Consider the following 41,846-nt stretch of genomic DNA (forward strand, 5'->3'; position numbering starts at 1 on the left):
GGCTGAGCGGCCCGGCCACCGGCACCCCGCTGCCCAGCTCGTAGCCGACCGCGCCGATCGGGCCCCAGGGCAGCCGGTGGTCCGCCACCAGCCGGTCGACCTCCGGCAGCAGGGCCAGCGCCGCGATGCCGGCCAGCCGCTCGGGGGCCAGCCGCGCGCGCCGTTCGACGAGCTGCTCGGGCCGCAGCGTCCGGGCCACTGCCGCCCAGGGGGCGAGCGCGTCCAGCCGCTGCCCGGGGCGCGGCCCGCGCACGGTCACCGGGAACCACAGTTCGGGCGCCGCCTCCGGGTCCCGGGTGCAGCGCTGCGGGTGCGGCAGGTCCACCGGGTGGCTGACCACGGCGGGCGCCCGGCCGACCGTCACCCAGGGGTGCGCCCGCAGCACCGCCCGGGCCCAGTGCGGCAGTTCGCCGCCCGCGAGCGGCCGCAGCGAGCTGGGGCACTGCATCAGCAGCAGGTCGTGGGTGCCGGGCAGCCGCCCGTCCAGCGCGGCCAGCGGGCCGACCCGCCGGCGCGGTCCGTCGTGCGGGTCCTCGGCGGTGCGCCGGGCGTGGCTTCCGGGATGTGCGACGGTCACAGCGGGCTCCAGAGGGTGGCGTCGATTTTCGCCGACGACCCCACTGTCCGCGCGCCCGGGGGCCCTCGGCTACGGCCGTTCGGCGCGTCCACCAGGGACCAAGGGCTCAAGGTGCGTCCGGGGGAACCCGGTGTGAGAGTGGGGGCAGCCCGGTATTCCGACCTTCCGTCCATCCCGTTTGGAGGAGTCATGGGCATCTTCGACAGGTTGTTCCACCGGCCGCAGCAGGAGTCCACCGGGCAGGACGCGGCCCAGCGCGCCGCCCTCGCCCACGACGAGGCCGCCGACGCGTACGGCGACGACCCCGAGCGCAGCCGGGACCAGGGGGAACGGCTCGCCCAGGAGGAGGCCGACCGGCGTGCCGCCGAGAACATGACGGCCGAGGGCGACCCCTGGGACTGAGCCCGGGGATCAGTTCGTCCGCGGCGGCAGCGGCGGCCGCCGCAGGTCCGGCCGGGGCGTGGACTCCGGCGGAGGCGCCGCCGCGGGCGCGTCCTCCAGCAGCTCCAGGGCCAGCCGGACGGCGGCGAACAGCTCCGGGTGGCGCCCCCGCGCCCAGTCGCGCGGGGTGCGCAGCATGTGCACGTCCGGCTCCACGCCCCGGTTCTCCACCGACCAGCCGAGCCCGCCGCCGAACCAGGAGGCGTTCTTCGGCACCGAGATCTGGGTGCCGTCGCCGAGGGTGTGCCGCCCGCTCATCCCGACCACCCCGCCCCAGGTGCGGGTGCCGATCACCGGGCCGAGCCCGAGCAGCTTGATCGCCGCGATGATCACGTCGCCGTCCGAGCTGGTGGCCTCGTCGGCCAGCGCCACCAGCGGTCCGCGCGGCGCGTTCCGGGGCCAGCGCACCGGCCGGCGGTCCCGGGTGAAGTCCCAGGCCAGGACGTGCCGGGAGAGCTTCTCCAGCACCAGTTCGGAGACGTTGCCGCCGGCGTTGCCCCGGACGTCCAGCACCAGCGCGGGCTTGTCCAGCTCGCGCCGCAGGTCCCGGTTGAACTGCGCCCAGCCGGAACCGCCGAGGTCCGGGATGTGCAGGTAGCCGCACCGCCCGTCGCTGAACTCCCGGACCAGGGTGCGCCGTCGGGCCACCCAGTCCTGGTAGCGGATGGGCCGCTCGTCGGTCAGCGGGGTGACCACGATCCGCCGCACCGGGCCGTCCGGGCCGCTGCGCAGGGCCAGTTCCACGGTGGTGCCGCCGGTGCCGGCCAGCAGCGGCAGCGGTCCGCGCAGCGGGTCCACCGGGCGGCCGCCGACCTCCAGGAGCTCGTCGCCGTCCCGGACGCCCTGGGCGGCCAGCGGGGCGCGGGCGCGCGGGTCGGAGCTCTCGCCGGGCAGTACCCGGTGGACCAGCCAGCGGCCCTCGGGGGAGCGGTGGGCGTTGGCGCCGAGCAGGCCGAGCGGCTGCTGGGCGAGGGCCGGGCCCTCGGCGCGCCGGGAGGGGGTGACGTAGGCGTGCGAGGTGCCGAGTTCGCCGAGCAGTTCGCGCAGCAGGTCGGCGAAGTCGTCGGGGGAGCAGATCCGGTCCAGCAGCGGCTCGTACTGGGCGACCAGCGCGGGCCAGTCCAGGCCGGACATCCGCTCGTCCCAGAACTGGTCCCGGACGATCCGGGCGGCCTCGTGGTAGGCCTGGCGCCACTCGGCGGCCGGGTGCACGGTGTGGGTGATCCGGCGCAGGTCGACGGTGGTGCCGGCGGCGGGGGCGGCGACCGGCACCACCCGCAGCGTGCCGGCCGAGTAGACCGCGATCGAGCCGCCGTCCCCGGAGACCGCGTAGCCGTCCAGCCTGTCGACCAGGGTGCTGCGGGTGCCCCGGGCCAGGTCGAAGTGCTCCAGGGAGGGGCGGCCCGAGGTGTCCTCCGGGCTGGCGAAGGTCTGTCCGAGGGTGCCGGAGATCGGCCAGCGCAGCCAGACCAGGCCGCCGCGCACCGCGTCGGTGGCCGAGTACTTGGAGGCGATCACCGGGAACTGGAGCAGCCGCTCGCCGATGCCCTCCGGGTCCACCCGGACGGTGCCGTCGCCGCCTCCGTCGCCGTGCGGGGGGCCGTCCTCGGCGGGGGCGGCGAACGGCGAGGGGGTGTCGTCGGCGAGCGGGACGAGGTACGGGCGGCAGCCGACCGGGAAGGAGAGGTCGCCGGTGTGCACGTCGTGGACCGGGTCGAAGCCGCGCCAGGACAGGAAGGCCAGGTAGCGGCCGTCCCGGGTGAACACCGGCTGCTCGTCCTCGAACCGGCCGTCGGTGACGTCGGTGGTGGCCGCGGGCGCGTCGGTGCGGGTGAGCCGGATGCGGCGCAGCGAGCGCCCGGCGACCGGCTCGGACCAGGCGATCCAGTGCGAGTCGGGGGAGAAGCGGGCGCTGGAGCACGGTCCGTAGCCGGAGGCGGCCAGTTCGCGCACCTCGCCGTCGGCGGCGGAGACCAGCAGCAGCCGCCCGTCCGAGGTGGTCGCGGCGAGCCGGGTGCCGTCGGGGGAGGCGGTGAGTTCCAGGACGCGGCCGATCCGCCCGGCGGCGAGCACCCGGTGGCGGTGCTTCTCCGCCCCGGGGTGGCCCGGCGGCTCGGTGCGGCCGGGCAGCGGCACCACCTCGATCGCGTCGGCGCCCTCGGCGTCGGTGATCCAGGCCGCCTCGCCGGTGTGCCCCAGCACCACCGGCAGCCGGGTGCGCACCCCGGGGGTGTCGGCGAGCACGCGGGCCGGGCCGTCCTTGTGGGTGAGCCAGTACTGGCTGCCGCGCACGGTGACCACCCCGGCCCGGCCGGTCTGGTCGCAGGCGAGGTCCTTGACCTGGCTCGCGGCGTTGACCTGGTACGGGCGGCGGCCGGCCCGGGCGCCGCCGAGCGGGACGCGCAGCCGGCGCGGGGCGGGGGCGTCCAGGCCGTCCAGCAGCCAGAGGTCGCCGGCGTGCTGGTAGACGATCCGGGTGCCGTCGGTGGCGGCCTCGCGGGCGTAGTAGGAGGCGTGGTCGGTGTGCCGGCGCAGGTCGGTGCCGTCCGGGCGGCAGGAGTAGACGTTGCCGATGCCCTCGTGGTCGGAGAGGAAGGCGATCCGCCCGCCGACCGGCATCGGGGCGGCGAGGTGTCCGGTGTGTCCGGGCAGGATCCGCTCGCCGTCCACCCAGAGCCGGCCGGTGGCCCCGCCCCGGTACCGCTTCCAGGCGGCCGGCTCGTGCGGGGCGGCGCCGGTGAGCAGGACGGTCCGCTCCCGGCTCATCTGGGCGTCGCCGACCGGCCCCCAGGGCATCCGGCGGCCGGGGGAGCCGTCCGGCGGCAGGGCGTGCGCCCACGTGTAGTGGCCGAAGGGCTCGTGGTAGGAGGTGACGGCCAGCACCTCGCCGTCCGGCAGCCAGCCGCGCACCCGGGTGTCCTGACTGCCCCAGAAGCTGAGCCGGCTCGCCTGGCCGCCCTCGACCGGGGCGGTCCACACCTCGGGGGTCAGGGCGAACCAGCTGGTCCAGGCGAGGGTGGTGCCGTCGGGGGAGAAGCGGGGGTGGCTGACCCGGGTGCGGTCGCAGCCGACCCGCCAGGCCCGGCCGGTGCCGGTGCCGTCGGCGTCCAGCGGGGCGACCCAGACGTCGTCCTCGGCGGTGAAGGTGAGCAGGCCGCCGTGCAGGTGGGGGTGGCGGAGGTAGCCGGGCGGGATCACTCCTCCATCCTTCGACGGGGCGTCACCCCCGGCAACCGGAGGAGAGCGGGAACCGGTCTGGACCATTGACACCGTACGGCCGGATCCACTTCAGTGGTCTAGTCCAACTTGGGTGCCAGGCCGGGCCGTTCCCCCCACTGGCGCGTGCTCCGGCGTGCCCTCGGACGTCCCCCACGACCGCGCCATCGCAGGAGCACCCGCATGCGCAGAACACCCATCCCCGGAACCCCGGCCAAGGGCCGCCGCGCGGCCGTCGCCGCCGGTACCGCCTCCGCCGTCGCCGCGGCCGCCCTGGTCGGCGTGACGCTGGGCCTGGCGCCCGCCGCCTCGGCCGGCGAGTTCCTGACCAACGGCGGCTTCGAGTCCGGCTCGCTCGGCCCCTGGAGCTGCGCCGCCGGCTCCGGCAGCGTCGTCACCGCCCCGGTGCACAGCGGCGGCCGGGCGCTCGCCGCGGCCGCCACGGCCGGCGACACCGCCCGCTGCGGCCAGACCGTCACCGTCGCCCCGAACACCACCTACACGCTCAGCGCCTTCGTCAACGGCTCGTACGTCTACCTGGGCGTGGACGGCGGTGGCCCGAGCACCTGGACGCCGGGCACCGGCGGCGGCTACCAGAAGCTCAGCCTCAGCTTCACCACGGGGGCGAGCCAGACCAGTGCCACCGTCTACACCCACGGCTGGTACGGCCAGGGCACCTACTACGCGGACGACGTCTCGCTGGACGGCCCGGGCGCCCCCAGCCCGACGCCCACGCCCACCGTCTCGCCGACCGCGACCGCCTCGCCCACCGCGACCCCGACGGGCACCCCGACCGCGACGCCGACGGGCACCCCGACCGGGACGCCCACCGGAACCCCGACGGGCACGCCCACCGGCCAGCCGGCCGGCAGCCACGCCTTGGTCGGCTACCTGCACGCGAGCTTCGCCAACGGCGCCGGCTACACCCGGATGGCCGACGTCCCGAACTCCTGGGACTTCATCAACCTGTCCTTCGGCGAGCCCACCTCCGTCACCTCCGGCGACATCCGCTTCAACCGCTGCCCGGCCGTCGAGTGCCCGGGCGTCGAGTCGGACGACGAGTTCAAGGCCGCCATCGCCGCCAAGCGGGCCCAGGGCAAGAAGGTGCTGATCTCGATCGGCGGCCAGAACGGCCAGGTCCAGCTGACCAGCACCGCCGCCCGGGACGCCTTCGTCGGCTCGGTCTCGGCGATCATCGACAAGTGGGGCCTGGACGGCCTGGACATCGACTTCGAGGGGCACTCGCTCTCCCTCAACACCGGTGACACCGACTTCCGGAACCCGACCAGCCCGGTCATCGTCAACCTGATCTCCGCGCTGAAGACCCTCAAGGCCAAGTACGGCCCGGGCTTCGTGCTGACCATGGCGCCGGAGACCTTCTTCGTCCAACTCGGCTACCAGTACTACGGATCCGGCCCCTGGGGCGGCCAGGACCCGCGCGCCGGGGCGTACCTACCGGTCATCCACGCGCTGCGCGACGACCTCACCCTGCTGCACGTCCAGGACTACAACTCCGGCTCCATCATGGGCCTGGACAACCAGTACCACTCGATGGGCGGCGCCGACTTCCACGTCGCGATGACGGACATGCTGCTCAAGGGCTTCCCGGTGGCGGGCAACGCCGACAGGGTGTTCCCGGCGCTGCCCGCCGCCAAGGTCGCCATCGGCATGCCGGCCACCACCAACGCGGGCAACGGCTACGTCGCCCCGGCGGAGGTGAACAAGGCGCTGGACTGCCTCACCAAGCTGGCCAACTGCGGGACGTACGTGCCGCGTTCGGGCGCGCAGCCGAACCTGCGCGGGCTGATGACCTGGTCGATCAACTGGGACCGGTTCGGCGGCCAGGAGTTCTCCAGGAACTTCAACGGCTACTTCGGCCGCTGAGCCGGAGGCCCGGAGGCCCGGCCGGCCTGACGGCCCGACGGCCCGCCCGCGGGACCGTGCTTGAACCTGACACCGGTGTGAGGTCCAAGCATGGTCCCCATGGCGACCACACAGCTCACGACCCCGGTACCCCACAAGCCCTTTCCCCTGTCGGCCCTGCTCGCGCTGGCCACCGCCGTCTTCGTCACCGGTCTCACCGAGAACCTGCCCGCGGGCGTGCTGCCCGGGATGAGCGAGGCGCTCGGGGTCAGCGAGTCGGCGGCCGGGCAGACCGTCACCGTCTACGCGATCGGCTCCGCCGTCACGGCGATCCCGCTCGCCGCGGCCACCACCGGTTGGGGCCGCAAGCGGCTGTTGCTCACCGCGATGGCGGGCTTCGCGGTGGCCAACACCGTCACCGCGGCGTCCACCAGCTACCCGCTCACGCTGGCCGCCCGCTTCCTCGCGGGCGTCGCGGCCGGCCTCGCCTGGGCCCTGCTGGCGGGGTACGCGCGCCGGCTGGTGCCGGTCGGGCAGCAGGGCCGGGCGATGGCGGTGGCGATGGCGGGCGTGCCGGTGGCGCTGTCGCTGGGAGTGCCGGTCGGCACCTTCCTCGGGCAGGTGCTCGCCTGGTGGGTGCCGTTCCTGGCCATGACGGCACTGGCCGTCGGCGTGATCGGCTGGATCGCGGCGCTGCTGCCGGACCAGCCCGGGCAGCCGGCCGGTGAGCGGGTAGCGGTCCGCCACGCGCTCGCCGTGCCCGGCGTACGGCCGGTGCTCGCCGTGACGGTGCTCTACGTGCTCGCGCACACCATCCTGTTCACCTACATCGCGCCCTTCCTGGACCGGGCCGGCCTCGGCGCCGCCACCGGCACCGTGCTGCTGGTCTTCGGGGCGGCCTCGCTGGTGAGCGTCTGGCTGATCGGCGTCCACATCCACCGCCGGCTGCGGCAGCTGACGATCGGCGGCGCGCTGCTGGTCGCGCTGACGGCGGCCGTCCTCGCGGTGTGGTCCGGCAGCGCGCCGCCGGTGTACGTCGCGGCGCTGTTCTGGGGCCTGGGCTGGGGCGGCGCCCCGACCCTGCTCCAGACCGCCCTCGGCGACGCGGGCGGGGAGCGGGCGGACGCCGCCCAGGCCGTGCTGGTGACCCTGTGGAACGCGGCGATGGCGGGCGGCGGCGTGGTCGGCGGCCTGGTCCTGAGCGGCCTGGGCACCGGCGCCCTGCCCTGGACGGTGCTCGCGCTGATGCTCCCCGTCCTCGCGGTGGCCACCGCCGCCCGCCGCCACGCCTTCCCGCCCCGGCGCTGAGACCGCCCGGCGCCGAGACCGCCTGTGCCGAGACCGTCTGTGCCGAGACCGCCGGTGCCGAGACGGTCTCGGCACCGGGACAGCCCGGCGCCGGGACCGCCCTGCCCGGCCTCGCCGGGCTAGCGGACCATCAGCCGGTTCACCGCCTCGACCACCTCGGGAGACGCCTTCGCCAGGGCGCCCGACGCGTACGGCGGCTGCGGGTCGTACTCGATCAGCAGCTGGATCGCCTGCGCGGTGGTGTCCCCGCTGATCCGGCCGGCCAGCGTCAGGGCGAGGTCGATCCCGGCCGAGACCCCGGCGGCGACGGCGTACTTGCCGTCGATGACGACCCGCTCGGTCCCGGTCGGTTCCGCCCCGTACCCGGCCAGCCGGTCCAGCACGCTCCAGTGCGAGGTGGCCCGGCGGCCCTTGAGCAGCCCGGCGGCGCCCAGCAGCAGCGAGCCCGAGCAGACCGAGGTGGTCCAGGCGGTGGTCGCGTCCACCCGGCGCAGCCAGTCGAGCAGCGCCTCGTTCCCGAGCTGGGCCTGCGTCCCGGGCCCGCCGGGCACCAGCAGCAGGTCGGCCGAGTCGACCTCGTCCAGGGTGGCGTCCGCGGTGACCGCCAGGCTGCCGACGTCGTTGCGCACCGGCCCCCGTTCGGCGGCGGTGAACACGACCTCGGCGCCGGGGATCCGGGACAGCACCTCGTACGGGCCGACCGCGTCCAGCGTGGTGAACTCGGGGTAGAGCAGGATGGCGATGCGCATCAGTGACCTCCGGTGGGTTCGGGTCGGAAACGGCGTCGGTACTCGGCGGGCGGGGCGGCCAGGGCCCGGACGAAGGCGCGCCGCATCGCCTCCGGGGTGCCGTAGCCGCAGTGACGGGCGACCTCCTCGATCCCGTCGTCGGTGTCCTCCAGCCGGCGCCGGGCGGCCTCCAGCCGGACCCCGTCCACGTACCGGCCCGGGGGCACCCCGACCTCGGCGGCGAAGGCGCGGGCGAAGTGCCGCGGCGACAGCGCCGAGCGGCGGGCCAGCTCCCCGACCGAGAGGTCGGCCTCCGGGTGCTCGGCGATCCACCGCTGCACCTCGCGCAGCGGCTGCCGGGCCGCCACCTGGGCGGCCAGCTGGGCGCTGAACTGGGCCTGGTTGCCCGGCCGGCGCAGGAAGACCACCAGGTGACGGGCGACCACCAGGGCGGTGTCCCGTCCGAGGTCCTCCTCCACCAGGGCGAGCGCCAGGTCGATCCCGGCGGTGACCCCGGCCGAGGTGGCGATCGGGCCGTCCCGGACGTGGATCGGGTCCGGGTCCACCTCGACGTCCGGGAACCGCCGGGCCAGCGCCTCGCAGTGCGCCCAGTGGGTGGTCGCCCGGCGACCGGACAGCAGTCCGGCCTCGGCGAGCAGGAAGGCCCCGGTGCACACCGACACCACCCGCTCGGCCCGTCCGGCCAGTTCCCGGATCCGTGCCACCAGGGCCGGGTCCGGGTGCCTGGTGCCCTCCCCGCCGGGAACCAGCAGGGTGTGCACCGGTCCGGCTCCGGCGAGGTCGGCGTCCGGCAGCAGCCGCAGTCCGCTGGAGGCCCGCACCGGCCCGCCGCCCGGTGCGGCGGTGGTCACCCGGTACGCGTCCGGCTGCCCGGAGGCGGAGCACGCCCCCGTGAAGACCTCCACCGGGCCGGTCACATCGAGGCTCTGCACGCCCTCGTAGAGGACGACGAGCACGCTGCGTCCTGTCATGCGACCAGCCTGTCAGCGGGCCGTGGTGGCAGCAATGACCTGCTTCCCACCTTTCCTGCCACGCGCCGCGGGCGTACGCGGAAACGCCGGAAGGCCCCTCGCTCTCGCGAAGGGCCTTCCGGCTGTCTGTGCGCCGCCAGGGACTCGAACCCCGGACCCGCTGATTAAGAGTCAGCTGCTCTAACCAACTGAGCTAGCGGCGCCTGCTGACGTGGAGAACATTACCTGGTCAGCAGCCGAAACTCACAATCGGCCCGGGCCGGGAGCCCGGCCGCGCTCATACGGTCAGCACCACCTTGCCGCGGACGTGCCCGGCTGCGACCAGCCGGTGCGCCTCGGCGACCCGCTCCATCGGGAACGTCTCCTCGACCTCCAGCCGCAGCCCGCCGGCTTCCCAGAGCTCCACCAGCTCGGCCAGCCGCTCGGCCGTCCGCTCGCCGCGCAGCCCCCGGACGCCCAGCCGCTCGGCGCCCGGGTAGTCGACCACGGTGCCGATCCGGTCCCGGTCGGCGACCAGTTCGACGGAGGCCTCCAGGGCGCCCCGGCCGGCGGCGTCGAAGGCGGCGGTCACCCCCTGCGGCGCCACCGCCCGGACCCGCTCGACCAGCCCCTCGCCGTACGTGACCGGCACCGCGCCGAGCTCCCGCAGATACCCGTGGTTGCGCTCGCTCGCGGTGCCGACCACCGTGGCGCCCCAGGCCCGGGCCAGCTGGACGGCGACCGTGCCGACCCCGCCCGCGGCGCCGTGCACCAGCACGGTGTCGCCCGGGCCGACGCCCAGCGCGGTGAGCGCCAGGTGCGCGGTCTGGCCGGAGGCGGAGAGGGAACCGGCCTGCTCCCACGGCATTCCGGCGGGCTTGGCCACCAGCCGGGCGGCGTCCACGGTGACCAGTTCGGCCTGGCAGCCCAGCACCCGGAATCCCAGCACCTCGTCCCCGACCCGCCGGTCCCCGGCGTCCGGGCCGACGGCCTCCACCACCCCGGCGAACTCGTTGCCGAGGACGAACGGCGGCTCGACCGCCAGCCCCGGCGGCCGGAAGCCCTCGCGGATCGCGAGGTCCACCGGCTGCACCCCGGCCGCGTACACCCGCACCCGCACCTCGCCCGGCCCGGGCTCCGGGTCGGGCACCTCGCCGACCCGGAGGACCTCCGGACCGCCGCTGCCCGTCACGGTGACCGCCTTCATGCCTGTTCCCGCCCCTCGTCGATCCTTCCGATGCCGACGATCCTCGGACCTGAAGTGCGCTTGAGGTCAAGCCGCTGTTCAGCGTGTCGACATTATTGAGCGCATTGTCAGATTTATCCTGGGCGGCGCTCAGCCGTCCGTCGTCGAGAGGAACCTCCCCGTGGGCCAGCTGCCCCTGTTCTTCCTGGTGCTGCTCGCCTCCGTGGTGACCATGCCGCTCGGGCGGCGGACCGGAGTGCCGCAACCGGTGCTGATGACCCTGCTCGGCATCGTCATGGCGCTCGTCCCGCAGATCCCGGACGTCACCATCGAGCCGGAGCTGATCCTGCCGCTGGTCCTGCCGCCGCTGATCTTCGCGGTGGCCCGGCGCTCCTCGGTGCGCTACTTCAAGGCCAACGCCCGCTCGATCCTGCTGCTGGCGGTCGCCCTGGTGGTGGTCACCACGGTCGCCGTGGCCGGCACCGTGCACTGGCTGCTGCCGACCCTGCCGCTGGCCGCCGCCATCGCGCTCGGCGCGCTGGTCTCCCCGCCCGACCCGGTGGCCGCCGTCGCGGTGGCCGGCAGCGTCGGACTGCCCCGCCGCCTGGTGTCGATCCTGGAGAGCGAGGGGCTGTTCAACGACGTCACCGCGATCGTCATCTACACGCTGTCCATCGAGGCCGTGGTCAGCGGCGACTTCTCGGCCGGGCACGCGGTGCTGCGCTTCGTGCTGTCCGCGGTGCTGGCGGTGGTGGTCGGCGTCGCGCTCGGCTGGCTCAACACCAAGCTCGCCGAACGGCTGGACGACCCGACCCAGCAGGTCGCGCTCAACCTGCTGGTGCCCTTCGCCGCCTACGCCCTGGCCGAGGAGCTCCACGGCTCCGGCGTGCTCGCCGTCGTGGTCTGCGCGCTGTACCTCGCCGAGCGGGCCTCCGACGCGGACGCCGTCTCCTACCGGCTGGTCGGCAACGCGTTCTGGGAGGTGGTCGAGATCCTGATCACCGGTGTCGCCTTCGGCCTGATCGGCCTGGAGCTGGCCACCGTGCTCAAGGAGGCCGGCCGCGGCTGGACCGGCTTCCTCGGCGACGCCGCCGTGGTCATCGCGGTGGTCGTCGGGGTCCGGCTGCTCTGGCTGCTGCCGGCCGGCTGGCTGTCGAAGAGGCTGCGCTCCGGCGACGAGGAGGACACGCCGTTCAGCTGGCAGGAGAGCGTGATCCTCTGGTGGTCCGGCATGCGCGGCGTGGCCACCGTCGCCCTGGCGCTCGCCATCCCGCTCACCCTGCACTCCGGCGAGGACTTCCCCGAGCGCGGCCGGCTGGTCTTCATCGCCTTCAGCGTGGTGCTCTTCACCCTGCTGGTGCAGGGCCTCACCCTGCCCTGGCTGGCCAAGCGGTTCGAGCTGGACATCGACCGGGACGGGCACGAACAGGCCGTGCGCCAGCTCTGGTGGCGGGCCGCCAAGGCCGGGCTCCGGCGGCTCGGCGAGCTGGAGGAGCAGGACCGGCTGCCCGCCGAGGTCGCCGACCGCCTGCGGGACCGTCAGCACGACCGGCTGGCCCGGCTCTGCCCGGAGAACTACGCCGAGGAGGAGGCCGCCGAGGCCCGGCTGCGGATCGCCCAGTGGCGGGCCGCCCGGGACGTCGAGCAGGAGATGATCGCCGCCTCCCGGCGCGAGATGCTCGCCGCCCGCAGCGAGCCCGGCGCCGATCCGGAGCTGGTCGACCAGGTGCTGCGCGGACTGGACCTGCGCTCCGAACGGAAGTGACGGACTGTCCGCCCCCGCCGGGCGGAATGTGCGTGACCGGCCCTGGGGTTGCATAGGCTGAACCCGGGCAGGCCGTCAACGGAGTCGGCGCACCACCAGTACCCGCACGACCTCGGCGAACCCTCACGCCTGGCCCTGCCGGTTTCTGCACCCAGATGAATCGAGGACCCACCGATGTCGGAGACCCGCGCCGACGCCCGTACCCCGCTGGACCGCACCCCGCAGTGGGCCGCCCTGGCCAAGCACCGGGCCGAACTGGGCGACACCCACCTGCGTGAGCTGTTCGCCGCCGACCCGGAGCGCGGCCGCCGCTACACCCTGCAGGTCGGCGACCTGCACGTGGACTACGCCAAGCACCTGGTCACCGACGAGACGCTGGAGCTGCTGCGCGAGCTGGCCGCCGCCACCGGCGTCGCCGAGCTGCGGGACGCGATGTTCCGCGGCGAGAAGATCAACAACACCGAGCACCGGGCCGTCCTGCACACCGCGCTGCGCGCCCCGCGCGACGCCGTGATCGAGGTCGACGGCGAGAACGTGGTGCCCGCGGTGCACGCCGTCCTCGACAGGATGGCCGACTTCGCCGACCGGGTCCGCGGCGGCGAGTGGAAGGGCCACACCGGCAAGCCGATCCGCACCGTCGTCAACATCGGCATCGGCGGCTCCGACCTCGGCCCGGCGATGGCCTACGAGGTGCTCCGCTCGTACGCCAAGCGCGACCTCGACGTCCGCTTCGTCTCCAACGTGGACGGCGCCGACCTGCACGAGGCGGTCCGCGACCTCGACCCGGCCGAGACGCTGTTCATCGTCGCCTCGAAGACCTTCACCACCATCGAGACCATCACCAACGCGGTCTCCGCCCGCGACTGGCTGCTCACCGGGCTGCGCGCCGGCAACGACGCGGTGGCCAAGCACTTCGTCGCGCTGTCCACCAACGCCCAGGGCGTGCAGGACTTCGGCATCGACACCGCCAACATGTTCGAGTTCTGGGACTGGGTAGGCGGCCGCTACTCCTACGACTCGGCGATCGGCCTCTCGCTGATGATCGCCATCGGCCCGGACGCCTTCCGCGAGATGCTGGACGGCTTCCACCTGGTCGACGAGCACTTCCGCACCGCCCCGGCGGAGCGGAACGTCCCGCTGCTGCTCGGCCTGCTCGGCATCTGGTACGGCGCGTTCTTCGACGCCCAGGCGCACGCGGTGCTGCCCTACTCGCACTACCTGTCCAAGTTCACCGCCTACCTCCAGCAGCTGGACATGGAGTCCAACGGCAAGTCGGTGACCCGCGACGGCACCCCGGTGGACTGGCAGACCGGCCCGGTGGTCTGGGGCACCCCCGGCACCAACGGCCAGCACGCCTACTACCAGCTGCTGCACCAGGGCACCAAGGTCATCCCGGCCGACTTCATCGGCTTCGCCAAGCCGGTCGCCGACCTGCTCCCCGGCCTGGTCGCCCAGCACGACCTGCTGCTGGCCAACTTCTTCGCCCAGACCCAGGCGCTGGCCTTCGGCAAGACCCCGGAGGAGGTCGTCGCCGAGGGCGTGCCCGCCGAGCTCGTCCCGCACAAGACCTTCAAGGGCAACCACCCGACCACCACCATCCTGGCCGGCGAGCTGACCCCCTCGGTGCTCGGCCAGCTGGTCGCGCTCTACGAGCACAAGGTGTTCGTCCAGGGCGCGGTCTGGAACATCGACTCCTTCGACCAGTGGGGCGTCGAGCTGGGCAAGGTGCTCGCCAAGCGGATCGAGCCGGTGCTGCTCACCGGTGAGGGCGCCGAGCAACTGGACAGCTCCACCGCCGAGCTGGTGGCCCGCTACCGAGCGCTGCGCGGCCGCTGAGCCGGGCCCGACCGGGCCGTCCGCTCCGGCGGGCGGCCCGGCACCCGGGGCCGGAGCCCCGTTGCGTCGGTCCTCGAAGGCCCGGACCGGAAAACGCCGGAAGGCCCCTCGCTCTCGCGAAGGGCCTTCCGGCTGTCTGTGCGCCGCCAGGGACTCGAACCCCGGACCCGCTGATTAAGAGTCAGCTGCTCTAACCAACTGAGCTAGCGGCGCCTGCTGACAGAGAAGACTCTAGCAGCGCCGTGCGGCCGAGCCAAAATCGAATACCGGTCGCCCCGCGTTCACTCCCCGGTCACCGGGGCCGCCCCGGCCGGGACCGGCTCGCGCGCCGCCCGTACGCAGGCCCAGAGCACCACCGCGGCGCCGGGCAGCCGGGGCTCCCGCCCCTCCGGCGCGACGATCCACCGGCCGGCGCCCTGCCCCGGGGAGTCCGGGCTGTTCACCATCCGCTGCAGGGGCGGCACGGTCACCGCGTCGCCCTTGCCGTGGCACAGCAGCGGCGGCACGTCCCGGGCCCACTCCTCCCAGGCCAGCAGCCGGCGCAGCCGGGGCGCCGCGCCCGGCTGGACGAACAGCAGCAGCCGCCCGCGGTGGGCGGCCACCGGCCCGCAGCCCGGCCCGGACGCCCACAGCTCGTCCAGCACCCGGCGGCCGAACAGCGCCGGCATGCTGATCACGTCGAAGGCGCGCCCGCAGGGCAGCACCGAGGCCGCCCAGGGGCGGCTCTCCCACAGGGCGCGCATGCTGCGCGGGTACTCGCTGGCGGAGGCGAGCCAGGCCTCCCCGGCCGCGCCGACGTACTCCACCGACGGGTGCACCACCGAGGGGTACACCACCGACTGCCGCGTCACCGACTGCTGTGTCCAGATCTCCACGGGAGCAGCCTGCGCGGCGGGTGCCCCCGGCGGGACGGAAAGCGCGGTTCGCCGGACAGCGCGGCGGGGGACGGCGTACCCTTCCCCGCCGCGCATATGCCAGGGGCCCTTGCCCGGGACTACGCGCGGGGGCTCAGTCCTCGTGCCGGCGCGGCTGGAGCAGGGTGCGGCCGTACTCGATCATCTTGGCGGCGTAGTCCGGGGTCCAGTCGGCCCGCCGGCCGACCTCGGCGTCGGACAGCGCGTCGAACCGGCGCGGGTCGGCGAGCTGCGCGGCGGCGACCGCCTGGAAGTCCGTGGCCCGCTCGGCGGCGGCCCGGAAGGCCAGGGCCAGTTCCGTGGAGCGGCGCAGCAGCTCCGCCGGGTCCTCGATCGACTCCAGGTCGAAGAATCGTTCCGGCTCGGGTTCGGCGGACTGCGGCTCGAACAGCAGCTGCACCGGACGTACGCGCCTGGTGGGCTCGGACGACTCTGGGGAGTCGGGCATGGACGGACACCTCCGGGTCTCGGGTGGGGGAGGGGAATCTGCTCCGGGCTGCGCCGCCCGGTCGTGGCCGCCGTCCATTGTCTCGCGGCGGTGGCCGGTAGCGGAACGGTGCGCACGCAAGCGCTATTCCCCGGCACGCGCCGGGCGTGCACCTCGCGCTCCCAGTGTCCTGGTCGCATGCGAACCGGTTGGCAGGGCGTCGCGGACGTACCGACCAGTCACAGAACCGGGAGATCCCCATGTACAGGCGAAAGATCCGCTCCGTCGGCGTCCTGCCGGCCGCCTCCGCCCTGCTCGGCCTGGCCGCGGCGACGCCGGCGGTCGCCGAGGAGACGGCGAAGGTGGTGGTCGGAGAGCCGAGCGCCCCGGACGGCTGGTCGTCGGCGACCTGTCCGAGCGGTACCCACCTGACCGGTGGCGGGTACGTCCTCATGCACGAGGAGCCCACCACCGTGGTCTACAACGGGCCCGCGCCCGACCAGGAGCCCCCGACCACCTGGTGGGTGCGGGCCAAGAACGAGTCCGTCCGGGCCTTCGCCGTCTGCGAGACCGAGGACTGAGCCCTACCGACGACCGAGCCCCACCGAGGACCGAGCCCTACCGACGACCGACCCCTACCGCAGGTGCACCCGGTGGCCGCTCAGGTGGTGCAGCACCTGGTGGTTGGCCTCCCAGCCGTCCGGGAAGGCCACCGGCACGCCCAGCTGCACCGGCTCGGTCGCGGGGTGCTCGTCCAGCAGCTCGGCGATCCCGGCCCGGGCCACCACGATGCAGGCGTGGCGGTGCCGGGAGGCGAGCACGCAGAGCCGGCCGGTCTCCAGGTGGAAGGCGGTCGCGTCGGGCCGCCCGGAGAGCGGGTGCAGCACCACGGTGACGTCGTACTCGCGGCCCTGCAGACGGTTGGCGGTGTCCACCGTGACGGCCGGGCCGGCCGCCCCGTCCACCGGCACGCCCGCCCTGAGCAGTGCCGCGCGCACGGCCGCCGCCTGGTCCCGGTGAGCGGTGCCGACGGCGATCCGGTCCGCGGTGAGCGGGGCCTCGCCCTGTTCGGAGTGGGCGGTCAGCCCGCGCTCCAGCAGCCGGCGGACGGCCGCCGCGACGGCCGCCACGGCCTGCGGGTCGGTCCGTACGGTGTGCCGGGCGGGCAGCTCCAGCAGGGCCCAGCCGTGCTCGGCGGCCCGGTCGATCGCCGCGTCCAGGGCCGAGCCGTCCGGGCGCACGGCGGCCGTCAGCCGGCGGTCCGCCGGGCCGGTGCCGGAGCGGAACGGCGTGTACGGGTAGAAGGCGCGCGAGATCAGCGGCGCGGCGCTGGCGGGCAGCCGCCAGGAGACCGGCAGCCGGTGCGGCTCGATCTCCGGGTTGTGCGCCAGCATGGTGACCACCGCGCTGCTGGACGGGTCGTACGACAGCCCGGCCCACTGCTCGGTGCCGACCACGGTGAACGGGTCCAGCTGGCCCGGGTCGCCGACGAACAGCGCCCGCTCGAACAGCCGGGCCACCGCGAGCAGGGCGTCCGAGCGCATCTGGTACGCCTCGTCGACGATCGCGTGCCGCCACGGGGCCTCGGCCCGCACCCACTGCCACTTGGCCGAGGTGGAGATCACCACGTCCTGCTCGACCAGGTCGGCGACCTTGTCGGAGGGCGTGACGTTGGCGTGCTTCAGCACCTCCGGGGCGGGCCGGGAGTCCGCGGCGTGCAGCCGGCCGATCGTCAGGTCCGGCGCCTTCTCGGCCAGTCGGCCGACCAGGTCGTCCACCTGGCCGTTGGTCTGGGCGACGATCATCAGCCGCTCGCCGGCCCCGACCAGCTCGCGGGCGGCCCGCACCACGAGCGTCGACTTCCCGGCGCCGGGCGGGGAGTCCACCACCACGCCGCGCGGGGCGCCGGCGGGCGGGTGGACGGTGGCCGCCAGGATCCGGGCCACCGCGGCGTCGGCGGCCGCGCCCGGGGCCTGGTCGGGGGTCGTCGGACGGCTCATTCCCACTCCTCGGAGGCGGACGGGGCGGGCACGGGAGCGGCGCCGGGCGGGCCGCCGTGGGTCCACGGGGTGTCGTCCGGCTCGGGCAGCGGCGCGGACTGGCGCACGGTCAGCTCGAACAGGGTGAAGGTGACCGACTCGCCGGGCTCGGGCAGGCTGCCCGGCTCCGGCTCCTTCCTGCGGCCCATGCCGGAGAGCACCCGCAGGGTGAGGGTGCCCTCGGCGGTGTCCACCGCCACGATCTCGGCCTTCTGCGCCGACGGCGCCGCCCCGCCCTCCGGCCGGGGGGACGCCCAGACCCGGTGCACCTCCCGGCCGAGGTCCGCGTGCGGACGGTCGACGGTGCGCAGGGTGACCAGCGGGCGCGGCTTGGGGGAGCGCCCGGTGGTGTCCCAGTCCGGCACCACCTCCGTGACCACCCCGCTGAACGCCTCGCCGGCCAGCCGGTGCTCGGCCATCGCCAGCGGGTCGTCCAGCGCCTCCTGGACGTCGAGCCGGGCCTGCTCGCGCTCGCGCTGGGCGAGCTTGCGGGCGGCGGTGACGGCGTCGTCCTGCCGGGGCTGCGGCGGCTCGCCGGCCGCCAGCCGGTCCCGGTGGCCGGTGTAGGACCAGCGGTCGCCGGTCCAGCGCTCCGCCAGGTGGCCCGCCGGCGGCAGGGCGCGCAGCAGGTCCAGGCCGTGCCAGACGTCTCGCCAGGTGGGCAGCAGGACGGACGTCAGCGCCTCTTCCAGCGCCGTCACCGCGGCCCGTACGGCCGTCCGGGCGCGCGCGGCGGCGGCCTCGTCGCGCTGCTCGGTGCTGTGCCGCAGGGCGCTCACGGCGGAGTCGTAGCGGGCGATCGCCGGGGCGAGCACGACCTCGTCGAAGCGGGGGTCGGTGGCCGGGCCGGCCGGCGGGTGCAGCAGCTGCCCCCGGTCGTCCCGGGCGGACTCGGCCAGCTCGGCCGCCTGCGCGCCGGTCAGGCCGGGCGGCGGGCGGTGCCAGGCGAGCCGGGCCGCCAGGTGCTGGTCCTCCAGGTGGCTCTGGCCGGTCGCCCAGTGCCGGGCCAGCAGCCCGGTCATCGGCAGCAGCAGCGAGGAGCCGGGCACCTGGGCACGGTCGGTGAGGTGGGTCAGCCAGCGGCCGAGCAGCGGCACCCGGGCCGGCGCCGGGTACGGGCCCGGCTCCTCGTCCTCGGCGGTGCGGCGGAAGCGGGTCGAGCGGCCGATCAGGGCGAGGTGGTGCACGCCCGCGCTGTTCGGCACGATCAGCTGCGGGGCGTCCGCGCACAGCTCGCGGAACACCTGGGTCTTCTCGCCGGTCTCCGGGTCCTTCTCGGAGCCCTCGATCTGCTCGACGTCCTCGGCGAAGGACTCCAGGTAGGGCAGCAGGTCGGCGGCCAGCTCGGCCAGGAAGTCGAACCGCAGGGTGCGGTTGAGCGGCTGCGGCACCAGGTGCAGCCGGGGCGCGTCCCGGTCGGTGCCGAGCATCACCGCGAGCGGCGCGCCGGACTCGCCGGCGGCGGTCAGCGGGACCAGCACCATCGGGCGGTCCGACAGGTGCCGGTGCCGGACGGTGGCCAGCGGCTCGGCCCGGCCGCTGCGGACGGCCTCCAGCCGGGCGAGGGTGGTGAGAAGACTCATGCGCCCGCCTCGCTCCGCTCGGCAGGGGCATTCGCCCACACGCGCCTCTCGATGATTCGCTCGCTGCGCTCGCTCATGCGCCCGTCCCCAGCGCTTCGGCGCGCAGGGCGGCCGCGTAGGCCAGGCGCTCGGCGGCTTCGTCCGCGCCGTCCAGGTCGCCGCTCTTCGTGCCGGCGGCGGCCAGCGCCTCGGCGACCGTACGGATGCTGCCCAGCTCGCCGCGCACCCCCCGGCCGAGCTGCTCGACCCGGTCGTCGCAGCGGGCCCGGGCACGGCAGTGGAAGCCGAGTTCGCAGGTGGAGAGGCAGTCCGGGCTGTAGGCGGCGGGCACCGCCTCGACCGAGGCGGTCAGCTGTTCGGCGGTCCGGGCCGGCGTGCCGTCCTCGTCGGCGGCCAGGTCGAAGTCGGCGTCCGGCGGCAGCACCGCCAGCAGCCGGCCGATGCCGGTCATCCGGCTCAGCTGGCGGCGGGTGGTGGCCAGTTCGCGGCGGACGTCCACGGCGACCGCGGTCGGCCGGTTGCCGAAGTCCTTCGGGCAGACCAGCAGCACGCTGGTGCGCGGACTGCCCGGAAGCCGCTGCTCGGTGTACGGGTCCTCGGCGAGCGGCTGCCCGGCCGCCGCGGCGGCGGCCTGCTGGAGCGCCAGCACGTACACGGCCGCCTGCCGGGCGGCCGCGCCGACCTTGGCCGGGTCCGCGCTGCCGTCCAGCACCGGGAAGGACTTGATCTCGACCACCGTGCACCGCCCGCCGTGCACCACCAGCGCGTCCGGTTCCAGGTAGGCGGTGCTGCCGGCCACCCCCAGGCGCAGCATCGGGTGGTCCAGCAGCGTCCAGGACTCCGGGTCGGCGGCCGCCCGGGCCAGTGCCTCGGCCGTCCGGTCGGCGCGCACGGCCGGGCCGGAGCGGTGCAGCAGGTCCGGCACGTGGAGCGGGGCGTGGCCGTCCGCCGGGACGCCGAGGTGGTGGCGGAGCGGCTCCAGCAGCGGCGCGTAGCCGTCGGCCTTCAGCCGGGACTCGAAGATCACGCCGCGGGCGATGGCGAAGGGGGACTGGCCGAAGGGGGCGGGGCGGCCGAGCCGGGCCGCCAGCGCCGACTTGTCCACCCCGGCCGCGTCGAGCACGGCGCGGCGGTGGCAGCCCGGGTTGGCGGCGAGCGCGGCGAGGGAGCGGGCGTTCAGACTGCGCTGCGGGGCCGGTCCGCGCAGCTCCGCGAGCCGCTGGGCGAGCGGCTCAGCGTGCCCGCGGGGCGGGACGTTCGTCGAGACGTTCATGGTGCGGCCCAGTGTCGCATCCGGGTCCGACAACGCGGCGCGGACGGGCCGTTCGCGACCTGCCGGGCGGCCCTGGCCGGATGCCCGGCACGTCGCGGGCCGCCGGCCCCGGCGACCGTCACCGCCGGCGACGGCCCCCGCGATCGTGGCCGCCGTCCGGGTGGGGGATCATGGAGCCCGGTGCTCAAGGGTGAGACCGACCGTTGCCACCGCCCCGTTCCGAGGAGCCCCCATGCCCGCCCGAATCGTGCTGGTCCGCCACGGCGAGACCGAGTGGTCCGCCACCGGCCGCCACACCGGCCGCACCGACATCCCGCTGACCGAGGAGGGCCGGGCGATGGCCCGGGCCCTCGGCGCCCGCCTCGCCAAGGCCCCCTGGAACGGGCTGCCGGACGCGCTCGTCTACACCAGCCCGCTCGGCCGGGCCAAGGAGACCTGCGAGCTGGCCGGCTTCGGCGACCGCGCGGTGGAACGCCCGGAGCTGCTGGAGTGGGACTACGGCCAGTACGAGGGCCGCACCGGCGCGGACATCCGGGCCACCGACCACCCCGGCTGGCTGATCTGGCGCGACGGGGTGCCGGGCGGCGAGAAGCTCTCCGAGGTGGCCGCCCGGGTGGACGCCTTCCTGGCGGGCCTCAACGAGGAGCACGGCGTCCCGGAGCAGGACACCACCGTGATGCACTGCGCCGACCAGGACGTCGTCCTGTTCGCGCACGGCCACCTGCTGCGCATCCTGACCGCCCGCTGGCTGGGCCTGCCGCCGGAGTTCGCCCAGCGGTTCAAGCTCGGTACGGCCGCGCTCTGCGTGCTGTCGTGGGAGTACGGGGCTCCGGCGGTGGAGATCTGGAACGACCTGTCCCACCTGGAGGGCCTGACCGCCGGGCACTGACGCCCTGACCGCCGGACCGCTGCCGGTTGCTCCCGGCTCCGCTGCCGGTCACCGCTCCGGGCTCCGCGCACTTCCCGGCCCCGTCGGGCGGCGCCGGTGCGCCCGGGCCCGGCCGCGGTCCGGGCGAGGGCCGGCCTCCTTCCGCTAGGCGGCCGCCGCCCGGTCGTAGTCGGCCAGGAACCGGCGCACCTCGGGTACCGCGACGTGCGGGCGCAGCCGTCCGGCGGTGTCCGCGAGCATGCTCCGGATCCGGGCCGAGCGCACGTCGCCGAACAGCGCGACGGCGGCCGATCCGTGGTGCGCCGCGCCCGCCAGGTCCCCGCGGCCGAGCCGGTCGTGGGCCAGTTCGGCGGTGTACAGCACCCGGTTGCGGACGAAGTGCGGCTTCTGGAGCGTTATCGCCAGCCCGGCCTGCTCGCTGGCGCGGTCCCAGTCGCCGAGCGCCGACCAGCACTGCGACTCGAGGCCGGCGATCTCGGCCTCGCTGAAGAAGGACATCCACTCCGGGTCCTGCTCGCCGGGGCCGCGGTCGAACAGGGTGTACGCCCGGCCGAGCGCCCGCTCGCAGGAGGCGCGGTCCTGCAACAGGGCCCAGGCACCGGCCTCGCGCATGGCCAGCAGGGCGAGCAGCCGGTCGGAGTCCAGCTCCCGGGCGGCGGCCTGCCCGGCCTGGGCGGCGCGCAGCGCCTCGCGCGGACGGCCGGCGTCCCGGGCGAGGAAGGCGCTGTTGCAGAAGACGTGCGCCTCCAGGGCGGAGTCCCCGGCCATCCGGGCGGTGGCGAGCGCCTCGGAGTAGAACGAGCGGGCGTCCGCGAGCCGGTTCGAGTCATGGGCCAACCAGCCGACGGAGATGGCGAGTTCGCCGGCCCCGGCCTGGAGCCGGCGCTCCGTCTCGGCGCTGTGGTCGCACTCGTTGAGCAGCACGTACGCGTTGCGCAGCGACTGCCCGGCGAGCTCGTACAGGGCGTCGGCGCCGTGCGCGTCGTCGGCCAGCCGGATCTCCCGGACGGCCTGTTCGACGCGGAGCACCTCGGCGGTGCCGACCCGGCGCAGCGGCGCCACCGGCCCCGGTCGGCCGGGCACCGGCGGTTCGCCGCCGAGCAGCGAGGGCGCGGTGAACTCCGTACCGGGGAGGGCGGTTCGGCCGGCGGGCGCACGGGAGGCGTGGTCGGCGCCGGCCTGCCGGCCGGCGGCCGCGGCCGGTCGGTCGATGCCGACCACGGCGGCCAGCGCGGTGGTGCCGCCGGCCAGGAACGTACGGCGACGCACGTCGTCGTTCTCCTCGTCGAGATAGGGCGATCCATCGGGCCCCCGGGGCACCGTGCCGGGACTCGGCCACGCGGGCCCGTCCGGTGCGGTTGGATCCGCGTACGGCGAGGCAGCGTACGGGAGTTGAGTGGAGAGTGGTGAGCGCGGGGCGGGCAGGGGCGGGAACGTCGGGTGGAGCGGAGGCGGTTCGCTCCGCCCGCCGGGCCCGTCCGCCGAACGGCGGCGGACGGAGGTCCGGGAGGCGAAGCCGAGGTCGGTGAGCGTGCGGTCCGGCCACATGTGCCGGAACACCCGCTCGTAGGCGTAGTTGGGGCAGCGGATCTCACCGGACTCGACCCGTCCGACGTAGCGGGCGTCGCAGGACACGTGCTCGCCGATCTCGCGGGCGGCTCTGCGGACGGCCGTGGCGAACTCGCCGGGAGAGCGGTCGCCGCGCAGTGCGCGCATCACGAGGTTGGGGGACGGTCGGTTCGGCTCGGCCGGTGGGGTGGCTGCCATGGCGCCGAGAGTACTCGGAGTCACCGGTCGGACACATTCGGTTGGTGGGACATCGGTCATCAATCCGGGGCAAAAGGGGCGATGTTGCGGGATATCCGCCATGAAATGCCATGCCTTGCTGTAATGCGCCCCGTGGCCTGCGCCGCACCCGCCGCGTTCTCCTGGTACGCGGAAAGCCCATGCCGTCGCCCGGCCCGTCCCAAGCCCGGCGACCCCTCCCAGCGGCTGTGCTTCCGGACCCGACGAGGTACAGGAGGTCCCATGACGGCCACCGGACTGCCGCAGCACCGACCCGTCCCCGGGGGAGTGCTCGCCGGCACCTGCGACACCGTGACCGTCGCGCTGCGGCACGGTCTGGAGGCCGTCGACATCCTGAGACTGCGCCGCGCCTGCGGAGCCGTCCTGCAGAGCCGCAACGGCAGCACCGTCTCCTTCCTCGTCCCGGCCGGCACCTGGGAGACCTGGCACCTGCCCGGCAGCACCTGTACCGCGGGCGCGTTCGTGCCCGCCGCCACCGACCCGCGCTGGGTGATCCCGCCCTCCGGCGTCGGCCGCACCGCCCGCCCCACCGACGCCTGGGTGCTCCGTTCCGCCCTCTGCGAGGCCGCCTGCACGCTCACCGCCGGCGGCCTCGGCCCGTTCTAGCGGGCGTGCCGCGCGGATCCCGCCGGGCCCGTCAGCCTCCGGTGGAGCCCCCGCGACACGCCCCTGACCTGTGGGTGTGCCGCCCCGGCGGCGATAATGGCCGCCATGGGACGAAGCAGCAGAGCCGCGCGCACCCCGGAACCGGCGGCCACCACCGGACCGGGCGGACGCACCCACGCCCAGGGCCCGCTCAGCCGTCCCGTCGGCTCCGGCCTCGCCGAGCTGCGCCCCGACCGCGACCGCCCCGCCGCCTGGTCGCTGCTGATCGACGGCGCCCCGCAGTCCCTGGTCGACCTCGCCGACCCCACCCACCTCGGCTTCGAGTACCAGCGCCGGCTCGGCCACCTGATCGACCTGGTCGCCCCGCCCGGCCGCCCGATCACCGTCCTGCACCTCGGCGGCGGCGCCCTCACCCTCGCCCGCTACACCGCGGCGACCCGGCCGCGCTCCCGCCAGCAGGTCGCCGAGATCGACACCGCGCTCACCGAACTCGTCCGCGCCGAACTCCCGTTGGAACGCGGCTGGCAGGTCAAGGTGCGCGGCGCGGACGCCCGTAGCGTGCTGGATCGCATCCCCGAGGGCGGCGTCGATTTGGTGATCACCGACGTCTTCTCCGGTGCCCGCACCCCGGCCCACTGCACCACCGTCGAGTTCACCACCCTCGCCGCCCGGGCCCTCGCCCCCGGCGGCTGGTACGCCGCCAACATCGCCGACGGCGGCGCCCTGCCCTTCGCCCGCTCCCAGGTCGCCACCCTCGGGGCGGTCTTCCCCGAGCTGTGCCTGATCGCCGACCCCGCCGTGCTGCGCGGCAAGCGCTTCGGCAACCTCGTCCTGGCCGCGGCCCACACCCCGCTCCCGATCGCCGACCTCACCCGCCGCGCCGCCTCCGACTCCGCCCACGCCCGGGTCGAACACGGCCGCGCCCTCACCGACTTCGCCGCCGGCGCCACCCCGGCCACGGACGCCACGGCGGCCCCGTCCCCGGAACCCCCGCCGGGGGTCTTCCGCTGACGGCCCGCTCGTCGGCGCCCGGCCTGCGCAGCCGTGTGGGTACCGCCGTCCTCCTCCGCGCCGCGCCGCCGACCGTAAAACCGTTGGCGGACGACCGAACCGGGGCCGACAATGACGCTGCCGTCCGGCCGTCGACCTCGGGGAGCGCCATGCGGATCAGACCGGCCCGGCCGGAGGACGCCGCGCTGCTCACCGGCATCGCGCTGCGGTCCAAGGCGTACTGGGGCTACGACGAGGCGTTCATGGACGCCTGCCGGGAGGAGCTGACCATGGACGCCGGCGTGATCGAGCGCTCGGCCACCGTGGTGGCCGAGGACGGCGGGCGGGTGCTGGGGTTCGTCTCGCTCTCCGGAGTGCCGCCGACCGGATCGCTGGACCAGCTCTTCGTCGAGCCCGAGTGGATCGGCCGCGGGGTCGGCCGCGCGCTGTTCGAACGGGCCCGGACCCTCGCCGTGGCGCTCGGTCTGCGCCGGCTCACCATCGACTCCGACCCGAACGCGGAGCCGTTCTACCTGGCGATGGGGGCGATCCGGATCGGCAGCGTCCCGTCCGGCTCGATCCCGGGGCGCGAACTCCCGCAGCTGGTCCTGGAGCCGGCCGCGGCCTAGGCGGGGATCGGAGCGCCGCTGCTTGTTCCGGCCGCGCTCGCGATGCGGCCGGAGGCCCGGGCCCGCCCGGTCCGGCTCAGTGGCCGCGCGGCAGTCCGCGGTGCTTGTACATGGCGGCACCGGTGAGCAGCAACCCGGCGGCGATGGGGGCGAGGACGGCGGTCAGGGTGGCGGAACCGTCGCCGGAGGTGGTCGCCGCGGCGGTGTCGGCGATGGCCACCGGGTCGGGCGTCCTGCCGTCGTCCGATGCGGGGGGAGCGGCGGAGACCGCCGTCCTGCCGAGCGCGGTGGCGGGCCCGGCCTCGTCGGCGGTGGTGGCCGCCGCCTCCTGGAGCAGCGGTTCCCCCGCCGCCTCGCGGTGCCGGGGAACGCCGGGGCGGGCGGCGTCGGCGCGGCGCCGGGCGGCGGCGGGCGGGTCGGCGGGACCGCCCTCGCGGGAGGCGTGCGATCCGCCGGGCCGGGGCCGGGCGGGGGCGGTGCCGAGCAGGCCGGAGGCGAGTGCGAAGGCGTCGGGGACGGCCGCCCGCTGACCGGGCAGGGGCAGTCCGCCGGCCCGGATGCGTTCCCGGAGGGCGCCGCCGACCGCACCGGCAGCCCCGGTGATCCCGTCGGCCGACTCGTCGCCGGCCGGTTCCCCGGCGGGTCCGGGGGAGCGATCCGGCCGTCCGACCGCCGACGGGCCGGACCCGACGGGACGTTCGGCTGACTGCCCGTCGAGGGCGGGTCCGTCGAGCACCGGGCGGTCGACCACCGGGGCGCCGGGAAGCGCGCGGCGGACGGCGGGCCGGGTCGGATCCGGCGGCGGGTCGACGGCGGCCGCGTACGCCCCGGGGGCGCCGAAGCCCCAGAGCTGTGCGAGCAGGGCCCCGGCGGCCGCGACGGCACGGGGGCGGGGCAGCCACCGGGCGATCCCGAGGCGGGCACCCGCGACGCCGCGGGGGGCGGGTGCCGGGGGCTCGGTCGCGTGATTGGCTCGCACGTGAGTCGAGAACGAGCGGCCGGGCGGTGAGGTCACGCCCGCCGTCACGGACAGTCATCGTACGAGTGGCCCCGGGGCCGGCGCTCCCGGGGCCACCGACCGCGTGACGATCAGGAGTTGGGACGCAGGGTCCAGGTGACCGTCATCACTCCGGTGACGGCGCCGTCGGCGCGGGTGATCTCGACGGTGACCGGGAACTCGGGGCGGCCGCCGGCGTCCAGCTCGGCGACGACCTCGGCGGCCGGGCGGCCGAGCACGGCGGTGGCGGTGACCTCGCCCATCGCGAGCTTCTTGTACGCGATCTCGGCGCTCACGGCGAGCGGCACGGCCCGGGACAGCTGGGCGCCGAAGGCGGCGAGCACGATGCAGCCGCTGGCGGACTCGGCCAGCGTGAACATCGCGCCGGCGTGCGGGCCGCCGAGGTGGTTGTGGTACGCGGGCTGGTCCGGGAGTTGGAGCACGGCGCGCTCCGGGGAGGTCTCCAGGTACTTCAGGTTCAGGGTGTGCGCCATCGGCACGGTGTCGTCGAGCATCTTGCCGATCGTCGGTGTGGTCATGACCGCGATGTTACTAGTCAGTAGCTATCGGCGGCAGGGGCCGGGCGGAACTCGACCCGTGGGACGGGTGTGACGGGGCGCACAAACCGGCGGGGGAGCGGCAACTGAGGCCGTGCACGGCTGAGGGGGCGCGAAAACGCCTGAGGGGCCGATCTCTTGAAGAGATCGGCCCCTCAGGCTCTGGGGTGAGTGACGGGACTCGAACCCGCGGCCACCTGGACCACAACCAGGTGCTCTACCAACTGAGCTACACCCACCATCTGTCCGGTCCGTTCCCGCTCTCGCGTTCCCGTTCCGACAGGAAGAACTCTACAGGATCCGAGAGGGTGCTCGCGCCAGGGTTCCGTTCGGACGGACGCGGGCACCCTCTCCGGCCCTCCGGCGGGGTCCGCCGGGCGGCCGGGCCCGGCTCGCCGGACAGTTCCGGGCCCCGCTCGCCGGGCGGGACCCTGGCTCGGCCTGCCGGGCGGGCCCGGGCTCAGCCCGCCGGGGCCTGGTACTTCCCGGCGATCGCCCGCGCGGTGTCGGCGTCCGGGCCGGGCTGCGGGACGAACACCGCCTCGCGGTAGTACCGCAGTTCGTTGATGCTCTCCCGGATGTCGGCGAGCGCCCGGTGGTTGCCGCCCTTCCGCGGGCTGTTGTAGTACGCCTTCGGGTACCAGCGGCGGGCCAGCTCCTTGATCGAGGAGACGTCCACGATCCGGTAGTGCAGGTGCTTCTCCAGGGTCGGCATGTCCCGGGCCAGGAAGCCGCGGTCGGTGGCCACCGAGTTGCCGCACAGCGGGGTCTTCCCGGCCTCCGGCACGTGCGCGCGCACGTAGGCGAGCACCCGGGCCTCGGCCTCGGCCAGGGTCACGCCCTGCTCCAGCTCCTCCAGCAGCCCGGAGGCGGTGTGCATCGTGCGCACCACCTCGGGCATGTTCGCCAGCGCCTCCGCCGGCGGCCGGATGATGACGTCCACGCCCTCGCCGAGGATGTTCAGCTCGGAGTCCGTCACCAGCACCGCGACCTCGACCAGGGCGTCCTGGACGAGGTCGAGGCCGGTCATTTCACAGTCGATCCATACCAAACGGTCATTCACGCAACTCACCCTACGGCGCGATCACGCGCCGCGGGGACCGGTGGAGCCGAGCGGGGCGCCTCGGCCTGGTGCTCCTCCGGCCCGTCGTGCGCGCCGTGGCCGTCCGGGTGCTCGCCCTCCCGGCCGGTCCGGACCGCGTGGCCGTCCCGTCCGGTCCGGGCCTCGCGCGCCGCCCGGGCACCCTCGGCCGCGGGCCGGCCGGCCTGGCCACGGGCCTGCGGAGCCCGGGCCTGGCGACCGCGGAGCTCGCCCGCCCCGGAGCCCGGCTGCCCGGCCTGGGCCGGCATCCGTCCGGCGGCCGCGCCGTGACCGCGCCCGGCCGCACCCGGCTCGTCCGCGGGCCGCTCGGCCGCGCTGCGATGACCCTGGCCCTGGCCGCGGGCCCCCGGCTGCGGGAGGCCGTCCTCCGCCGCAGCGTGCTCGGCGGTGCGCGGCGGACGTCCGGTCCCCGCGCCCGGTCCGGCCTGCGGCGGAACGACCGGAGGCCGCAGCGGGCCGCGGCCCGCCGCACCCTGCTGCCCGGGGTGCGGCTGCTGCGCGGACTGCTGGTGCGGGTACGGCTGACCGGCGCGGGCGTGGAAGGGCTGGCCGGCCGGCGTCCCGACCTGGCCCGGACCGAACCCGCCGGGCTGGCCGTGCGCTCCCGACTGCCCGTGCCCGAGCTGCTGACCGTGCTGGCCGTGGGCCACCTGCTGGCCGTGCGGACCGACCGGCACCGGCGACCCCGGCCCGGCCGGGAACGGCTGCGCCGACGGCACGCCGTGCGCCCCGCCGAACACCGGCCCGCCCGCCGGATGGGGCAGCGCTCCGGGCAGCCGGAGGTCGCCGAGCGGACCGGTCGACGCGGACGGCTGCTGACCGGGCCGACGGGCCCGGTAGCTGGTCCGGTACGCGGCCGGGGAGACCCCGAGCTGGCGGCGGAAGTGTCCGCGCAGCGCCACCGGCGAACGGAACCCGCACCGGCGCGCGACATCGTCCACCGACAGTTCCGAGGTCTCCAGCAGCCGCTGCGCCTGGAGCACCCGCTGGGTGATCAGCCACTGCAACGGCGCGCTGCCGGTGAGCGTGCGGAACCGCCGGTCGAAGGTGCGCCGGCTCATGTACGCGCGAGCCGCCAGCACTTCGACGTCGAACTGCTGGTTGAGGTTCTCCAGCGCCCACGTGACCACCTCGGCCAGCGGGTCGTTGCCGATCTCCTCCGGTAAAGACTGATCGATGTACTGGGCCTGTCCTCCGCCGCCGCGGCGGCTCGGCACCACCAGTCGGCGGGCCAGCGCGTTGGCCGCCTCGGCGCCGTGGTCGCTGCGCACCACGTGCAGGCAGAGGTCGATGCCGGCGGCGGTGCCGGCCGAGGTGAGCACGTCGCCGTCGTCGACGAACAGCTCGCGCGGGTCGACGTGGACCCGCGGGTAGCGCTTGGCGAGCGTCGGCGCGTACATCCAGTGGGTGGTCGCCGGGCGGCCGTCGAGCAGGCCGGCGGCGGCCAGGACGAAGGCGCCGGTGCAGAGCCCGATGATCCGGGCGCCCTCGTGGTGGGCCTTGCGCAGAGCGGTGATCGCCTCGACCGGCGGGGGCTGGGAGATCGAGCGCCAGGCCGGTACGACGATCGTGCCGGCCCGGGCGAGCGCCTCCAGGCCGTACGGGGCGGAGAGGGTCAGGCCGCCGGTGGTGGCCAGCGGGCCCTCCTCCCCGGCGCAGACCAGCAGGCGGTAGCGGGGCACCCCGGCGTCCTGGCGGTCCACACCGAAGACGGAGAGCGGGATGGAGCTCTCGAAGATCGGGGCGCCGCCGAAGATCAGCACCGCGACGGTCTCCCGGCGGCGCCGGCCGGACAGCTTGCGCGGGGCGGAGGCCGTCACGGAGGTCGGGGAGCCGTTCGCACCGGGGCCGCCGTGCCCCAGCGGGGCGTGCCCGTGTCCGTGGCCGGAGCCGTGGCCGGAGCCGGCGCCGAGCGCGAGGCCGCCGAGCGGGGCGCCGCCCGGGCCGGGGGCCGCGGCGGAGGCGCCGTTCGGGCTCGGGGTGCCGCCGCCGTAGCCGGAGTAGCCGGGGTGGCCGCCGTAGCCGGGGTGGCCGGAATGGTTGGGGTGGCCCGGGTGGGCGAGGTGTCCGGGATGGCCGGAATGGTTCGGGTGTTCGCTGCCGTAGGCCGGGCCGGGATTGACGGATCCTCGGCTGACGGGCTGTCCGCCGTAGGGCGGTCCACCGAAGGACGACTGGCCGCCGAAGGCGGGTTGGCCGCCGTACGGGGGGTGGCCCCCGTACGGCGCCGTCGCGCCGTGGTCCGCGGCGCCCGGCGCCGCACCGGGGCCGATGCCGCCGCCCGTCCCGGGGGAGGGCACCGCGGAGTACGGGGAGTGCGAGGCGGCGCCCGAGCTGCCCGGAGTGCCGGAGGTGCGGGTGGTGGCGATCGAGGCGGTGCCGGTGCTTCTCGCGGACCGACCCGCGTTCCCCGCCGCCTCCTGGCCGCTGTCAGGACCCGCGTCGCTCCTGCTCACCCTGCTCAAGGCGCTCAAGCCCCCTCGGTGGTGTGGTGTGGGTGGTGCGGCACTGCTAGCCAAGATCGAAATCTATCGGGCGGACCATTGCCGTTGTGACAAGTTCACCATCCGACGCTATGTCGACATGGCAATTTGGCGTGATGCATTCGATCACGAAGCGTGGCACCCGTCGACCTTTCTGGGAAGAGGGCCGGGGTAACGGTGGCTGGTTGTCGCGGGACGGTTCCTGGGGCGTCCGGCTCCGGTGCGCCCGGCCGGCAGGTCTGGGCTGCGGATTTGCCCAAGCGGGAGGGATCGGCGCGAAATTGACCGAAAATCGGCGGTGCACGAGGGGGCGCACGGGGAGAAGTCGTGCGCCTCCCAGGCTTCATCCGGCCAAGCCCAGGACGGCGGAACCGGCAACCGGACCGCCGGGTTACGGTCCTGCCGTGAACACCGACAGCCGGCTCGAACGGGCCAACGACAACGCCGCCGCCTTCTGGCTCGCCCAAGCCCGCGTCCACGGCTGGCGGTCCCGCACCCGTCCGGGGCTGACCGCGGTCCGGTGCGCCCGCACCCCGGACGACGCCCACCGCTTCGTGGTGACCCGGCCCTACGCCGAACCGGGCGCACTGGAGCAGGAGTTGGCGGACCTGATGACCGAGTGGTCGACCATACGCTGCACCGTGGAGGACCCGTACGACGGGCTCGACCTCAGCGGCCTCGGGGCCACCCGGATGCCGGTCATGCCGGTGATGGTCCGGGACCCCGGACCGGTCGAGGGAGCCACCGCCGTCCTGCCCGCGGTCTCGGAGGCCCACGGGGGCGGGGTGCTGACGGTCGATGAGGCGAGGGACGGCGACGGCTTCGCGATGGTCGAGCGGGCGGTGGTGGAGGGCTTCCCGCTGCCCGCCCGACAGCCCTGGGTCCGGGGCGAGGCGCTCCCGGAACGACTGCTGGACGTGCCCGGCTGGCGGGGCTGGCTCGGCCGCGTCGACGGCGCGGTGGCGGGCACCTGCCTCACCTACGACGACGGCCGGGCCACCGGCGTGTACTGGGTCACCACCCTGCCCGACTGGCGCGGCCGGGGGGTGGCCCGCGCCGTCCTCCAGACCGCCCTGGCCCACGCGCACCCCGACCGCCCGGCCACCCTGGTCGCCACCTCGCTCGGCGAACCGCTCTACCGCAAGCTCGGGTTCGTCGAGCGGGCCCGCACCTGCTGGTGGACCAGTACGTCGGTGGAGCCGACGGAGCAGCCGGGGCGGGTGGGGCAAGGAGAGCGGGCGGGGCACGCGGCGGCTGACGACAGCGGCCGACGGCTGGCGGGCGGGGCGGGTTAGGCCTCGGGGACGGCGGAGGCGGAGGGGTAGGGGGCGGGGCGCTTACTGGGCGGCCGCCACGGTGGCGGGTATGGCGGGTATGGCGGGTGTGGCGGCGGATGCGGCGCTACCGGCCCCGGAACGGGTGACGAGGGGCGTCGGGCGGACGGCTGCGGCCGTGACGACGGCCGGGACGGCGGCCGGGACCGGTGCGGGGCGGAGGGCGTCCGCGGCCCGGCCCGGTCCGCCACCCGCTCGGCCGCCGGCACCCGCTCCGGCCTCCGTGCGGGCTTCGGCGATCACGGCAAACCCGCTGGATCGGTTTCGGACACCCGGCCCGCCTGCGGCGACGGGTTCGCCGACCGTCCCGGCGGTGGCGGGGACGGATGCACTCGGACCCTCCTGAGCGGCCACCGCGGGACGTGCGCCGGACCGTGCGCCGACCAGCGCCGTCGCGCGTACCGGCATCCCCGCTGCCGCCTTCCGGAGCGGCCCGTCGGAGCGGACGCCCGGCCGGGGCGAGGGCGCGTTCCGCGCGGCCAGCACCTGGCCGACGGCCTCCGGCAGACCGGCCGCCTTCAGCGTCGGCCGGTAGCCGATCTCCGCCCACGGCCGGCCGTGGTGCAGCCAGACGCTGCGCAGCCCGGCCAGTTCGGCACCGGCGATGTCGGCGGGCGCGTGGTCCCCGATCATCCAGGTGTGTTCGGCCCAGTCCCCGGTGGGGGCGATGCCGCACCGCTGGGCGGCCAGCTCGAAGATCAACGGGTCCGGCTTGACGCAGTCGGCCTCCTCCGAGATCACCCAGCCGTCGACCAGCGGGCCCAGTCCGGTCCGCCGGATCTTCTCCAACTGCGGCCGGGTGCCGCCGTTGCTGACGATCCCTAGCGTCCACCCGGCGGCCCGGGCGGCACGCAGCGCCTCGATGTGCCGGGGCGGGCAGTGGATGTGGGAGTTGATGCCGCGTCGGTAGTGGGCAATCAGGAAGTCGGCGGAGACGTCCAGCCCGTAGCGGCGCCGGACCGCCGACAGTACGGTGCTGCGCGGTACGTAGCCGCCGCCGTCGAGGGTGACGAACCAGTCGAGGTCGCCCGGTGGGAGATCGTGTTCGGACAGGAGGTCCTGCGCCCAGGCCCGGTACGCGGCGTCCCGGGGCAGCAGGGTGTTGTCGAGGTCGAACAGGAGCAGGGGCATGCCAAGCATGGTGCCAGCGCCCACGCCTATGCACCTGGCAAATGCCAGACGGCGTCGCGAAGCCGTACGGAGTGGCCGAAACGGCCTCCGAGGGCCCGTGGCGGGTGGTGGCCTGTGGGGCGGCCGGGGCTGTCGGGGCAGGTCTGACGTCACGGTTCGCGACGCGCCGCAACGGATCGTCGCCGATCCATGACAGTCCGGTCACGGTGTCCCGTGGGGCTGTTGCGCCGCCCGGTCCGCTCAGTCAAGCTCCAGGGAACCTCCTTTCCGGAGGGGGCGCGATCGCCTCTCGGCGGGGCGCACTGCCTCGGCGGGCGCATCCCCCTTTCGCGGGAACGACGCCGCTCCGGGGCTTCCCCGTTGGGCGGGGCCCCCTGCCCGTCGTACTCTGAAAGGAACAGGTCACATACGGTGCTGCGCGGCGCAGACCGACGTCATCCCGTGGGCGGGCCTGCTGCCCGGGCAGCGTTGTCCTCCTCTCCTGTCGGCCCCTCTCCATCGAAGAGCCGTGAGCCATGGCTGGTTTTGAGCCTCCCCGACCGGTTGAACCGGACACGCCCCGCAGCGTGGGCCCGGACGGCGGGCCTGCCTCCGACCGCTCCGACGGCCGGGCCGAGGTGCGTGCCGACCAGCGCGGTGACGACCGCGTCGACCACCGCGATGACGACCGCGTCGACCACCTCCGGGACGACCACGACGGCGGCTGGGACGGCAGTCGGCACGGCGGCAGTGGAGGTGACCGCAGCGCGGGCGGCGACCGCGCGGGCGGGCCTGCCGACGGACGTGCCCCCGGACGAGCCGACGCGCAACCCACCGAGGCCTCGGGCCGCGTCCCGGGCGGGCGGACGGAGCGCGAGCCGGCCGACGCCGCCGAGGAGGCCGGGACGTCCGGAGCGGCCGGCGAGGCCCGGTCGGCCGACGCCGCGCCACCGACGGAGCCAGGGGAGCCCGCCCCGGGGCGCGACGGTTCTCCGGGCTTCGCGCGCGCTCTGCGCGGCCTCGCCCGTCGGGGCAGCCTCGCCCGCCGTGACCGCCCAGGGCCTCGCCAGCGGCGTGGCGGGCCCCCGGCAGACCCCGCGGGGTCTCCGGTGACGGGCCGCCCGGGCCCGGGCGCAGAGCGCCCGCAGGCGCCCTCCGGTTCGGCCGACCCGCTGGGCGGACACGCCGAGCCGTCCGGGCAGGACGCGCCGGCACCGTCCCTCGACCCGGTGTTCCAGCACGGCGTGGTGGTCGGCTTCGACGGCTCGCTGTCGAGCGAGCGCGCCCTCGCCTACGCCGTCGGCATGGCCCGCCGTTCGCAGTGCGGCCTGGTGATCGTGCACGTCGCCAACCGCCTGCCCGCCACGGTCTGGGCTGGCTGCGAGCCGCCCGTCTTCGTCGACCTCCCCGACCACCGGACGGAGGTGCTCGGCCTGGAACTCGCCTGTGCGGACTTCCTCGCCGGGGTGCCGTGGATCCTGGTCGAGCGCGGCGGGGACATCTGCCACGAGATCGAGGAGGTCGGCCGTGAGTACGCCGCCGACGCGATCGTCGTCGGCACGACGCACGGCCTGCTCGGCAAGATCTTCGGCTCGGTCTCCGGGCGGCTGGCGCGGCGGGCCAACCGCCCGGTGATCGTGATCCCCTGAGGCCTCGTCGGCGAGGCGCCTCCCGACGCCTCTCCCCGGTCTCCTCCTGATGCCTCCTCCACTGTTCGGGCACCCCGACTCCCGCCGTGGCGCCGCATGTTGAGTGGTGTTCAGACCCGGTGGGCGGGGCTCAGGAGGTGACGATCAGGACATGGTCGTCACGAACCGACGCCGAGCTCCCGGGCGATGAGCATGCGCTGGACCTCAGACGTGCCCTCCCCGATTTCCAGGATCTTGCAGTCGCGCCAGAAACGGGCGACCGGGAATTCGTTCATGAAGCCGTACCCGCCGTGGATCTGGGTCGCCTCGCGGGCGTTGTCGACGGCGGCCTCGGACGAGTACAGCTTCGCGATCGCGGCCTCCTTCTTGAACGGTTCGCCGTGCAGCAGCCGGGAAGCGGCGTCCCGCCAGGCCAGGCGGGAGGTGTGGGCGCGCAGCTCCATGTCGGCAAGCTTGAACTGGATGGCCTGGTTGGCGCCGATCGGCCGGCCGAAGGCCCGACGCTCGCCGGAGTACTTCACGGACTCGTCGACGCAGCCCTGGGCCAGGCCGGTGGCCAGGGCCGCGATCGCGATGCGGCCCTCGTCGAGGATCCGCAGGAACTGGGCGTAGCCTCGGCCACGCTCGCCCAGCAGGTTGGCCGCGGGAACGCGGCAGTCGGTAAAGGACAGTTCGCGGGTGTCGGATGCGTTCCACCCGACCTTCGAGTACTTCTTCGAGACCTGGAAGCCGGGGGTCCCGGTGGGCACGATGATGGACGAGATCTCCCGCACAGGCGAGCGGAATTCGCCCTCTTCACTCGAACGAGCGATCGGTTCGGTGAGCGCGGTGACGGTGACCAGTCCGGTGATGTCGGTGCCGGAGTTGGTGATGAAGCACTTGGTGCCGTTGATGACCCACTCGTCGGTGGCCTCGTCGTAGCGCGCCGTGGTGCGGGTGGCCCCCGCGTCCGAGCCGCCCTCCGGCTCGGTGAGGCCGAAGGCGCCGAGGAGTTCGCCCGAGGTCAGCCGGGGCAGCCACTCGCGCTTCTGCTCCTCGGTGCCGAAGCGGTGGATCGGCATCGCGCCGAGCGAGACGGCGGCCTCCAGGGTGATCGCCACCGAGGAGTCGACGCGGGCGAGTTCCTCCAGGGCGAGGCCGAGGGCGAAGTAGTCGCCGCCCATGCCGCCGTACTCCTCCGGGAAGGGCAGGCCGAAGAGCCCCATCCGCCCCATCTCCCGGACGATCTCGTAGGGGAACTCCTCGCGCTCGTAGAACTCGCCGATCTTCGGCGCCACCACGTCCTGGGCGAACTCGGCGACCGTGCGCCGCAGTTCCTCGTACTCGCTGCTGAGCCTGTGGTCGAGCATGGTGATCCTCCTGGCGCCCGGCCGGGTCGGCCGCGGACGTGAGCGGGGTGACCGGCGTCCGTCGGACGGTGTGACGGACGCACGATGTGATGGACGGACGGATGTCGAGCGGTGCGGATGGAGCGCGGCGCCGGCCGGGTGGTGCGGACGGCCGGCGCCGGGACGGGGCGGAAGGTCAGCCCCCGGTGGAGCCGAGCAGTGCCTGGACGGTGCGGGACGGGCTCGGGCGGCCGAGGCGCTCGGCCATCCAGCCGCTGGTCGCGATGAGGGAGCGCAGGTCGACGCCGGTCCGGATGCCGAGGCCGTGCAGCATCCAGACCAGGTCCTCGGTGGCCAGGTTGCCGGTGGCGCTCTTCGCGTACGGGCAGCCGCCGAGGCCGCCCGCCGAGGCGTCCACCGTGGTGACGCCCTCGCGCAGCGCCGCCAGGGTGTTGCTGAGCGCCTGGCCGTAGGTGTCGTGGAAGTGCACGGCGAGCCGGTCGACCGGGACGCCGGCCCGGGCGAAGCCCGCCAGCAGGGCGCCGACCTGGCCCGGGGTGGCGACGCCGATGGTGTCGCCGAGGCTCAGCTCCGCACAGCCCAGCTCCAGCAGCTGCGCGCCGTACCGGACCACCTGGTCGACCGGGACCGGGCCCTCCCACGGGTCGCCGAAGCACATCGAAAGGTAGCCGCGGACCGCGACCCCGGCCTCGGTGGCCCGGGCCACGACCGGGCGGAACATCGCCATGGCCTCGTCCGCCGAGCGGTTGAGGTTGCGGCGGGCGAAGGTCTCGGTGGCGCTGGCGAACACCGCGATGTCGGCGGTGCGGTGGGCGAGCGCGCGGTCCAGGCCGCGCTCGTTGGGCACCAGCACCGGCAGCCGCAGGCCGGGGTGGCGCTCCGGCAGGTCGGCGAGCCTGGGGACCAGCTCCTCGGCGTCGGCCAGCTGAGGTACCCATTTCGGGTGAACGAAGCTGGTGGCCTCGACGGTGCGCAGACCGGCGGCGGCGAGCCGGGCGATGAACTCGGCCTTCACCTCGACCGGCACCAGGGACTTCTCGTTCTGCAGGCCGTCGCGCGGTCCGACCTCGTGGATCCGGACCTCCTCGGGCAGGCCGGGGGCGCGGACCGGGGCGGGCAGGCCCAGGTCGAGGGCGTCGGGCTCGCGGGCGGGGGCGGTCACGACCGGACCTCCGCGGGCTCGGCGGGGGCGGCCGCCGGCTCGGCCGGGGCGTCCCCGGCCGCCGGGTCCTCGACCGGGGCGACCACGACGAGCAGGTCCTCCATCGCGACGGTGGCGCCGGCCGTGGCCCGCAGTTCGGCCACCACGCCGTCGTGCGGCGCGGCGATCACGTGCTCCATCTTCATGGCCTCCAGCACGAGCAGGGGCTGTCCCCTGCGGACCGTCTCGCCCGTCGTGGTCTTGACGACGGTGACGGTGCCGGGCATCGGGGCGGTCAGGGCGCCGTGGTGCGCGCCGGCCCCGGCGGCGCTCTCGACGACCGGGTCGTAGGCGTGCAGCGGCCAGGCGTCGCCCTCGGTGCCGAGCCAGGTCACCGGTCCGGCGGCGAGGCCGGGGGTGGCGTCGGTGGCCAGCGAGAACGTGGTCCGGAGGCCGTCGACGGTCAGGTGCAGCCGGTCCCCGGCCAGGGTCGCGCGGGCGCGGTGCGCGGGGCCCTCGCCGAGCCGGAGTTCCACCTCGCGGGTGGGGCCGGCGGAATTGTCAGTGGCATCGGCTACGTTGCCCGCAGTGATCGAACGGATGCGCACCGCCACCGGGTCCTGGCCGGGGGTCCGGAGTCGGTGGGTGGTCCAGGCGGGGGTGCCGCCCAGGCGCCAGCCGGAGGGAAGGGAGAACGGGTCGGTCCAGCCGTCGGGGTCGGCGGCCGGGGTGAGTTCCAGGTGCCGCGCCAGCGCGGCCGCGTAGTAGAGGAGGTGAGCGGGAGCCGGCGGTTCGGCCGCCGCGGGCGCGTCCGGGGTGGTCGCGTTCGTGGGGGAGTACGGCGCGGTGAGCAGGGCCGGCTGCTCCTGGGCCGTCCGCTCCACCAGGCCGGTGTCCAGCCGGCCGGCGGCGACCTCGGGGTGTGCGAGCAGTCGGCGCAGGAAGCCGGTGTTGGTGGTGACACCCAGGATGCGGGTGTCGGCCAGCGCCGCGCGGAGCCGGCGCAGCGCGGTCGGGCGGTCGGGCCCGTACGCGATGACCTTGGCGAGCATGGGGTCGTAGGCGCTGGTGACGACGGTTCCGGGGGCCACCCCGGAGTCGACCCGGATGCCCTCGCCCCGGGGCTCGTCCAGGGTGAGGATGCGGCCGCCGGTGGGCAGGAAGTCCCGTTCCGGGTCCTCGGCGCAGATGCGGGCCTCGATGGCGTGGCCCTGGAAGGAGATGTCCGACTGGGCGAATGAGAGCGGTTCACCGGCGGCGACGCGCAGCTGCCACTCGACCAGGTCGAGCCTGGCCGAGTCCGCGCCGACCGCGACGGCGAGTTCGGTGACGGGGTGTTCCACCTGGAGACGGGTGTTCATCTCCATGAAGAAGAAGTCCCGCACCCCTTCGGCGGAGGAGGCGAGGGCGTCCGGGTCGATGCCGGGGACGATGAACTCCACGGTGCCGGCGCCGGTGTAGCCGCAGGACTCAGCGGCGCGGACGGCCGCGGCGCCCATCGCGGCGCGGGTCTCGGCATTGAGGAGAACGGAGGGAGCCTCTTCGATCAGTTTCTGGTGGCGACGCTGGAGGCTGCACTCGCGCTCGCCGAGGTGGACGGTGGTGCCGTGGGCGTCGGCGAGCACCTGCACCTCGATGTGGCGCGGCCGGTCGATCCAGCGCTCCAGCAGCAGGGTGTCGTCGCCGAAGGCGGTGCGGGCGACGCGGCGGGCCGCGGCGATCTCGGTGGGCAGGTCGGCGGGGTCCCGTACCAGGCGCATGCCCTTGCCGCCGCCACCGGCGGACGGCTTGAGCAGCACCGGGTAGCCGATCTCGTCGGCGGCGGCGACGAGTTGCTCGTCGGTGGGCGCGGTGGCCTGGCTGCCGGGCACCACCGGGACGCCGGCGGCCCGGACGGCCTCCTTGGCGTTGATCTTGTCACCCATCAGCTCGACCGCACCGGGAGGTGGTCCGATGAAGACGAGGCCCGCGTCGGCGCAGGCGCGGGCGAAGCCGGGGTTCTCGGCGAGGAAGCCGTAGCCGGGGTGGACGGCCTGGGCGCCGGTGCGGCGGGCGGCGGCGAGGATCTGGTCGGTCCGCAGGTAGGTCTCGGCCGCCGAGCTGTCGCTGCGGTCGGTCGGGCCGAGCCGGACCGCGACGTCGGCCTCGCGGACGTGCGGCGCGTCGGCGTCCGCGTCGCTGAACACGGCGACCGAGCGGACGCCGAGTCGCCGCAGGGTGCGGATCACCCGCAGGGCGATCTCGCCGCGGTTGGCGACCAGAACTGTGTCGAACATGGGAGGCGTTCCTCCGGGTCGAGGGGAGCCGTACGAAGGAGGTGGCGGGGCGCCGGCCCGGGTGGGCCGGCGCTGCGGGGAGTCACACCCGGAAGGGAGGGATCACGGACGCAGGGGTGACACGAGCCGGACGGGACGGGGTCACATGCGGAAGACCCCGTACGGAGCGGGCGGTGCCAGCGGGGCGTTGGCGCAGGCGGTGAGGGCGAGACCGACGACGGTGCGGGTGTCCATCGGGTCGATCACGCCGTCGTCCCAGAGCCGGGCGGTGGCGTAGTAGGCGTTGCCCTGGCGCTCGTACTGCTCGCGGACGGGGCGCTTGAACTCCTCCTCCGCCTCGATCGGCCACTGCTCGCCGTGCGCCTCCAACTGGTCGCGGCGGACGGTGGCCAGGACGGAGGCCGCCTGCTCGCCGCCCATCACGGAGATCTTGGCGCCCGGCCACATCCACAGGAAGCGGGGTGAGTAGGCGCGGCCGCACATCGAGTAGTTGCCGGCTCCGTACGAGCCGCCGATCACCACGGTCAGCTTCGGGACGCGGGTGCAGGCGACGGCGTTGACCATCTTGGCGCCGTTCTTGGCGATGCCTCCCGCCTCGTACTGCCGGCCGACCATGAACCCGGTGATGTTCTGGAGGAAGAGGAGGGGGATGCCGCGCTGGTCGCACAACTCGATGAAGTGGGCGCCCTTGAGGGCCGACTCGGAGAACAGCACGCCGTTGTTGGCGACGATGCCGACCGGGTGGCCGTGGATCCGGGCGAAGCCGGTGACCAGGGTCGAACCGTACTCGGCCTTGAACTCGGCGAACCGGCTGCCGTCCACCAGGCGGGCGATCACCTCGCGCACGTCGTAGGGCGTGCGCGGGTCGACCGGCACGGCCCCGTACAGGCCCGCCGGGTCGACGGCCGGCGGCTCGACCGGGGTGAGCGGCCACGGCCTGGCCTCGCGCGGGCCGAGCCCGGCGACGATGTTGCGGACGATGGAGAGGGCGTGGGCGTCGTCCTCGGCCAGGTGGTCCGTCACGCCCGAGGTGCGGGAGTGCAGGTCGCCGCCGCCCAGCTCCTCGGCGGTGACCACCTCGCCGGTGGCGGCCTTCACCAGCGGCGGCCCGCCCAGGAAGATCGTGCCCTGGTTGCGGACGATCACGGCCTGGTCGCTCATCGCCGGGACGTAGGCGCCGCCGGCCGTGCACGAGCCGAGCACGGCGGCGATCTGCGGGATGCCCGCGGCGGAGAGCCTGGCCTGGTTGTAGAAGATCCGGCCGAAGTGGTCGCGGTCCGGGAAGACCTCGTCCTGCATCGGGAGGAAGGCGCCGCCGGAGTCCACCAGGTAGACGCAGGGCAGCCGGTTCTCCAGCGCGACCTCCTGGGCGCGCAGGTGCTTCTTCACCGTCATCGGGTAGTAGGTGCCGCCCTTGACGGTGGCGTCGTTGGCGACCACCACCACCTCGCGTCCGGCGACCCGGCCGATGCCGGCGATCACACCGGCCGCGGGGGCGGCGCCGTCGTACATCCCGTCGGCGGCCAGCGGGGCCAGCTCCAGGAAGGGGGACGCCGGGTCGAGCAGGGTGTCCACCCGGTCGCGGGGCAGCAGCTTGCCGCGGGCGGTGTGCCGGGCGCGGGCCTTGGCACCGCCGCCCAGGGCGGCCGCGTCGAGCTTCGCGCGCAGCTCGGCGACCAGGGCCCGGTGCGCCTCGGTGTTGGCGCGGTAGGCCTCCGAGCCGGGGTCGACCGAGCTGCCGAGCCGGGGGGCCGGTGCGGCGGCCGCGGACGGTGCGGCGCCGGGCGCCGCCGTGCCGGTCGCTGCGCTGAGCCGGACACCGGGGGGTGTACCGGTGGTTGAGATGACCATTCCCAAGAGCTCCCTTGCCCTCGGCACCAGGTGGGCAGCCGGGTGCGGTCCGCCCGTGATCGCCACGTTAATTAACGTTAACTTACGCGGCCAGGTTAACGGCCGATAACCCGACTGTCTACGATGGGCGGCATGCCGAACGTCCCCGCCGCCTCCGCGCTCCCCCGCCGCGACCAGATCCGCCGGGAGGCGGCGAGGCTGTTCGCCGCCCGCGGCTTCCTCGGGGTGGGCGTGGACGAGATCGGCAAGGCCGTCGGGATCAGCGGGCCGGGCCTCTACCGCCACTTCGCCGGCAAGGATGCGATGCTCGCGGACCTGCTGATCGGCATCAGCGAGCGCCTGCTGGACGAAGGGCGCCGCCGGGCGGGCGGCGGCGAAGGCCCGGTCGCCGCACTGGACGCGCTGATCGGCGGCCACGTCGACTTCGCCCTGGACGACCGGGACCTGATCACCCTGCACGACCGCGAGCTGCTGAACCTCAAGGAGGAGGACCGGCGCACCGTCCGCCGCCTCCAGCGCGGCTACGTCGAACTGTGGGTGGACGTGGTCCGGCAGGCCTACCCGCCACTGGCCGACCCCGCCGCCGAGCCGGTGGCGCGCGCCACCGTGCACGCCGTCTTCGGCCTGATCAACTCCACCCCGCACAGCCTCGGCTCGAACCCGGACCAGGGGGAGCGCACCGCCCTCCAGCGGGACGGCATGGCCGCGCTGCTCCACACCCTCGCCCACGGCGCGTTCGCGGCGGCCGCGGACTCCGCCGCCGGCCCCGGCGACGGCCCTCGCGACGATGCGGCGCCCGCCGGGTCCTGAGTCCTGCGGACCCCGCGCGCCTCGGCAGGCGGCCCGTCCCTAGGCCTAGACGAGTAGTTCCGAAGTGGGCTGGGTTTGCCGGTTCTGCTCCGGGCATGCAGGAAGGGTGTCCAGCATCGGGTTGTGACGACCGAAGAGCT

33 protein-coding genes, 3 tRNA genes and 1 pseudogene (1 of these 37 only partly in view) are annotated in these 41,846 nt (G+C 75.1%); 13 read left to right on the forward strand and 24 right to left on the reverse strand.

All coding sequences use genetic code 11. From position 1 onward, the window contains the following. A protein-coding gene (locus tag ACFY0X_RS22890; protein ID WP_387757013.1) for a phosphoribosyl-dephospho-CoA transferase MdcG domain-containing protein crosses the window boundary here: on the reverse strand, positions 1 to 577 show its 5' portion. Its footprint begins 230 nt before the window's first position; only the first 577 of its 807 coding nucleotides appear in the window; its start codon is at positions 575 to 577; the stop codon falls past the left edge of the window. Positions 578 to 766: 189 nt separating this feature from the next. On the opposite strand from ACFY0X_RS22890, the gene ACFY0X_RS22895 reads away from it, so the two are divergent. After that, positions 767 to 979 carry a hypothetical protein gene (locus ACFY0X_RS22895; protein WP_387757014.1) on the forward strand — a complete coding sequence of 71 codons (213 nt, stop codon included), beginning with the start codon at positions 767 to 769 and terminating at the stop codon, positions 977 to 979. 9 nt (positions 980 to 988) lie between these two features. Here the strand turns inward: ACFY0X_RS22895 and ACFY0X_RS22900 are convergent, their stop codons facing one another. Beyond that, positions 989 to 4,216, reverse strand: coding sequence for a S41 family peptidase (locus ACFY0X_RS22900; protein WP_387757015.1), 3,228 nt, complete (start codon positions 4,214 to 4,216; stop codon positions 989 to 991). A 201-nt stretch (positions 4,217 to 4,417) separates the two neighbouring features. Here ACFY0X_RS22900 and ACFY0X_RS22905 point away from each other — a divergent pair, with 201 nt between their 5' ends. Continuing rightward, on the forward strand, positions 4,418 to 6,118 hold the full coding sequence (locus ACFY0X_RS22905) for a chitinase (protein WP_387757016.1): 1,701 nt from the start codon (positions 4,418 to 4,420) through the stop codon (positions 6,116 to 6,118). A 99-nt stretch (positions 6,119 to 6,217) separates the two neighbouring features. Then, on the forward strand, positions 6,218 to 7,405 hold the full coding sequence (locus ACFY0X_RS22910) for an MFS transporter (RefSeq protein ID WP_387757017.1): 1,188 nt from the start codon (positions 6,218 to 6,220) through the stop codon (positions 7,403 to 7,405). Between the two features lie 119 nt (positions 7,406 to 7,524). Here the strand turns inward: ACFY0X_RS22910 and ACFY0X_RS22915 are convergent, their stop codons facing one another. The 4 genes from ACFY0X_RS22915 to ACFY0X_RS22930 all read right to left on the reverse strand — a co-directional run bounded on the left by ACFY0X_RS22915 (position 7,525) and on the right by ACFY0X_RS22930 (position 10,311). Beyond that, the gene (locus ACFY0X_RS22915) at positions 7,525 to 8,154 is read right to left on the reverse strand and encodes a DJ-1/PfpI family protein (RefSeq protein WP_387757018.1); all 630 of its coding nucleotides are present in this window, start codon (positions 8,152 to 8,154) and stop codon (positions 7,525 to 7,527) included. Then, on the reverse strand, positions 8,154 to 9,125 hold the full coding sequence (locus tag ACFY0X_RS22920) for a GlxA family transcriptional regulator (RefSeq protein WP_387757019.1): 972 nt from the start codon (positions 9,123 to 9,125) through the stop codon (positions 8,154 to 8,156). Before ACFY0X_RS22920 ends, ACFY0X_RS22915 begins: the two co-directional genes overlap by 1 nt. A gap of 129 nt (positions 9,126 to 9,254) precedes the next feature. Then, positions 9,255 to 9,328, reverse strand: a tRNA-Lys gene (locus tag ACFY0X_RS22925). 74 nt (positions 9,329 to 9,402) lie between these two features. Further along, positions 9,403 to 10,311 carry an NADP-dependent oxidoreductase gene (locus tag ACFY0X_RS22930; protein ID WP_387757020.1) on the reverse strand — a complete coding sequence of 303 codons (909 nt, stop codon included), beginning with the start codon at positions 10,309 to 10,311 and terminating at the stop codon, positions 9,403 to 9,405. 160 nt (positions 10,312 to 10,471) lie between these two features. Here ACFY0X_RS22930 and ACFY0X_RS22935 point away from each other — a divergent pair, with 160 nt between their 5' ends. Both ACFY0X_RS22935 and pgi read left to right on the forward strand, forming a co-directional pair. Continuing rightward, a complete protein-coding gene (locus ACFY0X_RS22935) occupies positions 10,472 to 12,055 on the forward strand; it encodes a Na+/H+ antiporter (protein ID WP_387757021.1) in 1,584 nt (527 codons plus the stop codon). Positions 12,056 to 12,229: 174 nt separating this feature from the next. Next, the gene (gene pgi / locus ACFY0X_RS22940) at positions 12,230 to 13,891 is read left to right on the forward strand and encodes a glucose-6-phosphate isomerase (protein WP_387757022.1); all 1,662 of its coding nucleotides are present in this window, start codon (positions 12,230 to 12,232) and stop codon (positions 13,889 to 13,891) included. Between the two features lie 139 nt (positions 13,892 to 14,030). On the opposite strand, the gene ACFY0X_RS22945 is transcribed toward pgi, so the two are convergent. From ACFY0X_RS22945 to ACFY0X_RS22955, 3 genes are all read right to left on the reverse strand, one after another. Then, positions 14,031 to 14,104, reverse strand: a tRNA-Lys gene (locus ACFY0X_RS22945). A 68-nt stretch (positions 14,105 to 14,172) separates the two neighbouring features. Then, complete coding sequence (locus ACFY0X_RS22950; RefSeq protein ID WP_387757069.1) at positions 14,173 to 14,760, reverse strand: bifunctional DNA primase/polymerase; 588 nt, start codon at positions 14,758 to 14,760, stop codon at positions 14,173 to 14,175. Positions 14,761 to 14,899: 139 nt separating this feature from the next. Next, positions 14,900 to 15,253, reverse strand: coding sequence for a hypothetical protein (locus ACFY0X_RS22955; protein ID WP_387757023.1), 354 nt, complete (start codon positions 15,251 to 15,253; stop codon positions 14,900 to 14,902). A gap of 239 nt (positions 15,254 to 15,492) precedes the next feature. On the opposite strand from ACFY0X_RS22955, the gene ACFY0X_RS22960 reads away from it, so the two are divergent. Further along, the gene (locus tag ACFY0X_RS22960) at positions 15,493 to 15,813 is read left to right on the forward strand and encodes a hypothetical protein (RefSeq protein ID WP_387757024.1); all 321 of its coding nucleotides are present in this window, start codon (positions 15,493 to 15,495) and stop codon (positions 15,811 to 15,813) included. 54 nt (positions 15,814 to 15,867) lie between these two features. Here ACFY0X_RS22960 and ACFY0X_RS22965 read toward each other — a convergent pair whose 3' ends face one another. The 3 genes from ACFY0X_RS22965 to ACFY0X_RS22975 all read right to left on the reverse strand — a co-directional run bounded on the left by ACFY0X_RS22965 (position 15,868) and on the right by ACFY0X_RS22975 (position 20,127). After that, a complete protein-coding gene (locus ACFY0X_RS22965; RefSeq protein WP_387757025.1) occupies positions 15,868 to 17,232 on the reverse strand; it encodes an AAA domain-containing protein in 1,365 nt (454 codons plus the stop codon). Beyond that, entirely contained in the window at positions 17,229 to 18,854 is a 1,626-nt protein-coding gene (locus ACFY0X_RS22970) for a hypothetical protein (RefSeq protein WP_387757026.1), read from the reverse strand. Before ACFY0X_RS22970 ends, ACFY0X_RS22965 begins: the two co-directional genes overlap by 4 nt. A 73-nt stretch (positions 18,855 to 18,927) precedes the next feature. Further along, complete coding sequence (locus tag ACFY0X_RS22975) at positions 18,928 to 20,127, reverse strand: hypothetical protein (RefSeq protein ID WP_387757027.1); 1,200 nt, start codon at positions 20,125 to 20,127, stop codon at positions 18,928 to 18,930. 232 nt (positions 20,128 to 20,359) lie between these two features. Between ACFY0X_RS22975 and ACFY0X_RS22980 the strand changes: the two genes are divergently transcribed. Next, positions 20,360 to 21,016, forward strand: coding sequence for a histidine phosphatase family protein (locus ACFY0X_RS22980; protein WP_387757028.1), 657 nt, complete (start codon positions 20,360 to 20,362; stop codon positions 21,014 to 21,016). A gap of 144 nt (positions 21,017 to 21,160) precedes the next feature. Here ACFY0X_RS22980 and ACFY0X_RS22985 read toward each other — a convergent pair whose 3' ends face one another. Next, the gene (locus ACFY0X_RS22985) at positions 21,161 to 22,783 is read right to left on the reverse strand and encodes a tetratricopeptide repeat protein (protein ID WP_387757029.1); all 1,623 of its coding nucleotides are present in this window, start codon (positions 22,781 to 22,783) and stop codon (positions 21,161 to 21,163) included. 261 nt (positions 22,784 to 23,044) lie between these two features. Between ACFY0X_RS22985 and ACFY0X_RS22990 the strand changes: the two genes are divergently transcribed. From ACFY0X_RS22990 to ACFY0X_RS23000, 3 genes are all read left to right on the forward strand, one after another. Further along, complete coding sequence (locus tag ACFY0X_RS22990; RefSeq protein ID WP_387757030.1) at positions 23,045 to 23,428, forward strand: hypothetical protein; 384 nt, start codon at positions 23,045 to 23,047, stop codon at positions 23,426 to 23,428. A 105-nt stretch (positions 23,429 to 23,533) separates the two neighbouring features. Further along, on the forward strand, positions 23,534 to 24,439 hold the full coding sequence (locus tag ACFY0X_RS22995; RefSeq protein WP_387757031.1) for a spermidine synthase: 906 nt from the start codon (positions 23,534 to 23,536) through the stop codon (positions 24,437 to 24,439). A 149-nt stretch (positions 24,440 to 24,588) separates the two neighbouring features. Then, positions 24,589 to 25,047, forward strand: coding sequence for a GNAT family N-acetyltransferase (locus ACFY0X_RS23000; RefSeq protein WP_387757032.1), 459 nt, complete (start codon positions 24,589 to 24,591; stop codon positions 25,045 to 25,047). A 76-nt stretch (positions 25,048 to 25,123) separates the two neighbouring features. Here the strand turns inward: ACFY0X_RS23000 and ACFY0X_RS23005 are convergent, their stop codons facing one another. From ACFY0X_RS23005 to ACFY0X_RS23025, 5 genes and pseudogenes are all read right to left on the reverse strand, one after another. Then, positions 25,124 to 26,026 carry a hypothetical protein gene (locus tag ACFY0X_RS23005; protein WP_387757033.1) on the reverse strand — a complete coding sequence of 301 codons (903 nt, stop codon included), beginning with the start codon at positions 26,024 to 26,026 and terminating at the stop codon, positions 25,124 to 25,126. A gap of 110 nt (positions 26,027 to 26,136) precedes the next feature. After that, positions 26,137 to 26,583 (reverse strand): DUF4442 domain-containing protein, encoded by a 447-nt coding sequence (locus ACFY0X_RS23010; RefSeq protein WP_387757034.1) that lies wholly within the window; start codon positions 26,581 to 26,583, stop codon positions 26,137 to 26,139. Between the two features lie 181 nt (positions 26,584 to 26,764). Next, positions 26,765 to 26,840: transfer RNA gene (locus ACFY0X_RS23015), tRNA-His, on the reverse strand. Between the two features lie 221 nt (positions 26,841 to 27,061). Further along, a complete protein-coding gene (gene orn, locus ACFY0X_RS23020) occupies positions 27,062 to 27,664 on the reverse strand; it encodes an oligoribonuclease (RefSeq protein WP_387757035.1) in 603 nt (200 codons plus the stop codon). 701 nt (positions 27,665 to 28,365) lie between these two features. Next, positions 28,366 to 29,565: pseudogene (locus tag ACFY0X_RS23025) on the reverse strand (helix-turn-helix domain-containing protein); the annotation flags it as partial. 1,025 nt (positions 29,566 to 30,590) lie between these two features. Between ACFY0X_RS23025 and ACFY0X_RS23030 the strand changes: the two are divergent. Beyond that, entirely contained in the window at positions 30,591 to 31,481 is an 891-nt protein-coding gene (locus ACFY0X_RS23030) for a GNAT family N-acetyltransferase (protein WP_387757036.1), read from the forward strand. A gap of 42 nt (positions 31,482 to 31,523) precedes the next feature. Here the strand turns inward: ACFY0X_RS23030 and ACFY0X_RS23035 are convergent, their stop codons facing one another. Further along, positions 31,524 to 32,651, reverse strand: a complete 1,128-nt coding sequence (locus tag ACFY0X_RS23035) for an HAD family hydrolase (protein ID WP_387757038.1) — start codon at positions 32,649 to 32,651, stop codon at positions 31,524 to 31,526. Between the two features lie 434 nt (positions 32,652 to 33,085). Continuing rightward, the gene (locus tag ACFY0X_RS23040; protein ID WP_387757039.1) at positions 33,086 to 33,373 is read right to left on the reverse strand and encodes a hypothetical protein; all 288 of its coding nucleotides are present in this window, start codon (positions 33,371 to 33,373) and stop codon (positions 33,086 to 33,088) included. A 429-nt stretch (positions 33,374 to 33,802) separates the two neighbouring features. Here ACFY0X_RS23040 and ACFY0X_RS23045 point away from each other — a divergent pair, with 429 nt between their 5' ends. Then, entirely contained in the window at positions 33,803 to 34,279 is a 477-nt protein-coding gene (locus ACFY0X_RS23045; RefSeq protein ID WP_387757071.1) for a universal stress protein, read from the forward strand. A gap of 158 nt (positions 34,280 to 34,437) precedes the next feature. Here ACFY0X_RS23045 and ACFY0X_RS23050 read toward each other — a convergent pair whose 3' ends face one another. The 4 genes from ACFY0X_RS23050 to ACFY0X_RS23065 all read right to left on the reverse strand — a co-directional run bounded on the left by ACFY0X_RS23050 (position 34,438) and on the right by ACFY0X_RS23065 (position 40,896). Next, on the reverse strand, positions 34,438 to 35,628 hold the full coding sequence (locus ACFY0X_RS23050) for an acyl-CoA dehydrogenase family protein (RefSeq protein WP_380668090.1): 1,191 nt from the start codon (positions 35,626 to 35,628) through the stop codon (positions 34,438 to 34,440). 175 nt (positions 35,629 to 35,803) lie between these two features. Then, the gene (locus tag ACFY0X_RS23055) at positions 35,804 to 36,790 is read right to left on the reverse strand and encodes a hydroxymethylglutaryl-CoA lyase (protein ID WP_387757041.1); all 987 of its coding nucleotides are present in this window, start codon (positions 36,788 to 36,790) and stop codon (positions 35,804 to 35,806) included. Beyond that, the gene (locus ACFY0X_RS23060; protein ID WP_387757043.1) at positions 36,787 to 39,045 is read right to left on the reverse strand and encodes a biotin carboxylase N-terminal domain-containing protein; all 2,259 of its coding nucleotides are present in this window, start codon (positions 39,043 to 39,045) and stop codon (positions 36,787 to 36,789) included. The genes ACFY0X_RS23055 and ACFY0X_RS23060 overlap by 4 nt, the downstream gene beginning before the upstream one ends. A 141-nt stretch (positions 39,046 to 39,186) precedes the next feature. Further along, entirely contained in the window at positions 39,187 to 40,896 is a 1,710-nt protein-coding gene (locus ACFY0X_RS23065; protein WP_387757045.1) for a carboxyl transferase domain-containing protein, read from the reverse strand. Between the two features lie 132 nt (positions 40,897 to 41,028). On the opposite strand from ACFY0X_RS23065, the gene ACFY0X_RS23070 reads away from it, so the two are divergent. After that, a complete protein-coding gene (locus tag ACFY0X_RS23070) occupies positions 41,029 to 41,706 on the forward strand; it encodes a TetR/AcrR family transcriptional regulator (RefSeq protein ID WP_387757047.1) in 678 nt (225 codons plus the stop codon). The last annotated feature ends 140 nt before the right edge of the window (positions 41,707 to 41,846 follow it).

The sequence above is a fragment of the Kitasatospora sp. NPDC001547 genome (genome assembly GCF_042894165.1).
GTDB lineage: Bacteria > Actinomycetota > Actinomycetes > Streptomycetales > Streptomycetaceae > Kitasatospora.

Excerpts from the sequence above, each read along its gene's own strand:
- pgi (WP_387757022.1), top strand. The coding sequence starts at position 12,230 with ATGTCGGAGACCCGCGCCGACGCCCGTACCCCGCTGGACCGCACCCCG.
- ACFY0X_RS22985 (WP_387757029.1), bottom strand. The coding sequence starts at position 22,783 with ATGGCAGCCACCCCACCGGCCGAGCCGAACCGACCGTCCCCCAACCTC.
- ACFY0X_RS22905 (WP_387757016.1), top strand. The coding sequence starts at position 4,418 with ATGCGCAGAACACCCATCCCCGGAACCCCGGCCAAGGGCCGCCGCGCG.
- ACFY0X_RS23010 (WP_387757034.1), bottom strand. The coding sequence starts at position 26,583 with ATGACCACACCGACGATCGGCAAGATGCTCGACGACACCGTGCCGATG.
- ACFY0X_RS22910 (WP_387757017.1), top strand. The coding sequence starts at position 6,218 with ATGGCGACCACACAGCTCACGACCCCGGTACCCCACAAGCCCTTTCCC.
- ACFY0X_RS22995 (WP_387757031.1), top strand. The coding sequence starts at position 23,534 with ATGGGACGAAGCAGCAGAGCCGCGCGCACCCCGGAACCGGCGGCCACC.
- ACFY0X_RS22960 (WP_387757024.1), top strand. The coding sequence starts at position 15,493 with ATGTACAGGCGAAAGATCCGCTCCGTCGGCGTCCTGCCGGCCGCCTCC.
- ACFY0X_RS23050 (WP_380668090.1), bottom strand. The coding sequence starts at position 35,628 with ATGCTCGACCACAGGCTCAGCAGCGAGTACGAGGAACTGCGGCGCACG.
- ACFY0X_RS23000 (WP_387757032.1), top strand. The coding sequence starts at position 24,589 with ATGCGGATCAGACCGGCCCGGCCGGAGGACGCCGCGCTGCTCACCGGC.
- ACFY0X_RS22920 (WP_387757019.1), bottom strand. The coding sequence starts at position 9,125 with ATGACAGGACGCAGCGTGCTCGTCGTCCTCTACGAGGGCGTGCAGAGC.
- ACFY0X_RS22965 (WP_387757025.1), bottom strand. The coding sequence starts at position 17,232 with ATGAGCCGTCCGACGACCCCCGACCAGGCCCCGGGCGCGGCCGCCGAC.
- ACFY0X_RS23065 (WP_387757045.1), bottom strand. The coding sequence starts at position 40,896 with ATGGTCATCTCAACCACCGGTACACCCCCCGGTGTCCGGCTCAGCGCA.
- ACFY0X_RS22955 (WP_387757023.1), bottom strand. The coding sequence starts at position 15,253 with ATGCCCGACTCCCCAGAGTCGTCCGAGCCCACCAGGCGCGTACGTCCG.
- ACFY0X_RS22895 (WP_387757014.1), top strand. The coding sequence starts at position 767 with ATGGGCATCTTCGACAGGTTGTTCCACCGGCCGCAGCAGGAGTCCACC.
- ACFY0X_RS22980 (WP_387757028.1), top strand. The coding sequence starts at position 20,360 with ATGCCCGCCCGAATCGTGCTGGTCCGCCACGGCGAGACCGAGTGGTCC.
- ACFY0X_RS22915 (WP_387757018.1), bottom strand. The coding sequence starts at position 8,154 with ATGCGCATCGCCATCCTGCTCTACCCCGAGTTCACCACGCTGGACGCG.
- ACFY0X_RS23070 (WP_387757047.1), top strand. The coding sequence starts at position 41,029 with ATGCCGAACGTCCCCGCCGCCTCCGCGCTCCCCCGCCGCGACCAGATC.
- ACFY0X_RS22990 (WP_387757030.1), top strand. The coding sequence starts at position 23,045 with ATGACGGCCACCGGACTGCCGCAGCACCGACCCGTCCCCGGGGGAGTG.
- ACFY0X_RS22930 (WP_387757020.1), bottom strand. The coding sequence starts at position 10,311 with ATGAAGGCGGTCACCGTGACGGGCAGCGGCGGTCCGGAGGTCCTCCGG.
- ACFY0X_RS22970 (WP_387757026.1), bottom strand. The coding sequence starts at position 18,854 with ATGAGTCTTCTCACCACCCTCGCCCGGCTGGAGGCCGTCCGCAGCGGC.
- ACFY0X_RS22975 (WP_387757027.1), bottom strand. The coding sequence starts at position 20,127 with ATGAACGTCTCGACGAACGTCCCGCCCCGCGGGCACGCTGAGCCGCTC.
- ACFY0X_RS23060 (WP_387757043.1), bottom strand. The coding sequence starts at position 39,045 with ATGTTCGACACAGTTCTGGTCGCCAACCGCGGCGAGATCGCCCTGCGG.
- ACFY0X_RS23035 (WP_387757038.1), bottom strand. The coding sequence starts at position 32,651 with ATGCCCCTGCTCCTGTTCGACCTCGACAACACCCTGCTGCCCCGGGAC.